Raw genomic sequence first — 57671 nt, 5'->3', positions numbered from 1 at the left:
TTTTTCATAACTGCTTATTTTGTGAATACATTGTCTTGCTTTTTATTCCATTTTCGTTTAACAGTAAAAATTGAAAGAAGAATTGATGAGAATACAGCAGATTGAACTAAAGATTTAATACTATTCAATTCATAAAGAAAAAAATAATTAAGAACTGTCATAACAATAAATAAAACTAAAATAATTAGAATTAAACCTTTGTTCCTAATATTTTTATTCATCTTTTTTTAATTAATTATGAGTTTGTCTTTGCGTTAGAGATAGCGCAATTGTTGGAGCTCCTCGCAGAGAGCGACTTGCGAAAGCTCGACCTAATTTTGCCATTAAAAGCAAAAATAGGTAACGCCATCATAATTAGTTTAAGACAATAAATCGTCATCGTTAGCTTCTGGTTTTGACTCTCCTGACGGCTCTCCGCTTTCGTCACCTCCCGAAGGAGCATTAGCATCTGCCGCATAGTAATCTTCAAAAATCTCTTTCATATCGATACCATAACGCTCAGCAAAATTCTTTTGAATTGATTTATCTTTCTCTCTAATTTCTTGTAAAGCCTCTGCATAACTACCATAGACACCTTGCATCACTTTTTCGTGAACTGGAATATTATCCATCATTTCTTGACGTGCTTTAGCACTTGCAGTATGCATTGCTGCTAACGTTTCGCCAATATGCTCATCTGTTTTAACACCTAAATGTTCTAAAATCGCAGCAAATTCTTGATCTGTACGTGCTTTTAATGCTACGATATAACCATCATAATATTTAAGACGCTCATCGGTATCACTTTTTAATTTCGCACGATGTGTTTGCAAATTACTGCGCAACGAGGTTAATACTTTAATCGTTAAATTATGCTTGTGTACAAAACTATCTTTTGATGCTGCAAGTGTTGTATAAGCGTTTTTAAGACCTTCTAACTCCTCTACTTTTTGCTCAAGTGTTGTTACTTTACTTAGGGCTTCAGAATATGCAGTTGTTTGCTTATCTGCAACTTCTTCTAAGGCTTGTCGCGCTTGTTTGAGTAATGCGTATTGTTCTTCTAACTTGTCTTCTACTTCCTTTTTCTTCTGAAGCGCTTTTGTATGATTATTACTCGCTTCTACAATAGCAGTCTTTAAACTTTCTTCGACCTCCTTGATCTCAACTTCTCTATCTTTTAAACGTTTGATGGCTGCCTGACTTTTAAATGACAATTCATTTAGTAGTGTTTGTACATCTGCTGTTTCAATACGTTGTTGAAACATTGCTTTTGCCTCATTATCTGCTGCATCACGAACTTTTTGAGCATCTTTTAACTCTTGCTCGGCTTCTTTGATTTTAGCTTTTCTTCCAAAGAGATTGTTCCAAAACGTATCTGGCTTTGCGTTAGCATCTTCCAATTCTACTTTAGCACGCTCTAAACGTTTGATAGCGTCATCTATAATTTTTTGTTCACCTGTATTTAATGCCGAAAAACCTTCAAACATAATTCCTACCTCATCTTGGTAATCGGTCAAGTCTTTAATCGCATCTAATAGTGTAGAACGATCTTTCTCTGCCATATCTACAACATTGTCTAATGTGGCATTCAGAATTTTTTGACGACTTTCTGGATCATCTTCTTGAGCGAGTTTTGACTTCATTTGGTCAATAGCTTTTCCCCAATTGACATCTATTTTATCCGTTTTCTCGTTAGTATTTGTTTCTAATAAATCAAAATCATCAGACATATTATGTTATGTGTTTTAATATCACTTCTCAATTGAAATAACTTATCAATAAGAACTAATATTGGTTAAACAATGTTTAGGACTAGCAATTTCGTTAAAAAATATGATTTTAAAAACTTAAACCGCTTAAAATATAAGTAGTAAAATTTAATATTTTGTTACAAAATACTTTCGTATTTCAATTATTATTATCTTTAAAATCTTAAAATATATAGCTATATGAAATATTACTTATTACTACTATTTTCCTTGAGTTTAACAGTTTTCTCTTGTAAAAATGAATCGAAAGACCGATCTATTAATGCGCTGGAAACAAGCGTAGGAGGTTTAGTTACTGAAACATCTTCCGCAGAAAAAACATTACGTATTAATCCAATATCACATGCAACCATGGTTTTATCTTATGGTAAAGATGATATTTATGTGGACCCTACAGGAGGTCCTGAAGTGTTTGAAGGCTTCTCGGTTCCTGAAATTGTTATAATTACAGATATCCATGGCGATCATATGGATTTTGAAACTCTCAAAGCCTTAGATTTATCTAATGCTACTGTAATCGGGCCTAAAGCTGTGGTTGATCAATTTCCCGAAGATCTTAAAATTGGAACTTCTGTAACTCTCAATAATGGTGATTCTATCACAATAAATGGACACTTATTTGAGGCTATCCCAATGTATAACTTACGAGAGGAGGCTTTAAAATATCATTCTAAAGGTCGCGGAAATGGATACATATTAACAATTGACGGCGAACGTATCTATATTTCTGGTGATACAGAAGATATTCCTGAAATGAGAGCTCTCAAAAATATCGATAAAGCTTTTGTTTGTATGAATTTACCTTATACAATGACTGTAAAAAGTGCTGTTAGTGCTGTTTTAGAATTTAAACCAAAGCAAATATATCCTTATCATTATAGAGGAACAGACGGTTTTAGTGACGTAGAAAACTTTAAAAAACTAGTAAATCAAGCAAGTCAAGATATAGAAGTTGTCCAATTAAATTGGTATAAAAAATAGACTTATGAACTATTTAAAACGGTTTTGTTAATAAATTACACCGATGAAGTGTGTTTTTTTATGGATAAAGTGTTCTTGTTGTGATTTATGTTGTATATTTGACTTCCCAACCATTTTAAACCTAGCAGGATGCTAAACACCTATACCTCAAATATCTCTCTTGTAAGCACGATGCAACTTACTATAGTCCTCATCATAACAGCTTCCATTTTTTTAGTATTTATTGCTGTTGCAATTATTAAAATGTACAAGCTAAAGGCAGAAAATAAAAAATTACTCGATAGTAGCTTTTACAAGTCTGACGTTGAAAAGAGTTATCAAGATTTTACAGAAAGTCATTTGTATGATAACAACAATTAGTTATAATTGCAATTGTACCTACCATAATCTGTACTATTTACTTTGATTATGGGTATAATGATTTTAAAGACCTTCCAGATTATGGAATAGGGCTATAATCTATTTAGTTAGACGAAACCACAAACAAGAAAAGCCAACAAAACATTACAAAAATGTTTTGTTGGCTTTTCTTGTTTTATAAAACTTCGCTTGTTCACTTCAAAAACGACCCTTGTTCTCATTGCAATGAAGTACACGATGTTTCTAGCTTATTATAAATGAATACTAATAGAATTCCTATTTAGATTATCTTACCAGCTTTTTGTACTTGATTCTCTTAGGCATTAAATCTCCACCCAAGCGTTTTTTCTTATTTTCTTCATAATCTGAGAAACTTCCTTCAAAGAAATAGACTTGGCTATCGCCTTCAAAAGCTAAAATATGAGTACAAATACGATCTAAAAACCATCTATCGTGAGAAATAACTACTGCACATCCTGCAAAGTTCTCCAAACCTTCTTCTAATGCTCTTAATGTGTTAACATCAAGATCATTGGTAGGCTCATCTAAAAGTAAGACGTTACCTTCCTCTCTTAGAGTCATCGCTAAATGTAAACGGTTACGCTCACCACCAGATAATAATTTAACGGCTTTATTTTGTTCGCTACCAGAGAAATTAAAGCGGCTTAAATACGCTCTAGAATTCACCTGCTTTCCTCCCATCGTTACTAACTCTTGCCCATCACTAAAGTTTTGCCATATAGATTTTTCAGGATCTATATTAGAATGTTTTTGATCTACATAAGCTAGTTTAGCTGTGTCTCCAACTTTAAACTCACCTTTATCTGGAGTTTCCTCTCCCATGATCATTCTAAAAATCGTTGTTTTACCTGCTCCGTTTGGTCCAATAACACCTACAATACCAGCCTGTGGTAAATTAAAGTTTAAATCTTCATAAAGCAATTTATCATCATACCCCTTACTGACACCAACAGACTCAATAACATTAGTTCCTAAACGAGGGCCATTAGGGATATAAATCTCTAATTTTTCATCCAGTTGCTTTTGATCTTGACTCATCATTTTGTCATAGTTGTTCAAACGTGCTTTTTGCTTTGTTTGACGGCCTTTAGCACCTTGACGAACCCATTCTAGCTCACGTTCTAAAGTTTTTTGACGTTTAGAAGCTGTTTTACTTTCTTGGGCCATACGTTTAGATTTTTGATCTAACCATGAAGAATAGTTTCCTTTCCAAGGAATACCTTCTCCTCTATCGAGTTCTAAAATCCAACCTGCAACATTATCTAAAAAGTATCTATCGTGAGTTACTGCAATAACAGTTCCTTTATATTGTGCTAAATGATGCTCTAACCAATGTACAGATTCTGCATCCAAATGGTTGGTAGGCTCATCTAGTAATAATACATCTGGCTCTTGAAGTAGTAATCTACAAAGTGCAACACGACGACGCTCACCACCAGAAAGTACACCGATCTTTTTATCACCATCTGGAGTTCGTAATGCATCCATAGCAATTTCTAATTTAGTATCTAGTTCCCAAGCATTAGCTGCATCAATTTGATCTTGCAAGACTGCTTGACGGTTCATTAGCTTTTCCATTTTATCTGGATCACTATACACTTCTTCTAAACCAAACTGGTCATTGATACTATTATATTCATCAAGAATAGCGACTGTTTCTGCAGCACCTTCTCGAACAATTTCCATAACTGTTTTCTCATCATCTAACTGCGGCTCTTGTTCTAAAAACCCTACAGAATAATCTTGAAGAAAGGTAACATCACCTTGGTAATTTTTATCAACTCCTGCAATAATCTTTAATAAGGTTGATTTACCAGATCCATTTAGACCTAGAATTCCGATTTTTGCTCCATAAAAGAAACTTAAGTATATGTTTTTTAAAACTGGAGTTTGCGCACTTTGAAATGTCTTTGTTAAACCAGACATTGAGAAAATTACTTTTTTATCGTCAGACATGTGTTGTAAAGTTGTTAAATGGTTTGTTGTTCAGTTGTTTCCACTTTAGCTAAAATTTTAGTGGTCTTGATATTATTAATTTGGTTTTTTGTATGTCAGTAAAACTGCTTATTGCGATTGCACACTGCAAGCTAATGTTGTGAATTTTTGGTATCTCAGCTACATTCTACCCTTTAAAGCGTTAAAGACCCATGCAATACAGAAAAACCCACCACCAACAGCAGCAAAGCCCCAACCAGCCACGTCGTCATATCTAAATGCGCCTAAAGCGATTAAACTTAATCCTACGATTATCATTATTGTGGTAGCCCAAGCCAACACCGTATTTTTATTCATTGCCATAATTCAATTGTTATTAAGGGAATTACAAATATCGCATTTTTTAAGCGAAAAAAGCATTCCGTTACGGAATGCTTTTTAGCTATTAATCAATTGTAGTTATATTAATTCATTGGAACTTCAAGAATAATCAAATCAGAATTACTATTTGATTTTATATCAATACTTTCTATGTCATAAACACCAATAGCATCTCTTTTTCCTAGCGTATTATCAGCCACTTCAACGTCACCATCTATAACAAATATATAGAATCCGTTTTGCTTAGTTTTTACATTAAGACCTATGGATTTGCCAGATTCTAAGTGTGTACGATACATATAAGCTTGCTGATTAATAGGTAGGGCATCACCTTCTAATTTATCCTTTGGCGCAACAATCGTTTGTAATTGATTCTTTTGCTCTTCGAAAGAAAATGCATGTTGCTCATAATTAGGTTTTACATTAGTTACTTCAGGCATAATCCATAACTGAAGAAAGTTAACCTCATCTGATTTACTATCGTTAAACTCAGAATGTGTCAATCCACTTCCTGCACTCATGACTTGTACTTCGCCAACTTCAATAGCACGTGTGTTTCCCATATTATCTTTATGTGAAAGCGCACCACTTAAAGGAATCGAAATTATTTCCATATTTTGATGAGGATGTGTACCAAATCCCATTTTAGGCTGAACGAGATCATCATTTAAAACACGTAGTACTCCAAAACTCATACGTTCTGGATTGTGATAACTCGCAAAACTAAAAGAATGGTGTGATTTTAACCATCCATGATTAGCGAATCCTCTGGTGTCTGCTTTGTAAAGTATTGTTTTCATGCTTACTGCCCACGAAAGTGAGTGTCTTTTAATTATTAGTATTAGAACTCTCAGGTTTCAAAAACCTGTGAGTTCTGTATTTTGATTAATTTACAGGTAAAAATCCCATTTTACCCATTTGATAATCACGCATCGCCTCTAAAAGTTCAGTTTGAGAATTCATAACATAAGGTCCATATGTTGCAATAGTTTCATTGATAGGTTCTCCAGAAAGAAATAACAATTTACTATCAGTTTCGTATTTTATTGAAAATCCGTCTCCATCCTGATTAAACTCTAACAGTTGATTTTTATCAAGTTCTAAAATTTCCGAAGCATTAATTAACACCTTTCCATTTAAAAGGTACAACATACCTTGATGAGAGTTGTCAAACATTATCGCTTGCTCTCCCCCTGCTTTCGCATCTATCATGAAAGCGTTCACTGGTGTTTGAGTTGCAATTTTCCCAAAAAGATTATCAAGTGTGCCTGCAATAATTCTAATCTCAACTTTTTTATCTTCAGAAACGATCACATTAAATTCCTCATGTTTTGCATGTTGATAATTGGCTTGCATCATTTTCTTCTCTGCTGGTAAATTCAACCATAGTTGTATCCCTTCAATCGTACCTCCTTTTTTGATAAGTTCTTTTGTTGGACCTTCAGCGTGAATGATTCCTCTTCCAGCCGTCGTCCACTGCACATCACCAGCTTTTACAATGCTTTCATGACCTAAAGAATCGCGATGTAGTTGCTCGCCTTGAACCAAAAACGTAATAGGCTCGAAACCTCTGTGCGGATGTGGTCCTAAATCAAAAGGGTTACGCTCTTCATTAATTTCATAAGGTCCATAATGATGTAATAACACAAATGGATCTATACTTTTTATATGTTCTGTTGGAAATGGCTGACGCAACCTAATGGGTCCCATATCGACGAAATGACTTCGTCCTGCTCTTTTTATTGTATTTAATTTCATTGTTTAATGCTATTTACAATAGTTTCCATGGAAACTATTTAGTTAAAAAAACACAGTGACTAAGGTCTCTAGAAAGATTCCTGCCAATGCAGAACTTTAGTTACCGCATTTTATCCAAGAGATTACTCAATTGCTCTGCTTCTTTTTCATTTAAATTTTTCAACAACCCGGTATTTAAATCGTTTGGTATGGAATCTAATAATGCTACACCTGCTTTAGTAATTGCTATTTTAACAACCCGTCTATCGTGCTCTGAAGGTAGACGTTCAATACAGTTTTTAGCACAAAGCTTATCCATTAGTCGCGTAGCATTTGGTGAGCGCTCTAACATTCTATCCTTTATAATTTGAACATTAAGTGGCTCACCTGCTCCTTTCAATATTCTTAAAATATTGTACTGTTGTGGTGAAATCCCAAAATCTTTAAAAAAATCGTTTTGACAACTCGTAATCCAATTAGAGGTATAAATAATATTGAGCATTGCTTTCACTCTATTATTTGGAAACGTTGAATTTATATCTTTTGCTAAATCTCCCATTTTTTTAGTCTTCAGTTCTCACTTAGCAGCAGTCATTATCAATGTGCTCCTGAACTAGTGATGCTATTAAAACAACAATTCGTTTAGTACTATAAACTAGCTTGAAATTGTTTGACCTCTTCTATTAATTGATCGTTCAATTCTGAATTAGTTATTTTTTCTTCTGAAAAATTATCATTAAACGACGGTAGAGAAAATTGTCCGACTATATTTCCTCCCATATATTGGAAACGACCTTGTGCAATATCTAAAACTGTAGCTCCTCCTCTAGCTCCAGGAGACGATGCCATTAATAACATTGGCTTTTCACTCCATAGTTTACCATCTATACGTGACATCCAATCAAATAGGTTTTTAAATACCGTTGCATAAGCACCATTGTGTTCCGCTAATGATATTATAATACCATCTGTAGATCTTATGTGCTGTAAAAATTTATGAGCATCATCTGGGATACCATGTGCAATTTCGTGGTCCATCCCATAGAGCGGTAGTTCAAAATCATTTAAATCTAAAACAGTTACCTCTACATTTTTAACTAATGTTGATGCATAAACTGCTAATTGCTTATTTATTGAATCTTTACTGTTACTTCCTGCGAATGCTATAATATTTTTCATATCTTTTGTTTTGTTGGCACAAATATACAACAAAATAATTATATATTCCTAGGAAACTATTTCCATGTAAATAATTTTAACAAAAAATTCACTTTTTAATCCGTGTCTCGTTTCGTAAATTCGTTGGAAATATAAACACTACTATGGATTTAAACTTCAATAAAAACGAAGATCATAATAAACTATTGCTTTCTGACCTCAAAAAACGTTTCGCCAAAGTAAAGCTTGGTGGTGGAGAAAAGCGTATTGAAAAGCATCATGCCAAAGGTAAAATGACTGCTAGAGAGCGTGTTGATTATCTTTTAGATTCAAAAAAATCATCTATAGAAATTGCTGCTTTTGCTGGTGATGGCATGTATGAGGAACATGGTGGTTGCCCATCTGGTGGTGTCGTAGTGAAAATAGGTTATGTTAAAGGAAAGCAATGCATCGTTGTAGCCAATGATGCTACTGTAAAGGCTGGAGCATGGTTTCCAATTACTGGAAAGAAGAATTTACGTGCTCAAGAAATAGCTATTGAAAACCGGTTGCCAATCATCTATTTAGTGGATTCTGCAGGTGTGTATTTACCAATGCAGGATGAGATTTTCCCTGATAAAGAACATTTTGGTCGCATTTTTAGAAATAATGCAATTATGAGTAGTATGGGAATCACCCAAATCGCAGCAGTTATGGGAAGTTGCGTTGCTGGTGGTGCTTATCTTCCAATTATGAGTGATGAAGCTATTATTGTAGATAAAACAGGAAGTATTTTTCTTGCTGGTAGTTATCTAGTGAAAGCTGCGATTGGAGAAAGTATTGACAATGAAACTCTGGGAGGTGCAACAACGCATTGCGAAATTTCTGGTGTAACCGATTATAAAGCAAAAGACGATAAAGATGCGTTAGAAACTATTCAACGTTTAATAGATAAAATTGGCGATTATGACAAGGCTGGTTTTAATAAAGTAGCTGCAAAAAAACCGAAAGAAAATCCTGATGATATCTTCGGAATTTTACCAAAATCACGTGCAGCCCAATACGACATGAAAGAAATTATCAAACGCTTAGTTGATAATAGTGAATTTGATGAATACAAAGAAGGTTATGGAAAAACAATCATCACAGCTTATGCTCGTATTGATGGTTGGGCAGTTGGTATTATTGCCAATCAACGTAAACTAGTAAAGACAAATAGTGGCGAAATGCAATTTGGAGGTGTCATTTATAATGACAGTGCAGACAAAGCGACACGTTTTATTGCGAATTGTAATCAGAAAAAAATCCCATTAGTGTTTTTACAAGATGTTACTGGTTTTATGGTTGGAAGCAAGTCTGAACATGGTGGTATTATTAAAGATGGTGCTAAAATGGTGAATGCGGTTAGTAATAGTGTGGTACCTAAATTTACAATTATTATAGGGAATAGTTATGGTGCAGGAAATTATGCGATGTGCGGAAAAGCCTATGACCCAAGATTAATAGTTGCTTGGCCAAGTGCTGAATTAGCCGTAATGAGTGGAAACTCTGCAGCCAAAGTGCTACTCCAAATAGAAAAAGCATCACTGCTTAAAAAGGGAGAGAAGATCACTGAAGCCAAAGAAAAAGAATTGTTTGACAAGATAAAAAATAGATACGATAATCAAGTATCGCCTTACTATGCGGCATCTCGCATTTGGACAGATGCTGTTATTAATCCATTAGATACAAGAACTTGGATTAGTATGGGAATTGAAGCTGCTAACCACGCTCCTATTGAGAAACCTTTTAATATGGGAATTTTACAGGTTTAATACCAATTTAAATAGTCAAGGTTGTATATAAAACGAAGTTGCTTTTTCGTTATATAACGTTGTGATCGATTTTCATAGCCTTAGTTACGTAAATTGTGAACAATAAAATAGAACGGGAAATGAACAAGTTTTAATGCGAAATTAATTATTTATATTGGTATAAATGTCACAACAACAAAAAACCTCACCAGCATATACAATCCTCTTACTCATATTAGCTGGTGAGTCTGTTTTTATATTACCTTTTGTTTTACAGCGTATTTTTAGAACTACATTTTTAGAATCTTTCGCCATTAGTCAATCAGAGTTAGGAAGTTGCTTTTCTATTTATGGACTGGTCGCTTTAGTGTCTTATTTGTTTGGAGGACCTTTAGCAGATAAATTTCGTCCGCATATATTAATGTCTATAGCTTTAATGCTTACCGCTCTTGGTGGCTTTTATTTAGCGAGCTATCCAACATTAGCAAATCTTCATGTATTATACGGGTTTTGGGGTTTCACAACTATTTTTTTGTTTTGGGCTGCCATGATTAAAGCAACGAGAATTTGGGGAGGACAAAGTAAACAAGGCATTGCTTTTGGTTTTTTAGATGGTGGTCGCGGATTGGTTGCAGCATTGTTTGGATCGGTTGGCGTTTTGGTATTTTCAGCATTTATAACAAAAGACATAGAGCTTACTTCGGTTTTAGAACGTAAAGTCGCTTTTAAACAGGTTATTACTTATACTTCATTTGCAGTTTGTGTGGTTTCAATTCTTGTGTTTTTCTTTCTTCGGAAATTGAACACTTCAGAAGAAAAACAAATTCAAATCGGAATTGATAAACCGAAAACACTAACGCTAGCAAACTTTAAAACGGTCATGCAATTTAAAGCAGTCTGGCTCTTAATGATTATTATTCTATGCGCCTATTATGGGTATAAAATGACCGATTTATTTAGTCAATATGCCGAACAAGTCATGAATTATAATAAGATTGAAGCAGCTAAAGTAGGAACTTCACTTTTATACATGAGACCAATTATCGGTGTTGTTATTGGTATATTGGCAGATCGTACACGCGCATCATTATGGATCGTGATTGGCTTTTTACTCATGCTTGTAACGAGTGGGATTTTTGCTAGTGGAATAATCAATGACAGCGCTACTCTTCTATTTATATTATCTATTGGTACAATGGCTTTAGGAGTGTATTCTGCAAGAGTTCTTTATTTTGCAACATTAGAAGAAAGCAAAATACCCCTAGCTTTAACAGGAATTGCAGTCGGTTTTATTTCTATTGTTGGGTATACGCCAGATATTTTTGCTGGACCATTAATGGGTTATTTCTTGGATAAAAATCCCGGAGCACTTGGATTACAGCATTCTTTCGGGATTATGATGTTGTTTTCGTTGGTTGGGCTTGTAGCTGCTTTTTGGTTGTATAGACATTCTAAATCAACAACCAATTAATTCCCTTTATGCGCCTTTAGCCTTGGAATCGTCAACAAGGTCGTTTGACGCCCATTTACATATCGAAATCCGTCTTCTCCATAAAACCCAGCCTCTTCTAACATGACTCTAATATCACGCTTCCATTCTGGAATATTAACCGTTGTATTTAATTCAATAGCATAGACTGTATTTGGATATAAGGGATAATCTCCAGCTCCTGCAACACCTCCTTGAGAATCCCACATGCCAATTGTTGGTCCAGATGAATGTCCGTAACTTCCCAAAGGGTGGGTATAAATGGAAGGTTTCAATCCTTCAGTTTTTGCTTCTTGTAAGGATTTTAAAAGAATTTCGTTTCCGGATTTTCCTGTTTCAAAATTGTTGGTAAAAATGTCTTGAACACGATTTCCTTCTTTTAAGGCATTTATTAAAAACTCTGGTGGTTTTGTTTCATTTGGTTTTAGAACGTATGCTAATTCCTGGCAATCTGTATTGAGTCTTAAATAGGTAATTCCGAAGTCACAATGCACCAAATCACCAGGAACAATAATTTGTTCTTCTGGTCGATCTGAAAACGAATACAAATGTCCTTTTAAATCCTCCTTTGATCGTTGCACGTCAACTGTTGGATGAAACCATGTTTGTAAACCTAAATCAATTACTTTTTGTCGCATCCACCACTCTACATCAGAGGTTGTTGTGATTCCTGGTGTGATGACTTTCTCAGAAAACGCTTCAGTAATAATATCATGCGTAATATCTACGAGTTGATTGTATATAATCATTTCTCGTTCCGTTCTGGTCTCAATCCATCCTACTGCAACTTTTTCCGCAGAAACCACTTTACTTTTATAGGGTTTAGGAAGCACCTGCATGAATTCATCGTAATCTGTTTTATCGAGTCCGTCAGCAATATTAAAATGCGTTGAATAATTTAATCCTATTTGATTTGGGTTTCGTTCTTCAATAATCTCAACCAAACGCTCCCACTGATTAGGTTGTTCTTCCTTATCCCAAGCCGAAATTATATTATCTCCAAAATTGTAACGTGCTACAGCCAGTTTTTCTAGGGTATTCATGTCTTTATTTCTATAAAACACAATGATGGTTCGTCGCCTCGCATTGAGCCAAGTAGCTGGTAACATTGTTTTCAAAACAGGATCCTCATTATACTCTCTAGATATTAAAATCCACATATCTAGATTGGCACGATCCATTAATTCTGGTACTATCGTATTGAACCGTTCTGCTAGAATTTCATCAATAACGACGGCTTGTTCTTTAACAGATAATATTTGTTGGGCATGGATTTGAAAGCTTACAAATAACAGGAGAAAGCATACTTTTTTCATTTATCTTACTGTATCGTTTAACATCTAAATTCGACTTCAGGTTAAAAATATACAATTCCGGTTATCTATCAATCCTTAATCAGAGAAATAATTTCTGGTAATAACCCAATTGCTGTAATGAGAACCGTATTACTTTTCTTTTTTGGAGCTTCTGCATTTTGAATGTATGAAGTACTAGATGCCTTTGGATTTCTAATCATCACCACTGTGCTAGAGGTGTCTTCTTCAAAATTTTCTTGGGCATAAGTATAAGCCAATTGAATACCATCACTATGTAATACTTTAATACTCGATTTATAGTTCTCAAGAGCATACATGATTTTCTTCAATGCTTTAGGAGATGTTTTCTCGAGAACGACTCCATTAATACCAGAATATGAGATAATAGTTATGCTATCCTCTTCGGAAAGTCGCTTAGAGATCAATTTAAAAGTCTGCTTTAAAATAACTTTATCTTCGATAGCTAATCCATTTGGTGCCGACTGAATTAAGAATGTAATGTTTTTGGGGGATAGCGAGTCCTGTTCTGAATTCTTGCCCATATTCTCTATAACATACGAAATAACATTTTCTATGCTTACAGATTTTGTTTCGATAGCCATGTCTTGAGCATTTGAAACGTATAAAAACAAGCAAACGAGTACTAATGTGATTTGATTTTTCATTGGATTAAGGTTTTTAGTTACACTAATTTACAACCAAAGCACAGCTAATACAATAACAATTGAGTGAAGTAAGCATTTGAATGAGTGAACTATAAATAACAAGAAAGAGCAACTTAAAAGTTGCTCTTTCTAATGTAGAGATAAAATTTATTTACAAATATCTATACGATTCAACAAGTCGTATAAATTCTGCTCTATAACCATCATCATCCTTACCTCTACCTCGTTTTGCCAATTTAATAACATCTTTCATTGATGCACCATTATCATATTTAGATTGTAATAAATTCATTCCCATTAATGCAACTGCCGAAACAAAATTCATATCCTCACTAGCTATTGAAATTTTAGTATCCTGAACATGAACCATCTCAATACTCTTATCTCCATCTGGTTTTTTATATCTAAATTTCACAGTAAAGAGTTCATCAGTATAGATATTAGTAACTTCATTTTTTGTGTATTTTAAATTAGAACTATTTTTTAAATAATGAGATGAAACTCCAACAGGAATAACTTCATAAAGCGCAGTTACATTATGACCACTTCCTAATTCTCCCGCATCCTTTGTGTCATCAATAAAATCTTCATCTGCTAGTAATCTATTTTCATATCCTATAAGTCTATAAGCTTGAACTTTCTTAGGATTGAATTCCACTTGAATTTTAACGTCTTTCGCTATGGTGTATAATGTGCCTCCAAACTCTTTTCCAAAAACTTTATGAGCCTCTTGCATGTTGTCGATATAGGAGTAATTCCCATTCCCTTTATCTGCCAACATTTCTAATTTTGAATCCTTATAATTACCATATCCAAATCCTAAAACCGATAAAAATACTCCAGATTCTCGCTTTTTCTCTATTAACGTTTGCATGTCACTATCGCTAGATGCACCTACATTAAAGTCACCATCTGTTGCTAAAAGGACTCTATTGTTTCCATCTTTCTTAAAATTTTGTTCTGCTAATTCGTAAGCTAATTTAATCCCTTGTCCGCCAGCTGTAGACCCTCCTGCTTGTAATCGTTCTAAAGCTTCTAAAATGATTTCTTTTTGATCGCCAGGTGTCGGCATCAAAACAACACCCGCTGCACCTGCATACACAACAATAGAAACTCTATCTTTTTCTCTCAACTGATTCACTAAAAGCTTAAACGATTTTTTTAATAGATGTAATTTATTGGTTGCATCCATAGAACCAGAAACATCAATTAAGAATGTCAAATTTGATGCAGGTAATTTATCATTATCATAGGTTTTACCTTGAAGCCCAATTCTAACGAGTTGCGTTTCATTATGCCAAGGTGTTTGAACAACTTCCGTATGAATTGTAAATGGATGTTTACCTTCTGGTTGTGAATAATCATAGCTAAAATAGTTGACCATTTCTTCTATTTTAACTGCATTTCTAGGAATTTCTTGACCGTTATTAATCATACGTCTAATATTACTATATGCTGCTTTATCCACATCAATAGAAAACGTTGACAATGGAGATGCTGTTGAACGTTTGAATAGATTTTCTTGAATCCCATCATAAGACTCATTCGGAAAATCATTTCGGATGTTGAAGTTATTATTTTCTCTTTGATATTTATTGTTTTTAGAAGGTATATAATTGTACCTCGAAAGTGAATTACGTCCTCGTATTACAATCGTTGCATTAGATTTTCTTTTTACTTCTACTCCCGCAGCTTGGCCAGAAATCACACTTGTCACAGCAGAAGTTATTTTAGAACTATTTGTTGCTCCAGCATAACCAGTTACTAAAACACCGTCTAATTTAACAAAATCATATTCCAAAAAAACATTGATTTCATCATTATTTCTAATAGTAACTTCTTTAGCAACACACCCAATAAAACTATAAACTAAAGTTTCGCCTATACGGGCTCTTAAAGTATATTCACCATCAAAATTAGTCTGTACTCCATTGGATGTCCCTTTGACTATGACTGAAACTCCTGGCAATGGCAATCCATCTGTAGCAGACGTAACTGTGCCATAGATTGATTTCTCTTGTGCATTTAAAAACAGACTTGTAAAAAGTATAAACGATAGTTTTAATAATAGTTTCATGATGGTTATGGTTTTAAGTTCACACCAAACTTATAACCAAACCTGATTTTATAAAATGAAGAATGAGGGAAACACTATTTTGAATTAGGGAACCTATCTAATAATTGATTCCAGCGTCTTTTTACGTTGTATTTTACCCGTATCTGTCACCACAAACTGGGACACTGCATATATTGTCTTCGGAATTTCAAACTTTCCTAAACCTTCAAAAACAGAAACCTCTAAAGACGTATTATCTGCTTCCAAAACAAGGATAAGTCTTTCGCCTAAAGTCTCATCCGCTTCTGAAGCTATAAAGAATTGAGTTTTAATCTTTGCTTTGAGCTGCGCTTCTATCTGTTCTGGGAATAATTTCAATCCGCCAGAATTAATGACATTATCATAGCGACCCAACCATTCAAAACTATGCATAGACTGTAGTTTTACAATATCATTTGTGACTACTTTTTCTGACGTTACTTTTGGCGCTTGAATCACTAAACAATCGCGTTCGTCTTGCGAAATCGTAACATTTGGTAAGGTTTCAAAATAGGCGTTTTGAACACCATTATTTAAAGGTTTTAAAGCAATATGCGTCACCGTCTCAGTCATGCCATAAGTCGCAAAAACTTTAGTCTTTAAGTTTTGAATAGCAGCAGTTAAATCTTTAGAGACGGGAGAACCGCCTACTATTAAAATATCGATATTATCGAGACGTTCTAATGTGGATTGCATTTGCATGGGAAGCATCGCACAAAAACGATAGGTTTTTTCATAATCAAAAACAGGCTGTGATGTTGGCATCACCACATCAATTTCTAAACCTAAAACCAAAGCGCGCACTAACATCATCTTGCCAGCAATATAATCCGTAGGAAGACAGTGCAAAGCAGCATCTCCAGGTTGTAGTCCTAAATATTCTGCAGTAGCCATAGCTGAATTCACCATAGCCTGCTTATGTATTTTTATCGTTTTGGGGGTTCCAGTAGAACCAGACGTTTTTACCAAAACAATGGCATGGTCATCTAACCAATTTAATAAGAATTCACCAGCAGAACTTTCAAAATCTGCCCCTTCTTTAACCAAGCTGTAAGCCACCTCTTTGAGTTCCTCGTGCTCAAAGTGAGTTCCGTTGAGTTTAAATCTCGAATGGATCGTTACATAAGTTGGTGTCATCACATTTCCGTGTAAAAAAATTAATCGCCTATAACTTTATAGTCTTCTGTTGGTGGTTTATGGATTTTACCAAATAACTTTTCTTTCCAATTGTTCCATTTATAAACTTTAGAGAAAACAAATAGTATAATAGGAAACATTATAAACACAGGAAATACCATGTCTATAAATTCTAATTTTGGCTCTGAAGTATCCTTTAAAATTGAATGGGTTTGAAATACAGTCCAATCTGTAGTCACCAGCAATGCAGTAAACAAATTATTAGCTGCATGAAAACCTATCGCCAACTCTGTACCATCATCCATTAGAGTCATGATTCCTAAGAATAATCCTGTACCAATGTAGTACACCATGATACTGTAGCCTAATTTACCAACCTCTGGATTTGCAATATGTAATAGACCAAAAATAAGCGATGTCATTAGCAATGGAAACCATCTGTTTTTTGCTAGCATACCAAAACCTTGCATCAAATATCCTCTAAACACATACTCTTCTAAACTGGTTTGAATAGGGATTAATGCAACTGCTATAATCACTAGAATAACAAAACGTTCTAGCTCAAAATTGAGTTGATAATTCTCTGGAGACAAATAGAAATAATCAACTAAAACCAATCCTGACGAAATCACACCCCAAAAGACAAACGCAAACATAATACGCCTCCAATCTAAGGTTTTACGGGAGGTAACGATACTCACCATTTTTTGTTTGTGCAATGTTTTAACTGCAATCCATAATCCAATAAAGGCGAAAGCAAAGGACAATAAAACTAACAACAAAAACACGTTAGAATCAAGAACCTGATACATTGTCGTTTCATTAATTCCCGTGACGTCACCACCATCTTTCATGGTTTTATACATAATCACTATCATTAATGGTAATTGACCTATAATGGCTGCCATTGCAACTAAAAGAGAGCCTAATAAATATCTCCAAAAATCATGTTGCACTTTAAATGCTTGAGCTATAAACATAGTTATATTTTTAAATATTTAAATCTAGATTAGAGAGGTTCCAATCCTGATTATTTTCGTAACGCAATGTACCATTTTTTACCACTAATGGCGAATCAAAATTATTGGCAAATAAGCCACCAGTGCCTAAACCTTGTGTTGATTTACTATTGAGTGTATACGTCCATTGGGCAATTGCATTAAGACCAATATTACTTTCAAGTGCGCTTGTTATCCACCATTTGATGTGTTGTTCTTCTGCCAATTTAATCCATGCTTCACTGCCACAAAATCCACCAACTAAAGTAGGCTTTAGAATAATATATTGCGGATTAATAAGCGACAACATGTCTTTCTTTTTTTCTTCGGAAAATACGCCAATCAATTCCTCGTCTAAAGCAATTGGTAGAGGTGTACTTTCACACAACGTTGCCATGTCACTCCACTGTCCCTGTTTTATAGGTTGTTCTATCGAATGTAAATCAAAATGAGATAAGCGTTTTAGTTTTTCTAGAGCTTCTTCTGGAGCAAATGCGCCATTAGCGTCGACTCGAAGTTCTACATCGTTTACTGAAAACTCTTGTCGGATGGATTTGAGGAGTTCAATTTCCGAAGAAAAATCTATGGCTCCAATTTTCATTTTTATACATGAGAAACCAGCTTTCAATTTGACTTTGATTTGTTGTTTCATAAAGGCTTTGTCACCCATCCAAATAAGTCCATTAATTGGGATGGGCGATTGGTCTTGAGTAAATCGTGAAGGAAACAAATTAAAACCATCTGCACTTTCTAAAGATTTGAAGGCTATCTCTAATCCTATTTGGATACTCGAGAATTCAATAAGTTCACTGACCAAAATCTCTAGACCAAGATTAATGTTGTCGCAGATCCATTGGAGTTTGTCTTCAAAATCTGGTCTATCATCAATACTAAGGCCTTTAAACATACCACATTCTCCAATACCTGTTTTACCATCTTTTTCTAAAATGATAAGCCATGTGTCTTTGGTTTTCAGAATGCCTCGAGAGGTCCCGCTAGGGTTTTTAAAATTGAGTGTGTAGTGTTTAAAAGTTGCTTTTATCATCTATACAAAAGTACGAAAACTAATGATGTTGTTTTAAGTTGTATCTGCTTAGAAATTATGATGAAAACTCAGTTGCATTTGCCCTTTGCCAACACTATTTGTTTTTTGGTTCATCCAACCTAATTGAAATTTCATTCCCTTTTTAAGTACATAGCCTACTCCTAAATAGGTTCTATTACGATCAAAGAATTCTACCTCTCTATTATCGCCAATATCACGTTGACCATTTACAAATAATTCGTTATATAAAGCGGCATAAAACGCTCCTTTTTCTATAGCACTTTTGTTTAAAGTCACATTCATAAACAGGTTGTAACGGTATCGTGTTCTAAAATCTTGATCTTCTACAAAACGTTGCTCATATCTAAAACGATGTGTCAAATAGACTCTGCTTCCTAGTTTTTGTGGGATTAACGCTTCTTGATAAATTCTACTTTCGGTAGAGGTGTCATCACTATCTCCATAAGCTCCTGACGTGATATGTGCATAACCTAATGTGAATTTTGCATTAACTCCTGTTGGTCTATATGTTAGTCCAGATCTTAACAATAATTGTTCAAGATCACCTCCTAGATTCCAGTTACGATATTGGATATCACCTTGTACACCAAAATTACTATCTTTAAATTGTGTATCATAGAAATACATGTACCAAGCACCTGTTTTTCCAGATTCTACTTGCGCTAGAGACGTTGTTGTAATTAGCAAAATTATGGATAGTAAAGTAATGTTTTTTAATTTCATAGTTGGTCAATTTTATTGCAAAAATAGTAAGCATTAATCAATTTTAGAAATAGAAACCATCAAATAAAAGATGTTTAACAATTTTGTACATTAGCTGAATGTAAAAGAGCACATGCTAGACCTAAACTTTCCTAATATTATTTTATTTGCCATTCCGTTTTTTGTGATTGCGATGCTATTAGAATTATATGTAAAAGCTAAACAAGGTATCAAAACATATGAATCTAAGGATGCGGTCTCCTCTATTGCCATGGGATTAGGTAATGTATTACTAGGCTTTTTTAGTAAAGTATTAGTGCTATTAGCTTTCTTTTACATTTATGAAAATTTTAGACTTTTCACCATCCCAATTGTTTGGTGGAGTTTTATTTTAATATTTTTTGCAGATGACCTCGCCTATTATTGGTTTCATCGCATCTCGCATGAATGTCGTTTATTTTGGGCATCTCATGTTGTCCATCATTCGTCTCAACATTATAATTTAAGCACTGCATTAAGACAAACTTGGTCTGGCGGATTTTACTCCTTCGTATTTTGGTTATGGTTACCCCTTTTAGGTTTTCATCCTGGTATGATTATACTACAAATGTCGATTAGCCTGATCTATCAATTTTGGATTCATACCGAAGCTATAGACAAAATGCCTAAATGGTTTGAAACTGTTTTTAATACACCTTCGCATCATCGTGTGCATCATGGCAGCAATCCCCTATATCTAGACAGAAATCACGCAGGAATTTTAATTATTTGGGACAGAATGTTCGGTACATTTCAACCCGAACTAAAAGATGAAAAAGTAGTCTATGGACTGGTGAAAAATATTAATACGTATAACCCAATCAGCATTGCTTTTATCGAATGGATAGATCTATTTAAAGATTCTTTTTCTGGTCGGAAATCGTTAAAAAACAGAATACTCTACCTTATTAAACCACCTGGTTGGCGACATGATGGAAGCGGACAAGTCTCTGATGATTTGCGTCAAGAATGGTTGAAAAACAGTTTGCAGTCGCCGTTTTCAGTTAAAAAAAACAAAAATGAAATTTAATAATAAAGTCATTTGGATTACTGGTGCTTCCAGCGGAATAGGAAAAAGTTTAGCTATTACACTTTCCAAATACGATTGTAAATTGATAGTGTCTGCTAGAAGAACTGAAGAACTCGAAAAGTTAAAAGGACTATGTAAAAATCCTGATTTGGTTTATGTGTTACCATTAGATTTGGCAAATACTGATACCATGAAAAGTATTGCCAATAAAGCTATTTCAGCTTTTGGAAGTATTGACATCCTCGTTAATAATGGTGGTATTAGTCAGCGTTCTTCTATCATAGAAACGTCTATCGCTGTAGATCGTAAACTTATGGAAGTAGATTATTTAGGAACTGTTGCACTTTCTAAAGCATTGTTACCACATTTTGTTGCAAAACAATATGGTCATTATGTTGTGGTATCTAGTTTGATGGGGAAATTTAGTTCGCCATTACGATCTGCGTATTGTGGTGCAAAACACGCATTGCATGGCTTTTTTGACGCTATGCGTTTAGAACACGATAAAGACAATGTAAAGGTTACTATGATTTGTCCTGGTTTCGTAAATACCAATGTGGCTCGAAATGCATTAACAGCAGATGGTAGTAAACAAGGTGATCAAGATGAGATGACCGAAAACGGATTAGACGTTGATGTCTTTGTTCAAAAAATGATTACTGCCATTCGTAAAGAAAAGTTTGAAGCTTATATTGGGAAATTTGAAAAATTTGGCGTTTTTGTGAAACGCTTATCACCTAGGCTTATTCATAAGTTGGTGCTGCGAAGTAAGTTTAGGTGAGTCTAAAACTCAATACTCTCAACAATCTTTAATAACCTAAAGTCTTTATATCTAGTGTTACGGTTATCTAAAAAATAGTATAACCAAAAATAAGCGACAGTGAACCAGTCTTAGATTCTACAGCAGTAATTTTTTCTAGAGGATTTCTATTAGTTTGAAACAGAAATTCTGCACTGTATTTGTTATCAAACTTATAACCAAAACCTAAAGCAAAATTAACGCTAGAATCCATTTGAAATGTATCGCCAGAACCCATTTGAAATGAATCACCAGGCTCATATTTTACAACATTGTCTGAAGATACAGAATCAAAAACAAAAGCGCCATTAACATATAATTTAGAGTTCTCATTTAAGAAAAAATAATGTCTAAACCCAAAATTTAATTCAATTGAAGAATAATCGGTCATAAAATTCTCTGTGCTTTCAATAGAAGTTCCTGCAAATATTATACGTTCACCTTCTAAACTAACACTTTGATATCTTGGTTCGAAAAATACTGACCACTTTCCGCCATTAAATTTGAAAACATATTCCATTTCTAATCCTAGAGAAAATCCTGTAGCACTATCAAATTGAGAGACTTGACCCTGCCCCTGTCTTTGATCCTCCACAGAAAAATTACTAGTCCTAAGTCCCGCTTTAATAGATAAATTAAAATCACCTTTAGTTTCATTCTCAGTATAATTAATAATATCCTTATCTAAAGAGTTATTAAAATCTATAAAATAACTCACTAAATCACTTTGATTATACTCAATGTTAGTTATTACACCAACAGTTGATCCAGAAAACGGTAGTTCGTTTAAAAGCTGTTGCTTAAATTGGTTGTTTTCACTTAAACCACGATCAAAAGCATTATATTTTTTATAAACTAATTGCTTTATATCTTGGTTGTTTTTCTTAAAAAAATATCGCCTTAAATTTGCATCAGTATACGCATACAAAGTAGCTTCACCATCAATCAACACTTTTAATAAAATACTTTCCAATTTAAAATCAGGTAGCCTTGAGGTACTCATGTTTTTTAATTCAGAACTTGACCTATCTATTTCCGCTTCCTTTCTTACAAACTTAACTTTATCATAGATTACTAATTCATTTATCTCAGTCAAGTCTAATGTTTGAGAATCTCCATCAATGCTAGTTTTATATTGAATTTTATCTGGTGTATTTTTCCACTCTATGTTTTTAATTAAAACTTCTTTTTTTTCATTATTAATATTAATGAAATATCCTTTTTCAAATTTAATTTGAGCAAAAGAATTGAAGAAAAATAAACTAAAAAGCAATACGAGGAAAGGATTTTTCATATGTTATCTAAAATTAATTATAGTAAAAATTCTAACAAAATAGGTTTTTTTATAAGAAATGAATACATTTTTAGTAAAAATATATAAGGAAACTTATTGGTTTCTAGCACTACAAATTAATACTCTATTTGTAAGCACTTGTCACAGACTAGCGCCAGCAGATTAGGTTTTATTCAAATGGACTGTAATAGCTAGTCACATACCATAATACTATTCCGGTCAAATAAATTAAATGAATTAGGAGCGCTCCTTTATTATATACTTTATATTTATTCATACAAATACTAATGAGGTTTATTAGTATTAAAAAAAATGAAATAAATGCTAACAAAATTAGAAATATATAATTCAAACCGATAAAATATCCGGGTTGCACTAGTGTTGCTGATAATATTAAAAACACTTCAAGACAAATACTATAGTAGATTAGCGTTTGTATTAATCCTTTTTTATTTTCATTCTTTTCTATAGTGTCTATTTATAAATTAGCAATGAAAATCAAAGAACTATTACAACTCAATACTCTCACCAATCTCCAGCAACATCAAATCCTTATTCTTATCAAAGAATTTGCGCTTTGCTGCTTCATGGTCTATTTCAATATAGCCAAACGTATCAAAATGATAACCCAGTACTTTATCACATTCTACAAAGTCACTCGCTAAGATAGCCTCTTCAATTCCCATTGTAAAATTATCTCCTATAGGTAAAATCGCTAAGTCTAGTTTTGTGAATAACGGAATCAATTTCATATCCATAGTCAATGCTGTATCTCCTGCGATATAGATGTTTTTATACTCACCTTCTATCACAAAACCTCCAGGTTGACCTCCATAACTACCATCTGGAAATGAGGATGTATGAATAGCATTAACATATTTTACATTTCCAAATTCAAAATCCCATTGACCTCCATGATTCATCGGATGATTTTCTAAACCTAACTTATCAAAATGTGTCGCAATCTCAAAATTTGAGACGACTACTGCTCCTGTTCGTTTAGCTATAGCCTCAACATCTAAAATATGATCTTGGTGCGCATGAGTCACTAAAATATAGTCTGCTTTTAAAGTTTCTATGTTGATATGTGACGCTTTAGGATTTTCAGAAATAAATGGATCAACTAAAATATAGACGTCATTAATTTTGATACCTAGACTCGCGTGACCGTAAAATGTAATTTGCATTGGTATTGGATTTTATAAGATTATTTACCTAACTCGAAAATACAAAAAAAACTCAGACAGATTTTAAGAAATTGTCTGAGTTTTTAAGCCCCAAATTTTATTATCAACATTTAAGTAAATGCCTGCTAACCTACAAAATTTATTAAGCAAATACAATAACTAATTAACTGACAACCAAATAACTGTATTAAAAAATCACAAAACATATCCAATACCTAATAATATTGAAAACAAAAATGTGGTAAGTGCAAGAACTTTTAACTGAGGATCAAAATCTTTTGGATTTGTAACTTTTATGACAACATTGATATGAATTAGTAAAGGAATAAATGCGAGGTAAAACAAAAAATTCCAAGGACTTGAAAAATATAAAATTGAGAATACTATAGATACAACTATAGTCAAAACCATGAGAGTAATGTGATAAGCCTTTGCTTTGTTCTTACCTAATTTCACTGCAAGTGTCTCTTTCTCTGCTAGTTTATCAGACTCAATGTCTCTCATGTTATTAAGGTTTAAAACACCCATACTTAAAAGGCCAACTGAAATTGCAGGTAGCCAGACATGATGGTCTATACTTTTTGTATATAAAAAGTAACTACCAACAACACTTAAAATTCCGAAGAAAATAAAAACAAATACATCTCCTAATCCTTTATAACCGTAAGGCGAACTTCCTACCGTATAATTTATTGCTGCATATATTGAGAATCCTGATAAAAAGAAAAAGAGAATCGCATAGAGTAAGTACTTACTTCCAAATGAGGTAAATATTAGTCCTACAGTTAAAACTATAACGACCAATATATTCAATTTAATCCCTTCAAACATCTCTTCTGGAGTGATCGCTCCACTTTGAATTGCTCGCTTTGGTCCTATTCTGTTTTCATTATCTGTCCCTCTAATACCATCTCCATAATCATTAGCTAGATTAGAAAGAATTTGTAATGCTACTGTTAAGAGAATCGCAAAAGTCATTATATAGGCATCAAACTTGCCATTATAATACGCAAAGCAGGACCCTATAATGATACCCGATATTGATAGAGGTAAGGTTCTTAATCTAAAAGCAGATAGCCAAGGCTTTATTTTAGTAATCATAAAATGATTTTAGATTTAAGGAATCCACTTTTTATCAAAGTTAGGCTTACGCTTTTCTAAAAATGCATCACGTCCTTCTTTAGCTTCATCTGTCATATAAGCCAAACGCGTCGCTTCTCCTGCAAATACTTGTTGACCAACCATCCCATCATCTGTTAAATTCATTGCAAATTTCAACATTTTAATTGACATTGGTGATTTAGCTAATATTTCTTGAGCCCATTCGTAGGCAGTATTTTCTAACTCATCATGAGGAATAACAGCATTGACCATTCCCATATCATAAGCTTCTTGAGCTGAATAATTTCTTCCGAGGAAAAAGATCTCACGAGCACGTTTTTGTCCGACCATTTTTGCTAAGTATGCAGATCCATACCCACCATCAAAACTAGTGACATCTGCATCTGTTTGTTTAAAAATAGCATGCTCTTTACTAGCCAATGTTAAATCACAAACCACATGAAGACTATGCCCTCCTCCAACGGCCCAACCAGGAACAACAGCAATAACTGCTTTTGGCATAAAACGAATTAAACGTTGCACTTCTAGAATATTAAGGCGATGGTAACCATCGTCTCCTACATATCCTTGATGACCTCTTACTTTTTGATCACCTCCAGAACAGAAACTCCAAATACCGTCTTTGGTTGATGGTCCTTCTGCAGATAATAACACAACACCAATATTGACATCTTCGGTAGCATCATATAATGCATCGTAAAGTTCACTTGTTGTTTTGGGCCTAAAAGCGTTTCTAATATTGGGACGGTTAAACGCTATTCTAGCGACACCGTTGCGCTTTTTATACGTAATATCTTCATAGGTTTTTGCTGTAACCCATTCGGCTTGATTCATAACTGTAAGTATTTGTTACAAAAATACTGCTTTTTAAATATAGAACTCATCATATACAAATCTAAAAGCATGTAAAGCGTATAGACTTCCTTTTTTAATACTAATGTGAAATAATTATGATAAAAAGATTAGCAGTCTTCAAGTTTTCAACTCTAAAAATAGAAAACAATAAATAGGAATGAATAATTCTTTTGTCTATAATATGTATGAATAATATATTTGTAGTCCCAATTATTAAATAAACGATATGTCAATTATTGAAAGTCCCCACTATCGAAAACTAATACGCAAAGAAACTATATCTCTAGGAGATTTATATTTAAAAAAAAATCGTAATGTGTGAATTCAAGGATGGTGTAAACACTGATTTTAATAACTTTAACCAAGACAAGACTGCCATTTAAAAGCAGTTTGACAGCAGTGATTTTCGCTTCGTTGCTAATAGAATATACTTCTAGTCTATTTTAATTACTGATGCGCCTTTATTCAAAGAGGCATTCAAAAACCTGAAAGCTTATGCCGCAACCACATACTCTTGTTTTTCTAGTCATGTTTTTGAAATGGAAAATCATTTCTTCATTTTTAATAGGCAAAAATTTAATGAATGAAACAAACCTATGCATTGGGTTGTGTAAGATTTAGAAAAAACGCACCTAGTTTTTAATTTAAATAAATTCCATCTTCTTTTATCGTAATCAACTTTTGCTTGTATAAAGTACCAATAGCCTTTTTAAAAGTCTTCTTACTCATTTGTAAAACGTTTTTAATATCGTCTGGATTCGATTTATCGTTAAGCGCTAAAAAACCATCATCGGAATCACCAAGATACTCCATAACTAAATCGGCATTTGGTTCAATTTTTCTATAGCCTATTTTACCAAGAACGATATCTAATTTATTATCCTCACGTACTTTCTTAACAAAACCTTTTAAGCGATCTCCAACACTAACATCTTTAAAAATATCTTCGGAAAAAATTAAACCTAAATGTTCATTGTTGACGATAACATTCATTCCTAATTCTGAAGGATGAGATACGATTAAATTTACCTCATCAAATTGTTGAACAGTTAAGTCTTTATTATCTAAAAAACGATTGGTTTTACTCGAGGCCACGAGTCTATTTGTTTCTTCATCCAGATAACAATGGATAAGGTACCAACCACCTGCTTTCATTTTAAAGGCTTGCTCTTTAAATGGACAGAAGAGTTCTTTAACTAATCCCCAGTCTAAAAAAGCACCGTGTTGTGTCACTTCATTACAACGTAGCAAAGCAAAATCATCACGAACAACATAAGGCTCATCTGTCACTGCTACTAAACGTTCTTCATTATCTAAATACACAAAAACCTTAAGCTCTTCCCATATTTGAAATGTCTTAGGCACATATCTATTTGGAAGTAAAACTTGGTTTTCCTCTGAATCTGACAAGTATAAACCTTGCTCAGTTTCTCGTATTATTTCTAACGTGTTGTAATCTCCTATTCTAATCATACCCCAAAGATATGTAAAAAAGTACTTTAGATGGCTTTACTTTTCAACTTAAGGTATGAGAAATTTATCTGTTTTTAGGTGATAAAATTATTGTCTTAAAGTTTTAGTATAAAAAAAGCATCACCTAAGTGATGCTTCTTAATATATTTTAAAGATTCCTATTTATAAACAGATTCTTTTTTGAAATGTGTTGCCAAAAGATAATACACTACTGCTCTGTATTTATTTCTATTTGATTTCCCGTATTTTTCCATTACAGCATCAATAGCCTTATCTAAATCAGGGCTATCCTTAAGACCTAACTTTTTAATTAAAAAATTGTTTTTAACTGTAGCTAATTCAGATTCATCAGATCCAGAGACTGTTGCAGCATCTGCATTATAAATAGATGGCCCACAACCAATTGTTACTTTCGTTAATAAATCCATGTTGGCAGTTACACCACATTTATCTTTTAAATCTGCAGCATATTTTGTTATTAAGTCGTCTCTTTTACTCATCTTGGTTGTTAATTTTTAGGTTAATAAATATTTGCTCTATAAATATAGACAAATTTTAGACACCGAATAAATTAGGATGTCACATTTTTATTTCACAAACTTAAAGTAGTCCAATAGAATGGAATCATTTTCTGTCCTAGGTGTAAATACTTCTAATAGTCGTGGTTGTTTTGACTTGTTATAAAATGGTTTTAAAGCACCTTCTAATTCTAATTCATTATGAGCTGTCGTATATTCAAAACCATACATCTCACATAATTGCTTTGCTGTTAAGTGATGCTTAGTTTCAAAGAAATAATCAAAATTATCTGTGTTTTTGTGTCCAGGTAGAATCCTAAAAATACCTCCTCCTTCATTATTGATAACAATAATCCTAAAGTTTTTAGGTATATAGTTATTCCATAGCGCATTACTATCATAAAAGAAGCTTAAATCTCCCGTAATAAATGTCGTTTGCCTTTCACTAACTACGGCATAACCTAATGCTGTTGATGTACTGCCATCAATGCCACTTGTACCACGATTACAATAAACCTTAAGAGAAGGGTTCATATTAAATAATTGTGCATACCGTATCGTTGAACTGTTACCTAGTTGCAAAATTGTCTTGTTGGGTATTGATTTTAGTATAAGATTGAAAGCTTTAAAATCACTAAAAGGAATTTGTTTTATATACTCCAAATGTCTCTTATGTCGTAATTGTTTCACTATAGTCCAAGTCTCTAAGTAACTACTTTTAGCTACATGAGTTATTTTAGGTAGAAATTCACTAAAAAAATCATTTGGTTTTGCCACAATATGCTTGCTTAAACAAAAAAAAGTATCATTAGCATTTTTCTCCCCTACATGCCAATGATGTTTAGGTTGATAGGTTCTTAAAAATGCTTTGATTTTTTTAGAAACGATTAAACCACCAATTGAAATTAGTATGTCTGGTTGTAAGTTTTTAAAATCTTCATCCTCTAAAGGAGCTATCATTTTATCGATACTAGGAAAGAAATTTTTATGATGTACATTAGACGTCGTTTCTGTAAAGACGATCACACTATCATCATTTGCCAAATCATTCAACCATTGCTGCTCTATTTGACTAGGAGACAACACGCCTATCAAAATCATTTTTTTCTTTGACACATACCATTCATCAATACAGTCTTTGAGTTCTGCTCGATCAATTTTTGGTAACTTGATATCTAATTCCTCAACCTTTGGATTTATGCTCAATTCCTCAATAGTGTCATAAAGAGGCTCATCAAAAGGAATATTAATATGAACTGGTCCCTTACTAAATCGAGCTAGATTGAATGCTTTGTTTATTTCCTCTTCGTTATAAGATTGAATACTTTGCTGTAAGCCCAAAATACGTTCTAATTTATTTTCTAAACTCTTAAACATCGGAAGTTCTTCTTTATCTGACAGTCCCTTTTCATCTTTTAAGTCTAACTTTAAATTTGATGAATACAGGATATTCTTTTCAAAGACCTCTTTTTGATTGATGGTTTGTCCGTCACCAATACCAATGAGATGCTTTGGTCTATCTGCAGACAATACGACCAAAGGTATATCACTAAAGAACGCCTCTGCTACTGCAGGGTAATAATTAAGTAAAGCACTACCTGATGTGCACACAACAGCTGCAGGCTCTTTGGTTTGCTGAGCAATACCTAATGCAAAAAAAGCAGCACAACGCTCATCTACTATGCTATAGCACTTAAAGAATTCATCATTAGAAAATCCAAGCGTTAAAGGTGCATTTCTGCTTCCTGGAGAAATAATAATATGCTTTATATTTTTAAGTTTACACAACTGAATTACAGTTTGCGCAAGCGGAATTTTAGGGTGTATCATCTATTTACAAAGTTATTGAAAATGTCACTTAAAAAAAATAAGATTGGATACAATTAATTCAGTAACTTTATTTCTTTTATATTCAAATTTAAATTCTACATCACAAGCATATTAAGAGCTTTATCACTCAATCAAATGAGTACTAGTAAATAGTATGCCACCGCTAAATAATAATACATTCTACACATGAAATTCCAATTTCTCTTTTTTCTCTTTTTATCGTTAGCCTTTAGCAACTCTGTAAATTCTCAACAAAATGAAGCCCTTTGGTTTAGAAACACTGCTATCTCTCCAAATGGACAGCAAATTGCTTTTACGTATAATGCAGATATTTATATAGTATCTTCAAATGGTGGGAAAGCTACTCGATTAACAACCCATAGTGCTTATGATACTAAACCTGTCTGGTCGCATGACGGACAACAAATAGCATTTGCTTCCAATAGACACGGAAACTTTGATGTGTTTATTATGACAGCTTCTGGAACCAACGTAAAGCGACTAACATTTCACTCAGCTGATGATACGCCAACAGACTTCTCTCAAAATAATGACGCGGTTTGGTTCAATAGTATTCGTTTGGATAACGAAAACTCTATGCTGTTTCACAAGTTAGGAGAATTATATAGTGTAAACATAAATGCGTCAACACCAAAACAACTCAGTAGTTTCCCCGCTTACCAAGCTAAAAACAACAGTAAAGGTGATATGATATTTGAAGAAATTAAAGGCTATGAGGATGAGTGGAGAAAACACCATACATCTTCAGTCACTAGAGACATTTGGATCAAATCAGCTGCAGGAAATTATACAAAACTATCAAATTTTAAAGGCGAAAATCGCAATATCCTTTTTGGTTCTGGTGATGTTTTTTATTTTTTATCTGAAAAATCGGGAACATTTAACGTCTTTCAGTCGACGTTCTCTAATCCAAATAAATCTGACCAAATTTCAGAATTCAAGAGGCATCCTGTACGACATCTTTCAGTTTCAAATGATGCGCTTTTAGCTTACAGTTTCAACGGAGATATCTACACTCAGCGCATTGGAGAATCTCCAAAAAAATTGAATATAGAGGTTAGTGGTGATCAATCATTAATGGAAAATGAATTATTATTTGTTGACGGAAGCGTCACTGATATGGTACCTTCTCCTAACGGAAAAGAATTAATTTTTATCTACAGAGGCGATGTGTTTGTAACCTCAGTAGATGGTAGTTTAACACGACGACTTACCGATACTCCAGAACAAGAACGCAATATTGACATTAGTGCAGATGGCAGAACTATTATTTATGCTGGAGAACGCAATAACAGCTGGAACCTATACACTCAAAGGCTTCCAAAGAAAGAAGAAAAATATTTCTTAAATGCTATTGAATTAAAAGAAGAGATCTTACTTGCTGATATTTCTGAGAGTTTTCAACCTAAGTTCTCACCAACAGGAGAGGATGTCGCTTATTTAGAAGAGCGAACAAAACTGAGAACTATCAATCTAAAAACTAAAGAAATCACAGCGATTCATAATGGTGAAAAACATTTCTCATATTCAGATGGAGATCAGGAATTTGAATGGAGCCCAGACGGTAAATGGATTGCTATAACCTTCTACCCAGATCAATATTGGGTTGCAGAAATAGGTGTTTTAAAAGCCGATGGTTCTGGAGATTTGATTAATGTATCAAAAAGTGGATTTAATGATTTTAAGCCAAAATGGTCATTAGATGGTTCTATACTATATTGGGTATCAGATAGAAACGGGATGCACAGTGTTGCAAAAACAGGACCTTCACAACTAGACGTGTATGGTGTGTTTTTAACTCAAAAAGCTTTTGATGAATTCAAATTAAGTAAAGATGAATTTGCATTTGTTTCAGAGGATAATGAGACTGATAAAAAAGAGAATGATGAAAAAAAATCTAAAAAAGACGAAGACAAGAAAGACAATGAAAAAAAGAATGAAAAGTTAAAGCCTATAGCTATTGAGTTTGATAATTTATACAAGCGTAAAGCAAAATTATCATTATTCTCTACTAATCTGTCTGACATGTTAGTCACTAAGGATGCTAAATCGTTATTATACTTAGGTCGCGTAGATAATAAAGCCGATTTATGGAAACTAGATTTACGTACCAGGGAAATCAAGTCTTTAGGTAAATATGATCGTGGAGGCAGTATGGCCTTTGGCAAAGATGCTAAGGAAGTTTACGTTTTAAGTGCTGGGAAAATATCTAAAATAGATATTAGTTCAGGTAAGACGGAGGGTGTTGGTATCAACGATGAAATGTCATTTAATTTATCTGCAGAGCGTTTATACCTTATGGATCATGTATCTCGTCAGGTTAAGAAAAAGTTTTTAGATCCTAATCTTCATGGAGCACCTTGGGATACATTATCTGCTAACTACAAAAAATTCGTACCTCATATTAACAACGACTATGATTTTAAAGATATTTTAGGAGAGTTACTAGGAGAATTGAATGCTTCACATACTGGTGCACGTTTTACAGAGCCTAATAAAAAAGGAGATAAAACAGGATCACTTGCTATTTATACTAACGATAGCTTTGATGGTAATGGACTCCAAATTTCTGAACTTATAGAAGGAAGTCCTTTAATTAATGGTGATAAAAAAGTAAAAGCAGGTGTTATTATAGAAGCAATAAACGGTGAAACCCTAACTCAACGTATTAATTATTATACCCTTCTAAATAGAAAAATTGACGTTGCTATTACAGTTTCTTATTATGACCCATTAACATCTAAAAGATGGAAAGAGCGTGTGAAGCCAATTTCAATAGATGCAGAAAACGATTTACGCTACCAACGATGGATTAAAAAAAACCGAGAGATGGTACATAAACTATCTGATAATCAAATTGGATATATGCATATTCGCAACATGAACGATGGGAGTTTTAGAGAGTTCTTAGAAGAAGTCATGGGTGAAGAAGTCAACAAAAAAGCATTGGTCGTTGATACGCGATTTAATGGTGGAGGCGATTTAGTTGATGACATCACTACCTTTTTAAGTGGAACAAAATATATGGAGTTTAGAAACGGAGGAAAAGTGGTGGGCACAGAATCACAACGCCGTTGGACAAAACCGAGTATTATGCTTATTGGAGAGTCTAACTATTCTGATGCACACTGCACTCCTGCTGGATATAAAGATTTAAAAATTGGAAAACTCGTAGGCATGCCAGTTCCTGGAACTTGTAGTTTTGTATGGTGGGAACGTATCCAAAATGGGATCGTATTTGGAATCCCAAACATGCAAGTCTTAGATATAAAGGGTGATGTTTTAGAAAACAAAGAATTGCAACCAGATATTTTAGTTAAAAATGGTTTTGACGCAATCACTAAAGGAAAAGACGAACAAATAGAAGCTGCTGTTACAGAATTATTGAAACAGGTTAATTAGAATGCAACTCTAGAATGATCATCTAGTTCAATAATACGCGCATCATCGTTTGAGTTTTGTTGACGGTTTCCTCCCACTCCAATTGTGGGTCCGAATCTTTTGTGATACCGCCTCCAACATAAATCAATGCGTGCTTATTTTTTATTTGCATACATCTTAAGTTAACGAAGAGTTCACTTGTAGTTTTAATACTTGAGTACGCATTATTCTCTACATTTCGTCTATTTGTATTTCGGGATTTTGAAGTCTTAATATTTAATTCACCCAGAAACCCCGTATAAAACTCCCTATTATACTTTTCATTATTTAAAATGAAATTTTTGGCTTCCGCCTTAGGCAAACCACAAATAGCAGGTGTTGGATGCAGGGTTTCGACAACAGATTTTAATATACCAGATTTTAATATACCTGAAATTTTAGATTGCAAGTGAAATAGTTGTCCTGCTTTGACTGTATTTGGACCTGTAACATTGATATTATTTAAAACACCTTGAAGATTATTAACGATGTAATCTGTTACTATTTGCTGTTCGTTTATTTCTTTCGTTCCCCAAGCTGTTTCACTAGTGTCGTTGTGTTTTTTAGTACCTGCTAAAGACATGGTTTTGAAACGTAGTCCTTCAATATTTAAAAGCGTTTCTGGAGTTGCTCCTAACCAAAGTCCTATATCTGGATGGTACCATAGATAAACAAATGCTGTTGGATAAACACTCAGTAACGATTGAAAAAGTTGTATCGGGTTTTCTTCGGAAATTGGAAGACCTTCAACTCTAGATAATACAACCTTTTCAAATGTTCCATTTGTAATAGCTCGAATACCTTTTTGAACTAATTCTAAGTGTTGGTCGTAAGTATTTTGAGATGTTTCTGAATTACTTTTAAGATTTGTATTGTTAGATATTTCCGAAGAAAAAACACAGTCACAATTGATACTTATTGATTGATCTAACGGAAATAATATCGCATCATTTTTAGAATCAAAAGGTGAAAACACAAAACCACTCTCCGTAAAATCATTTACGGTATGTAAGGCATGATCCTTTTGAAGTATCGCCTGTACAAATGAGTTGTTAGGCTTTCTATAAGCAACAAAAGGCCGTTGTGAATTATAATGGGTTTCTATAGCTATAAATAATTCTTTTTGAATCATTACTTACTTGTTTTTTGGCAGCGTAATTGTTGACAATCGTCCAATAGAAATTAAATTATCATCATCATCTGTGACCCTAACATCTAATAATTGAGTTGTTCTACCTTTATGTAAAAAAGTAGCTTTGGCATACACATAACCACTTTTAACACTTTTAAGATGATTTGCAGTGATCTCTAAACCACGAACAAATTTATTCTCTATATCTAAGAAAATATGAGATGCAAAACTACCTACACTTTCTATTAAAGCTGCAGTTGCACCGCCATGTAAAACACCATCAGGTTGATAAACTCTAGAATTCACAGGCATTCTAGCTACTAAAAAATCATCACCATAATCTACTATCTCAATGTCTAAGGTTTCCATCAACGTGTTTTTGCTCGCCGCATTAGCTTTATCGAGCACCTCTTGTTTAGATAATTGCATAGAATTACTGTATTTTTAGCGTGAATTATAAGAACTACAAAGATACAAATGAATTCAACAGAAAAGGAAATTTCTTATCACATTAGTAATAGTTACTCTACCTTAAATGAACTGACATCATTGACAAAAAATGTTTGGTTTGTTTGCCATGGTATGGGATATTTAAGTAAGTATTTTCTTAAATATTTTAAAGATCTAAACCCTATAGAAAATTATATTATTGCACCTCAAGCACAAAGTAAATATTATATAACTCCAAAATTTAAACATGTTGGCGCAAGTTGGTTAACTCGTGAAAACACCAAAATGGAAACCAATAATATAATCGCTTATTTTGATTCAATTTTTAAACATGAACAGATTACACAAGATAAGAACCTTATCATTTTAGGCTATTCGCAAGGCGTCAGTGTGGCTATGAGATATATTGCGAAACGACAATTACAATGCTCGCAATTAGTGTTACTTTCTGGAGGGATTCCGAAGGAATTAAAAAAAGAAGATTTTAGGTTCTTTAAAGGAAAAACCAAACTTATTTATGGTATCAATGATGAATATCTCCAGAAAGAACGGATGACACAGGAACAACAAAAGGCAGAAATGTTGTTTGGTAACAAATTGGAAATTATTCCCTTTGAGGGCGTACATGAAGTCAATACAGAAATAATAAATCAGCTGGTTTAAAATGCGAGTACCTATTTTAGAAACCAAGCGTGTAAAACTAACACTACTTACATTAAATAATTATGTTAAGCTCATCGCTATTGCACAAGAGAAAGATTTGATCTACTACTCACCTAACACTATTTCTTCTTCGGAAAAATTGAAAGACTACGTTAAAGTAGCTGTTAATGGCTATTTAAATCAAACTGCAATTCCTTTTATTATTTATGACAAAGTAAAACAGCAATATGCAGGAAGCACGCGTTTTGGCTTAATCCATTGGAAAAATAAAGTACTACATATTGGTTGGACATGGATTGGTCACGAATTTCAAGGCACAGGATTAAACAAGAATATGAAGTTTTTAATGCTCCAATATGCTTTTGAAACTTTAGTTTTTGATAAGGTAGAATTCAGAATTGACGAACGCAACCAAAAATCCAGAAACGCTGTTGAAAAATTAGGTGCCATTCTTGAAGGCATACTGCGAAAAGACACTATTATGAAAGACGGCTTTAGACGCAGTACATGCTGTTATGGTATCTTAAAAGAAGAATGGCCAACTATTAAAACTCGGGTTTTCAGCAAACTTTAAACGGTCTTCTGTAGTGTTTTGTTTTTTTCTTTTAAAATAGCTAATTGCTTTTCTATAAACGTAATTGCTTGTTCTGTTTTATGACTTGTTTTAGAGGCCATGTTTTTAAATTCTTTTTTTAAAGTTTCCTTTCCTGAGGTTGCTGCTTTAGATAAGTCGTCTTTAACCTCTATAAAATCGCTAGATAACCGATTTTTTATGTCTTTACCTTCTTTCTTCAGCTTGTCTCTTGTTATACTGCCTTTTTCTGGCGCTAATAAAACTCCTGCTGCTGCTCCTATTAAGACTCCTAATACTATTGCTCCTTTATAAATCATAGCTTTTTATTTTAATTAAACGTGCTTTACTTATGTGTCGTTAACCAAACTCTTTTGTTACAAGCAAAAGCTGTACTAAGCATTTATTCGTCTATAGTTTTTAAAATAAAGAAGTTCTACTCCTTTAGGAAACTTAGAGTCCCTCTCCAAACCTAAAACTGGGATATTGTGCCAAAATATAAGCGTCTGACAATACTTCGTCGTCATTTGAATCACATAAATTAAGTGCTATATTACCTAATTTATACCAAACATAAAGTATAACGCCAAGATCATCTTCAGTCTCTTCTACCTTTAATACTTCCAATGTAAGACCAGCATCTTCATTACACAAATAATAGGTCTTATCAAATCTTGTAAATTGAACCTGGTAAGTATCTGTAATTCTTCCTATACTTTTTGAACCTAAAGCAAATAAAAAATCGAAACCCTCTTGAGTTGAATAGTCATACTTTGGTGTTCTTAAAACTAGCTGGTTCGTTCTAATCTCTCGATTTAAAACAAAACGTAAAGATCGCAATGGATCTTCTGGATTACGATTTACACTAAATGAGGCTGTACTTATTTGATAATTTGAACTAAAAGTAAAATCTGTCAAAAAATCATCCAATTTACCCCGAAATTGAGGAACAGTCTCATTCAAAAACTCTGCTGTAAGATTAACAGGTTGAATATCATCGTCATTACTGCAGTTATAACAGAGCAGTACTAAACAAAGTATCAGTAATTTTCACATTATTATGTTTTAAATATGTATTCTATTACTAAATTAATTTTATTTAACTATAATTAAAGACTACAGAATTAAAATTTTTAACATAATTAGCCACAACACTAAAATTTTGCATTAGACTAATGTACTAATTTAGCTACAATATCTTTAACGGGAAGAATTTCTTTAGTATGCGCTATACTCGGTCCCGCAACCCAAACCGTTTTGTAAGTTGCTTTTTTGGCAGCGTTCTCAGTCGCTTTCATACCTATTGAAAATCGCACCATTTTAACCCATTTTTTAAGCTTCTTATTTTTGTTAAGCATGGTTTCAAGCCACGTTGCTTTTGTTCCTATTTTTTTGACATACGGTGTGTTTATAACGGTACAAGGCGTGCCAGAAATACGCTCTGTCATAATAATATCTTCTGCGCCATAATCAACGCAAGCTTGTTTATATTCGTCAGTCACGCCTGCTTCTATTGAAGCTATAAACGGACTACCAACACTAACACCTTCGGCGCCATAACTCAACATTCTATCAATATCTGCTTTACAACCAACACCTCCTGCTGAAATCACAGGAATAGTTAACTCTTTACTCAATAAACTTGTTAATTCCTCTGGTGTAAGATTTCCTCTGTGACCACCAGCTTCATTATTTACAGCTATTGCAGCATCAGCTCCCAATTGTTCTACCTTTTTGGCAAAATGTAAATCTGTAACATCACAAAACACTTTAATACCAACTGCATGCGCCTGATTTATAGTTTCTTCTGGACTACCTAGAGACGTAATTAAAAAATCACAACCCTCTTCACAGATTACTTCTAACTGTCCTTGATATTTAATATTTGATTTATTAACAATGAGATTAAATCCAAAAGCCCCACCTTCAACCTTATTTGCTTTCAATTCACGTATTGCAGCTCTTAATTCATCAAGTGTTCTGTAGTTAAGTGCAGGAATACAACCTGCTATTCCTCCTTTCATTGCTTCTGTCACCATAGCAACATTAGACACCAAAAACATTGGTGCTTGAATAATTGGATATTTAATATTGAGCATTTGTGTGAGTCTTGTAGTCATATTATAAGTTTAATTATTCGCATTTCAACTACATCAAATTAGCTGTAGTTCTGCTATTATTAAAATCAACATGTAAATATAATAAATTATTATGCATGCATAACAGACTGTTAGTCTTGAAACCTGTAATAGCCACATTTTAAGTAAGCACCTTCTGGGAAACCAATGGGATGATCTATATCATGTTGTGTTTTTTGTTCTACGGAAAATGAACGTTTGGCAACTATTAAAGCGTGTTCATTAATATCATAAAATGCTGTAGACGTCACTCTAGATGAACAGGATGCTAAAACTAATAAGCCATCTCTAGCCGTTAATTTCTCTCCTAACCTAGCCAACTGTGCATATTTCTTTTTAGCGAGTTGAATTTCAGTTTGTTGTTTGGCAAAACTTGGAGGATCAATAACAACCACGTCAAATTTCTGTTTTTCTAAAATGAGCTGCTCCAATATTTTAAATGCATCACCAGCCAAAGTAAAATGGATCCCATTATAATTATTTAATTTACCATTTTGAACTGCGATCTCTAATGCTTGGGAACTAATATCTAAACTCGTCACTTCTTTTGCTCCATTAGCCAAGGCATGAACTGAAAATCCGCCAGCATAAGAAAACACATCTAAAACAGTTTTGTTTTTACTCAAAAGGCCAACTTGCTTTCTATTATCTCTGTGATCTAAGAAGTAACCCGTTTTATGACCTTTAATCACATTTGCTGAAAAGTTGACACCGTGTTCTATAAACTGTACGACTTCATTGTGAAGTATTCCATAAACGACTTCTCCATCTTTCAAGTTATGAGAGCTTGATTGCTGCAAACTACGACTCAAACGTATCACCACCGTTTCGCAACCTGACGTCCTAATCAAACTTTCTAAAACAGTTTTAAGATAAGGCAACCAGATTTCAGAATATAATTTTACGACTAAAACCACGTCATAAACATCTGCAATTAGTGATGGAAATTCATCGTTTTCACCAAAAATTAATCGGTAGCTTGTCGTCTCTGTCTTTAGTAATGGGAGGCGTTTTTGGTATGCCTTTTCAATTTTCCGAAGAAAGAAAGCATCATCTATTTGTATCGGCTTTTCGTCACTATAGATTACTTTAATTCTAATTGGCGAATCTGCATCGTATAATCCTATACCAATCATTCCGTTTTTACGCTTTCCGAAGATAATTGCTAAATCACCTGATTTGGCATCTGAATTAATTTTAACAATACTCTCTGAAAACACCCAAGGATGACCTTGTTGTACATAATTTTCACCTTTTGCAGTGAGTTTTATGGCCAAGCGTTTAGGTTGATAAGGATTATCTAGGGATGAGGAAAAGAGCATTATATCTTTTATTAGTTACAAGGTTGCAAAATACTTTCTTTTTCTGAAGAATGTTCTATTTAATACACTCTAAAATAGATAGACAAATGGTAAACAAAAAAAGCGTGACCTATAAGATCACGCTTTTAATAAAATTATTAATGCTAATTAAGCTTTCACGTCTTGGCTTTTTACTGCTAACGTATAAATAACTAGTCCAAATCCAATTTTGTTAATTGCATCTGCAATGTTGTAAGCAACATCTACACCACCAGTTCCTAAAATACTAGTATACCATCCATCAGTACCTAACATATAACCTAGAGGGTAAATTGCCCATCCAACTAATACGAACCAGCATAATATTTTGTGAGCTTTTAAAACTTCTCCTCCTGCTGCAACAGCTAATTTTTTGGCACTACCAAGCCATATTTCATAAACAATTACGAAATAAGCTAGTCCAGAAATTCCTCCCCAAAGTGCTGCTTGTCCAGGATAAACTGCTTCACCAAAGTAACCTGTAACTAACATTACTACAGATAATCCAATTAGTTTCCACATTAAAGATGGTTTAGCACCTGCAACTTTAAGAATTAAATAAAATTCTACACACATTAATGGCACTGTTAAAATCCAATCTACATATCTAAAAAATGTAGGCGACTCCATGTTAACTGCCCAGTAATCTCTCATGTAGAAATAGTGAACTGCTGCAATAAATGTAATTAGTCCTGAAACTAGAACTGAAGTTCTCCATTTCCTATCAAATTGACTAAGTGATAAAAAGAAAAAAGCTGAAGCAGCCATCATAGCCATACAGCCAACAAAAAATGTAAATCCTATGTAATCCGTAGGGTCCATTTTTGTAGTAACATCGATTAATAATAACATTGTTTTCATAAAAGTTAGTTTAGATTATTTTACTGTTTAAGCAAATTTACAAAACATTAAACAAGTATTATGCTTTTTTAACAAAATATTTGTCAATTAATTACTAACATTGCATGGAAGTATGGGTAAAATTCACAATCTATCAATATTATTAAGTTTCGTTGGTTTATGGGTAACCTCCATATTCTCAGGGGAGATTGAGATTTTTATGGGGTTTATTTTGATATTTTCATTCGGTATTTTGCATGGGGCAAATGACATATTACTTATTGATTCTATTTCAAATTCAAAAGCGAAATATTCATTTTTAAAAGTATTAGGGATTTATTTATTGACCGTTTCTGCAGCTGTTATCGTATTTTATCTAATTCCTTTATTTGCTGTATTCTTATTTGTGCTTTTTAGTGCCTTCCATTTTGGAGAACAACACTGGGAACACAAAAGGCTCGATGTTTCAAATAAATTAAGAAACTGTTTTTATTTTATTTACGGTTTATTAGTGCTCCAAATATTATTTATTTTGAATACCTCAGAGGTGATAGAAATCATAACATCTATTACTAGTTACACGGTTACATATGCTGTAGTTTTATATTCTTTTATTAGTAATCTCATTGCTTTTGCATTAATCTCTATACTCCTTTATTACAAATCGTCACAATTCAAAATAGTATTTTTAAAGGAATTGTTTCATCTCCTAATTTTCACAATAATCTTTAAGGTATCTACTTTAATTTGGGGTTTTACAATTTATTTTATTTTTTGGCACAGTATCCCTTCGCTTTATGAGCAAATCAATTATATCTATGGAGATTTTAATAAGGGAAATATGTTTAGTTATTTAAAAAAGGCCTTCCCGTATTGGATAATATCGTTAATAGGAATAAGTATTGTATATCTTATTTTTAAAGATGAGAAGCTATTTTACGCCATATTTTTCTCATTTCTTGCTGCCATAACATTTCCGCATGCTTTGGTAATAAATAAGATGTTTGCCAATAAAAAAACGCAACCAAATTAATGATTGCGTTTTTTTCCAAATGTTAAGTAATTATATGTTTGTGAGATCCCATAATAAATTTGGGATTAGTAATTCACTCAAAATTCACAAAAGTAAATTTTCATTCTCTACTTATTTTACCTCCTCAAAATCCACGTCTTCAACATCACTACTTTCCTTTGATGCTTCAGTTCCAGCATCTGTTGATCCACTTTCTGGTGCGCCTTGAGTATCTGCTTGTGCCTTATACATTTCTTCACTTGCAACTTTCCAAGCTTCGTTGATTTTCTCTAAAGCAGGTGCTATTAAAACAATATCTTTAATTTCGTAAGCTTTCTTCAACTCTTCAAGTGCTTCTTCAATTGGTTTTTTCTTATCGTCTGATAATTTATCACCAAATTCTTTTAACTGATTTTCTGTTTGGAAAATCATAGCATCTGCTTCGTTTAGTTTCGTAGCATTTTCTACTGCTTTAGCATCTGCATCTGCATTAAGTTCTGCTTCCTGCTTCATTTTAGCAATTTCCTCTTCTGTTAAACCAGAAGATGCTTCGATACGAATATCTTGAGTTTTGTTTGTTGCTTTATCTGTTGCAGACACCTTGATAATACCATTGGCATCAATATCAAAAGTTACTTCAATTTGAGGTGTTCCTCTTTGGGATGGTGGAATACCATCTAAATGGAAACGACCAATTGTATTGTTATCTGCTGCCATTGGACGCTCTCCTTGTAATACATGGATTTCTACCGATGGTTGATTATCTGCTGCTGTTGAGAATACTTGTGATTTCTTAGTAGGAATCGTAGTATTCGCTTCAATCAACTTAGTCAATACATTACCCATAGTTTCAATACCAAGAGATAATGGAGTAACATCTAACAAAAGAACATCTTTTACGTCACCTGATAATACACCTCCTTGGATTCCAGCACCTAAAGATACAACCTCATCAGGATTAACTCCTTTACTTGGCGCTTTTCCGAAGAACTTCTCTACCTCAGCCTGTACTACTGGGATACGAGTTGATCCTCCTACTAAAATAATCTCGTCAATATCACTTTTTGATAAACCTGCTGCTTTTAAAGCTGAGGCACATGGCTCAATCGTACGTTTTACTAAATCATCAATTAACTGCTCAAATTTAGAACGAGTTAATGTGCGTACCAAGTGCTTTGGTCCTGATGCAGTAGCGGTAACATAAGGTAAGTTAATTTCTGTTTGTGCAGAAGATGATAATTCAATCTTAGCTTTTTCTGCAGCTTCTTTTAAACGTTGTAAAGCCATTGGGTCTTTACGCAAGTCAATAGACTCTTCTCCGTTAAATTCATCTGCTAACCAATCAATAATTTTTTGATCAACATCGTCACCACCTAAATGTGTATCACCATCTGTAGACAAAACTTCAAATACACCATCACCTAATTCTAAGATAGAGACATCATGTGTTCCTCCACCAAAATCGAAAACAACGATTTTTTGGTCAACACCTTTTTTATCCATACCATAAGCTAATGCTGCTGCTGTAGGCTCGTTGATAATTCTACGAACTTTCAAACCCGCAATCTCTCCCGCTTCTTTAGTCGCTTGACGTTGAGAATCGTTGAAATAAGCTGGTACAGTAATAACTGCTTCAGTTACGGTTGTTCCTAAATAGTCTTCGGCAGTTTTCTTCATTTTTTGAAGGATCATTGCCGATAATTCTTGTGGTGTGTATAAACGACCATCAATATCTACTCTTGGAGTATCGTTATCACCTTTTACCACTTTGTAAGGTACTCGTTCTGCTTCTTTTTTAGATTCAGAATACTTGTTACCCATAAAACGTTTAATAGAATAAACTGTTTTAGTTGGGTTTGTTACTGCTTGTCTTTTTGCTGGGTCACCAACCTTAATTTCACCACCTTCTACAAAGGCAATGACTGAAGGTGTTGTTCTTTTACCTTCAGCGTTTGGGATTACAACTGGTTCATTCCCTTCCATTACAGAAACGCAAGAGTTTGTTGTTCCTAAATCGATTCCAATAATTTTACTCATAATATTATATTTGTTTTAAATATTTCCTTTACATCGGAAACGTTATGTTGATTTTATTCTCAGCATTCATATGTCAAGGATTATGCCATGACAAAAAATGTGACATGATGTCAGAATTGTTTTTCTAAATTATTCTAATAATAGTTTACTTTGGTATTAGTTTTGATAATAATAGAGTAAAACCTAACGTTTTGAAATATTTATTACCAGAAATATAAACATATTTATAAAAAGAAATGTTCATAAGGATCTACCATGTGAACCTAAATTAATAATCTTAAACTATTAACATATGAAACGTATTATATTATTTACATCAGTATTTGCTTTGTTACTAACTGCTTGTACAGGAGACCAAGGAACTCCAGGGTTTGACGGATTTGATGGGCAAGATGGTGGCATTTTCGTAGCCTCAGCCTTTGAAATTGTAATAGATTTTAATGAAGATGAAGATTACCAGTTTACAGAACCTTATGGTTTTGAAGTGTTCCCTTCAGATGTGACTTTGGTTTATATCGAATGGGAAACCGATAATGGTGAGCCAATTTGGCGATTATTGACACAAACTGAATATTTTGATGATGGGATTTTAGTCTATAATTATGATTTCACGCAACAAGATGTACGAATCTTCTTAGATGGAACAATAGATTTCAATACGTTGGATAATGTATGGACTCAAAATCAAGCATTTAGAGTTGTCGTTATTCCTGCAGACAATGTTGACGGATTAGACCTTTCTAATCTAGATGTAATCATGCAAGCCTATGCTATTGAAGATTTCGAATTGAGATAATCCATACCGTTTAGGATACATATTGTTTAACTAAAACTAAAGCACTTTCAACAACTTGAAAGTGCTTTTTTTATTTTCAAAAAAATTGAAAGTTTGGACATACTATTTGATATATTTGACCCACTAAAACAGTTTCGCAAATGGAGTGTATTTCTATATTTGACATGCTTAAAATTGGTGTTGGCCCATCTAGTTCTCATACATTGGGACCTTGGCGCGCTGCAGAACGTTGGATTGAAGAACTTAAAGTCACAAAGAAATTTGATAAAGTTGAAAAAATCACAATTGACCTCTATGGTTCATTGTCATTAACAGGAAAAGGTCACGCTACAGACTACGCACTTTTACTTGGCTTGAGTGGTGCTGATCCAGAATATATCCCGGTTGAATCTATAGATATTATAATTGCATCCATAAAAAACACCAAAACACTTTTATTTAATAACGAGAGACCTATTGAATTAGATATAAAAACAGATATTATATTCAATAAAAAGTTTTTACCCTTTCATTCTAATGCTATGATCTTCACTGCTCATATTAATGGAAGACGCTATAAGTCTACCTACTATTCTATTGGTGGCGGATTTGTGGTACAAGAAGAACGAAAAATTTCTAAAAAAAATAAAATTATATTTTATTGCACATTTCCTTATCCCGTGGAAAACGGTGTACAACTATTAAAATTTTGCGAACAGTTAAAGCTCCCGATTTCTGGAGTGGTTTTAGAAAACGAAAAATCTATACGTCCAATTGAAACTATAGATTCTGAAATTCAACGCATTTGGGACACCATGTTAGAATGTATGTATGTAGGTTGTCATACTGAAGGTAGTCTTCCCGGTGGACTTAACGTAAGACGTCGTGCTTATGACATGCATCAAAAGTTAAAGGGTGAAATTGCTTATACTAATCCGGTAGAATGGTTGTATTCTATTAGAGGTACTGAAGTTAAATTCAGACAAATCCTTAAATGGGTAAGTTGTTTTGCATTAGCTGTTAATGAAGTTAATGCGTCTCTTGGTCGTGTTGTCACTGCACCTACAAATGGCAGTGCTGGCGTGATACCATCCGTATTAATGTATTATTTAGTTATAGAAAATCACGATGCCAATTTTGAAGATATCAAACGTTTTTTACTCGTTGCAGGAGAAATAGGAAGTATCTTTAAAAAAGGCGCAACAATTAGTGCTGCCATGGGTGGTTGTCAAGCCGAAATTGGAGTCTCCTCTGCAATGGCAGCCGGAGCACTATGTGAACTCTCTGGCGGAACACCAGAACAGGTTTTAATTGCTGCCGAAATTGCAATGGAACATCATTTAGGTATGACCTGTGACCCTATTGGCGGATTGGTTCAAATACCATGTATAGAACGCAATGCTATGGGAGCGATAAAAGCAATTAATGCGTGTGAGCTAGCTTTAGACACAGATCCTAAAAATGTAAAGGTTCCTTTAGATAAAGTGGTTGAAACCATGTGGGAAACTGCAAAGGATATGAATACGAAGTATAAAGAAACTAGTGAAGGTGGTTTAGCTGTTAGAGTGAATATGACTGATTGTTGATTTTCTTTTAAAGACATAAAGCTTACTTTTATGAATTCTTATCTTTAATTAAGCTACAATTATCTAAAAATAAATTAATAGTCTATCATAAATAGCTCTTCTTCTTTCTCTTTTCTGAGAGTGAATCAACCCCTCCTTGAAAAAAGGAGGAGCATCAAATAAGTTGAAATTTTAATACAACAATCAAAAACTAAATCCCTTCCCTTTTTTCAAGGGAAGGTGGATTTAATTTTAGCAAAGAAATCAAAGACGGAAGGGTTAAAAAGTATTTCGTTTTTATCTTTGAAAACGGCGAATGATGCACTGTTGGACTTCAACACTACTAATGCAGCTTTGATGAATTATCCTCCCTTCCAAAACGAAAGGAGGAACTAGATTTTGTATTTAATTTGATATTATGACTATTTGAGAATAGAAATCATACTCTAATTAGAGTCTTAAATGTTCGATTGTTTTTTCTTCTGAAGAATTTTGAATATACTATTATGACTTGAATTTAAGGGGAATGACAATTTTAAAAGTTCTAGAATTTCCATTAGATTATAAATTTAATAGTTTTTGAGCTTAAGAATAAATATAATATAAGAAATCTCTGTATTTTTACGAATAACTAAATAACATCACATGTCTGTAGCAAAAAAAGATTACAAGAGAGTTACCGTAAAATCTCTTATTGATATGAAACAAAATAACGAGAAAATATCAATGCTAACTGCCTATGATTATACCATGGCAAAAATTGTTGATGGCGCGGGTATTGATGTCATATTGGTCGGTGATTCTGCAAGTAACGTTATGGCAGGACATGAAACGACACTTCCGATTACATTAGATCAAATGATTTATCATGCATCGTCTGTAGTAAGAGCTAGTGAACGCGCTTTAATTGTTGTAGACCTTCCTTTTGGAAGCTACCAAAGTGACCCCAAAGAAGCCTTACGCTCGGCGATACGGATCATGAAAGAATCTGGAGGTCACGCTGTAAAAATGGAAGGCGGTAGAGAAGTTAAAGAATCTATAAAACGAATTCTAAACGCTGGAATCCCTGTTATGGGTCATTTAGGATTAACACCTCAATCCATCTATAAATTTGGAACATACACTGTTCGTGCAAAAGAAGATCAAGAAGCACAACAACTCAAAGAAGATGCTTTAATGCTCGAAAGAGCAGGTTGTTTTGGAATTGTATTAGAAAAAATACCTGCAAAACTAGCAACCGAAGTAGCACAAAGTGTCTCTATTCCTGTAATTGGAATTGGCGCTGGAGCTGGCGTTGACGGACAAGTCCTTGTGCTCCACGATATGATAGGAATGACCCATGAGTTCAATCCGCGTTTTTTACGTCGTTATATGAACTTATATGAAGACATGACAAAGGCTATTGGTCAATACGTTCATGATGTGAAAGCGGTTGATTTCCCTAGTGATAAAGAGCAATATTAGTTTGCTATAATTAGTCGCAGTGTGCAGTCAACAGTTTTCAGTTGACTCAAACGCTTAAAAGTGTAGTTTCAATTTTCAGTAGCTCTCAAACGCATAAAAGAAATCGCCGTTTTCAGCAAACAACAATAAACAAAAAATTCGTGTATTCGTGGCAGAAAAAATCCACTCCAACAAAGATAACCTCCAAGTCATTTATGAAGATAATCATATTATCATCGTGAACAAACGTGCTGGTGACATTGTACAAAGTGATAAAACTGGAGATAAGCCACTAAGCGACGTTGTTAAGGAATATATCAAAGAGAAATACAATAAACCTGGTAATATATATTTAGGAGTAGTGCACAGATTAGATAGACCTACAACAGGCATTGTCTTATTCTCAAAAACCAGTAAAGCTTTACCCAGGCTCAATAAATTATTTGCAGAACGAAAAGCTCATAAGACCTATTGGGCCATTGTAAAAAATGCTCCTGAGAAATCTCAAGACACTTTAGTTAATTGGTTAAAGAAAAACCCTAAAAACAATAAATCGGCTGCATATCCTAAAGAAATCACGGACAGCAAAAAGGCTGTTTTACATTATAAAACTATAAAAACTTTAGATAATTATTTCTTACTAGAAGTCGAATTAGAAACTGGAAGACATCACCAAATTAGGAGTCAGTTATCAAACATAGGATCTCCAATAAAAGGGGATTTAAAGTATGGGTTTGACCGAAGTAACAAAGATGCTAGCATCAGCTTACACGCTAGAAGATTACAGTTTACGCATCCTGTTTCTAACGACAATATTGATGTCAAAGCCGCATTACCAGACGACCCTATTTGGAAAGCTTGTGACGCTTAATCTATTGTTCTAAGCAAAAGGATAAGTAAGCGTTAACTTTACGCCTTCACCAATTTTTGATTCTAGATTAAATAGGGCTGCAATAAGCGCTGCTCTACTTTTCATATTTATAAGCCCAGATCCTTTTTCAGCAGAATCAATATCAAATCCATTACCATTATCTAATATTGTGACTACTAATTGATTTATTTGGTAGTCTAAAATAACTTTAATTTCATCTGCTTCAGAATATTTCACAGAATTAGAGAAAAACTCCTGCATAATCCTAAAAATAATGATATCATGCTTTTTATCATTGAGATCTCTTTGTGTTCCATGTACTTCCAATTCTGAAGAAGAGAATTTCATACGCTTTAGTCGTTCAATTTCATTAGCAATTGAAGCCTCTAATCCCATGTTTGATAACACATCATTATTTAGAGATTTTGAAAGCGACCTTACCTCAGTTAAACTTTGTTTTACAATTTGTGTGGCCTCATCAACTTTACTCTTCATGTCTTCAGGAACTTTAGCAGCTAAAGCATTGAGCTGCATATTAGCATAGGCGAGTAACTGTCCAACATTATCGTGAAGCTCCCAACCAATGTGTTTTAGCGCTTGCTCTTGAATTTCAGTTTGTGAACGAGAAATTTCTTCATCGAAGGCTTTTTGTTGATTTATTTGATCTAAATGGATTTTATTCTTTCGAATTTGAAAAGTTACGAAAAACAGAATCACCATCACAGAAAGCAAGAAGACAGCAAAAATAACATAGGCTATTAATGCTATTTGTTCTTCATTTATTGCTTGCTCTTCTTGAGCGAATACCAAAAACCGAATGCAAAACATAAGTATGTAAAAATGTTTATGATTAATAAAAATTGACTTCTAAACTCGACAAACTTTAAATTCATTGAATCAAAATACGAATTGAAGATAAAAAGAGGAGTCACACATAAATTCCATATTAGTAGCGCAATACTAATATAAAATGAAGGTAATTTATAAAAGCTAAGTATTTCTTCGCTTTTCATTAATTCAATAAAATAAAATATCACATAAATACAAATAGATCCAGTTCCAACTATAAAAGCATAAGGCAATGATTTAACGAAAAATCCATCTGTAAACGTAAAAAAGGCAAATGCAAATAAAGCATAGGCACTAAAAATCAATCGAATACTGTTTTGGAATACTTTTGATGTCATTAAATTTGAATAAAACAAACCTATAATGCCAATGCTTAAAAAATCATAAATATTATAAAGCCAAATATTCGAGCAGAATACCCCATTTTTTAATTCAATGTACCAATCTAAATCATAATTATTCAAAAATAAATATGTGTAAGCACTTACAATCTCAACAAATACAGTAAGCCAAAGATAATACACAAATATTTTTAGAACAGAATTATTAACTTTTGAAATATAATAGCTACCAAAAATAGCCGCTATTATTTCAAAGATATCTGTAATAATATTATCGTAGTATAAAAAAAAATCTATCACAAGATACTATTTCTTATTGAGGGTAATTAGCAGAAGGTGGATCTCCTTGAGTACCACGATCCAATCCATTCCCTCCAGGAATATCAGGACTTCCGCCGCCTTTTTGAATAGCAAAGTTAAACATATATCCTTCAGAGGTTACTGGTGTTCCAGTAGGTACAAATAATAAGGTGGTATAACCTGGCGTACTGCCTACTATTGGCTCAGCTCCTAAATATAAACGCACTCCATCCATAGTGTATTTTAAACTTGTGGCTTGTTTTTCTGCACTGTCTAAATAATTACGTACATCATCTAAAGAATACCAGGATGACCTATTATCACCACCTTGCACACCTCTAAAAACAGTGGCATTTATGGAGTCATATCTCGCATTATAAGCTTGTGTTAAGGTTTTAATTTGAGTTGGCGTAATAATACCTTTTGGCACCAAAGGATCTGTACCGTGTAATACTCCTTTGTCTTTTTGACAATAAAAATACATGGCTAACGCACCTAAAATAAAACCTAAAATAAGTAGTACTAATTTTTTCATAATTTGATTGGTTTGAATTAATTACACCTCTAATGTATTGAAAATCTCTATACAAATCTAGAAATCATGTTAAAACCCGGGTTTATTCTTACTATATTATACTTTTAAACGTAATATTGCTACCAGAAATCTTCTGTGCCAGCTTATTTACAGCATTTTCTGTAAGTTGTAAAATTCTTGGATAGCCACCTGTAATTTGACAATCTCTCATCAAAACAATAAGCTTTCCCGAAGGTGTTAACTGCACAGTTCCCGGTAACACTACAGATGTAATCATACCTTTTAATGAGTTTTCTATATTTTGATCAAATTGATAAGCCATTCGATTACTATCCTTAGAAATCAAAAAAGCGGTATTAAATAATTTATTTTGCTGTCTACTATCCAGATTTTCAAATTCTGGCCCTCTAAAAACCTCAAGTTCAGAAGCTTCAAAATGACTTTGATTGCTTTTTATCGATGAAAACAATCTACTCTTTCGTCTTTTTGAAACTATTTTAGTTTCAGAACGATCCAAAATTGATATCACATCACCTGTATTCAATATATAATTTCTGGTAACGTCTTTATACATGCTTCGACTTCCCATTTGCACTTCAGTTTGAAAACCTCCAAATACAGCTAAATACGAACGACAACCATTGCTCAGTTTATTAAACTTTAAAACATCTCCTGTATTTACTGAATACATCACATTATTTTTTAATCTTTTAGCATTTAAAGTAACGTTCATTTCCGCTCCAGAAACACAAATTACAGTATTACTTTTAAATTTCAAATGAGGCCCCATAACAACGCTCTCAATAACTGCTGCATTGCTTGGGTTTCCTAAAATAGAATTCGCTAAAGCTGCAGAATAGCGATCCATAACTCCAGAAATTGGCACACCAAACTCTTGACTCGCAAGTCTTCCTAAATCTTGTATCGTATCATACAAACCTGTTTTCAAAACCTCAACCATCAATGACCTCACTTTCTATTATATATGTCCCTTGTTCAATCTTTTGGGCTACAGCATTATATTCTGTTTTAGAAATCGGTATAAATTTTATTTGATCACCAGGTTTTGCAAAACAAGGTTCTTTTTTCTTTGGAAGAAATAAAGCAATGGGAGAATTACCAATAATATTCCAACCCCCTGGACTTTCATTAGGATAGATGCCTGTTTGTTCTCCACCAATGGCGACAGCTCCTTTTTTGATTTGTAATCTCGGACACTTTTTCCTAGGAAAATGGAGTCCTTTATTCAAGCCTCCTAAATATAAAAAGCCTGGTAAGAACCCAATAAAAAAAACAGTATAAACAGGTTCAGAGTGTTGTCTAATAAGTTCAGAAATCGCGATCTTTTTTCCCTCGGAAATAGCTTTTAAATCCAAACCGAATTCTTCATCATAACATACAGGAATTTTGAATAATTTAGATTTCATTTTTTTTGTAATATTTCGTTTTAGATAGTGTCGCTTTAAACTTAAAAACTCGTCATTGATGTTATCAATAGTTGATTCGTATATAATTAACATTGAGCAGTATGCACTATTTACTTGAACTATTGATTTATCGCTAAAATTTAAAATTGAGTTTTTATAAAAAAGCATATCTTCTAGAATATCTTCATGGATTTCTTGTGGCCATTCTACCAAAATAGAACGTTCTGAGAAGCGCCGATATGTCAATTCAAAATCCATAGTTAAACGCGTTAATTTGTATACTTTTAGTTGCAAGATTTTTTAGTAAAAATCGCAAATTCTCTGCTACATTATTTCCGTCTCCATGCATACAAAATGTATCTACTTTTAAGGCTACCTCAACACCATTACTCGTTGTTACTTTTCCGTGGGAAATCATATTATAAACATGTGCAAACATCTTAAATGGATCATAAATCATAGCATTAGGCTCTGTTCTAGACACCAAAGTTAAGTCTTCATTGTAATTACGGTCTGCAAATCCTTCAAACATCACTTTCAATCCGTCTTGCTGAGCTATCTTTGAAATAACAGACCCAAAAGGCACATACAACACCAAATCCCTATCTATACTTTTAATAACATTTATAACCGTCGTAGCTGCAGCGACATCAACTGAAGCCAAGTTATACAAAGCACCATGCGGTTTTATGTGATGCAATTTTAATTGTTGCGCTTCTACTATTGATTGTAAACTTTCGATTTGGAATTTTAAAGTATCGAATAGATCATTTGAAGACATGTTCAGAATCAATCTCCCGAAGTTCTTTTTATCTGGAAATGAAGGATGCGCTCCAACTTTCACGTTATAAGTTTTAGCTAATTCGACAACGTGACTCATCGTACTCAAATCTCCTGCATGTCCACCGCAAGCTATGTTACATGACGAAAGCAAAGGCATCAAAACAGATTCGTTCCCAATACCTTCACCTAAATCACAATTGATATCTATAGTTTTCATTGATGTGTTTTATAATAATTCGAATACTTTCAGAATACTCTTAGCACCTAAAAACAGTGCTACTCCCAGGATAATAAACCCTAAAATATTCTGAAACACGGAATTTTTATAAGCCCCAAGAATAGATGATTTATTCATTATCCAAAGTAAGAATCCAGCAATTAAGGGTAATAACAGCCCATTTGCTATTTGAGCAAATTTGATGATCTCAATCGATTTAAAACCAATTGATGAAAATAAAACACCTAAACCTAAAATAAGCATCCAAACCAATCTAAAATTTAAAGATTTCATATTTGAACTCCAGCCTAGGCAACCCGTTGCCACGTATGCAGCTGCCAAAGGCGCTGTAATGGCGCTTGTTATCCCTGCAGCAAATAGACCAATAGATAGAAAATATTTAGCATAATTACCAAAAAGAGGCTCTAATCCTTTCGCTAAATCTGCTGCGTTAGTCACTTGACCCTCTTTAATTGCAGCTGCCGAAATAATGATGCACATAGACACAATACCCCCTAAAACAACAGCAATGACCGTATCTTTTCGCGCATATCTTAAATCAGATACGTTTTTCCATTTTTCTTTCACCAAAGACGCATGTAAAAACAAATTATAAGGCACAACCGTTGTTCCCACCAATGCAATCACCGTTAGTATAGTATCATTAGAGAAATCTGGAGTCAACAAACCTTTAAATACTAATGCGAGATCTGGTTTTGTCAATATCGCTGTAATCAGGAACGCCAAACTCATCAAAACAACTAATATGATCAATGCTTTTTCCAACACTTTATAATTCCCTATAAACAATAAAACAAAGGCAACACCACCTATTACAAGACTCCACAGAGCACCAGAACCACTTGTGTTTTCCGTTAAGGTCTCTAAACCTAAAACACCTCCACTAATGTTTCCTGCTTCATAGGCAGCATTGCCAACAACAATAGCAGACAGAATCAGTACAATAGCCAAGGCTTTAAAAAACGGGTTAGAAATTTCCGTTCTAATCACTTCCGATAATCCCTTTTGAGAGACAATCCCTAGTCGCGCAGACATTTCCTGCAACACAATGGTTGCTACAATAGACAATAACATTGCCCAAAGCAAGGTAAAGCCATGTGTCACACCCGCAATGGTGCAAACCGCAACAGTTCCTGGACCAATGAACGCTGCTGCAACCAAAGGTCCCGGTCCTATATTTTTAAACCAGTTTTTAATCACGATCTATTGAGTTTAGAGCATAAATAGCAAAACTACCTAACCAATGGCCACCTTCATAGCTATCACCGACAACACTAGGTAATGAATAGTTAATATGCTGATTTGCAATGTTTTTAAGATGCTTATATTCTGGCAAACCTTTTGCGATTTCATTTAAACTCCATGCTCTAGAAAAGTTCACACCATCCAGATGCACTAGCTTCCCATCACTTCTATCACTTACTTTACCCGTTTCTAAAGTAAAATTTTTATCTTTTAACTGTGGAAGGAAATCACTGAGCCACTTTTTAAAGCCATCTTTTGGCAGCACACGCTTCATCAACGCAGCTTCTTCAAAACAAGGTGACAGAAAATCAAACCCGCTAGGCTCCCAACTCAAGGGACAACTAGCATCAGTCTCATAAAAATCTCTTGCCCGTTGCTCTATGAGTGATTGCAACTGTTCATTCCCTAAAGTTTTCGCGTAATCGTAGGCAAATGAGAGTCCGAAAGCGGTGTTAGGATGCTCTCCTACTCGGATTGGATAATTTAACTTTGGCAAAAACTCTATGTATTTCTCTACGATTAAATCGGTCAGCGGTTGCAAGTTAGATTCTAACTCTTTAGAAATAGGATCATTCCACTTATGGAGTTCTTCCGTTAATTTCAGTAACCAAGCCCAACCGTAAGTGCGCTCGTAGGTTGTGTTATATGTTCCGAAGAAATAATCGACTTCTGCTTTAATATGCTCTTGTGATAAGTTTTCAAGCAGCATTCTTTTAATATCTTTTGCGTTGTCAAGCTCTGGATATTGCCTCAATAAACGCACTAAACTCCAATGTCCGTGAACCGCAGAATGCCAATCAAAACATCCATAAAACGCAGGATGCAAGTCTTTAGGCGACTTTAAATCATCTTCACTACCGATAGTTTGATTGAGTTTATTTGGATACTCATTTTGAATGCAATGAATAGGCAATTGTGATAATCTATTTGCTTCTTCTAAATTGATTGTCGGTATTTTAACCTGATCTACTTCAACTTCTTGTTGAGTATTTATTTTTTTCTTTTCTTCGTAAGAGTTACAGCTTAAAGTCAACAAAGCTAAACTGAGTGAGTAGATATATTTCATGTTATAAATTTAGCATTTTAAATTATACCATATTTGGATTTTATCCTAACCAACCTTCACGATCCATACTCCTATACTGTATGGCTTCAGACAAATGAGAACCATTAATTACTTCTACGCCTTCCAAATCAGCAATCGTTCTTGATACTTTCAAAATCCTATCATAAGCTCTAGCAGATAAATTTAAACGTTCCATTGCCGTTTTTAAAAGCTGCATTGATGCCTCGTCCAACTTACAGTGTTGTCGCAAGAATTTGGTATTCATTTGCGCGTTATAATGTACTTTATCAGATGCCTTAAAACGTTCTGTCTGTATCTCTCGCGCCGCTGTTACTCGTTTTCTTATGTCTACTGAGGTCTCTCCTTTACGCTCATCTGCCAATTTCTCAAAAGGCACAGGCGTGACTTCTATATGAATATCAATGCGATCTAATAACGGTCCAGAGATTTTACTTAAGTAGCGTTGCATTTCTGCTGGAGAAGAGGTCACAGGTGCATTAGGATCATTAAAATAACCACTAGGACTGGGATTCATACTTGCTACCAACATAAATGACGATGGATACGTTACGGTGAACTTTGCTCTAGAAATCGTGACTTCGCGGTCTTCTAATGGCTGCCGCATCACTTCTAAAACTTCACGTTTAAATTCTGGAAGTTCATCTAAGAACAAAACTCCGTTGTGAGACAAAGAGATCTCTCCTGGTTGCGGATAACTACCACCTCCAACTAAAGCAACATTTGAAATCGTATGATGAGGACTCCTAAAAGGCCTCTGAGCCATCAATCCTGTGTGTTCTTGAACTCTACCAACAACAGAATGTATCTTCGTCGTCTCTAAAGCTTCTTGTAAAGTCATTGGCGGCAAAATACTAGGTAATCGTTTTGCTAACATTGTTTTTCCCGCTCCTGGTGGACCAATCAAAATAACATTATGACCTCCTGCAGCTGCTATCTCCATGCAGCGCTTAATACTTTCTTGACCTTTGACGTCACTAAAATCAAACTCAGGGAAATCTAGATTTTTATAAAATTCTTCTCTTGTATTTATGATCGTTTGCTCTAAAGGTTCTCCAAGATCAAAAAAGTTAATAACTTGTGAAATATTATCGACACCAAAAACTTCTAATCCATCCACAATGGCTGCTTCTTTAGCATTTTGTTTTGGGAGGATAAAGCCTTTAAAACCTTCTTCTTTAGCTTTTACTGCAATAGGAAGAGCACCCCTCATAGCTTGTAAATTTCCGTCGAGAGACAATTCGCCCATAATGAGATATTTATCGACATCATCACCTTTAATTTGGTTTGTAGCCACTAATATTCCGATTGCTAACGTAAGATCATATGACGATCCTTCTTTGCGTAAATCGGCTGGCGACATATTGATAATGATCTTCTTTCCTGGGATTTTATAACCGTTATTTTGAAGTGCTGCAGCGATTCGAAAATTACTTTCTTTTATCGCGTTATCAGGAAGACCTACGAGATGGTAACCAATTCCTGAATCTACGTTAACCTCAACGGTAATTGTTGTTGCCTCGACACCAAAAACAGCACTTCCAAAAACTTTTTTAAGCATGATTAGTTGGTTTGCTTAAATGTAGGCAAACGTATTGCAATAAAAAAACCTTTCAAAATATAATCTTGAAAGGTCTTTTGCTGTATTAAAAGTAATTAAATAATTACTAGTTCTGTGTTAGTATTTTTTATCAACAACATTTATAATGCATTAGAAAGTACTGTCATAGCATTAATTGCACCTAAAATAACTATTAGTCACAACATTGAAGTATTGAAGTCACTTCATTTAAAATTTGATCATTCTTGTCTCAAAGGTCAAATTCATAGCTAATGTCATCATAAAACATCATTTCATTAAAACTAATATTACCAGAACTCTCAATGTAAAAATATTAAATTCTCTTAAAGCCTTAATATCTAAAGATATAGTTGTTTTAGAAAACAGTATTTAAGTTCAATCTCAATTAAATTAAATATTGATATCACTATTTAAACTTCTGCTTCACATAATCAAAAAAAAACCGTAATTAATTTAATTACGGTTCCTCTTTTTAAAAAATACTTCTAATGTTTTTATTTTATAATCAATCGTTTTGTAGTTGACCAACTATCACCATTTATTATCATTATATAAGTACCTTCTTCCATATTTCCAAGTTTATAAGTTATCACGTTATTTCCGGAAATTACTTGATAGAATCTAGGATTATGAATCATTCTTCCTCTAGTATCGTATAAAACCACTTCAATATCACCTAAATAATTATCTGGATTTACTAAATCTAATTCTATACTAACACTTGTATTACTAGCTGCCGGAACAGGATAAACTTTTATAGATTGACTAGCTGCATTACCTTGATTACAAGAAGCTTCAGTTGAATCATAATAATACACTTTCACGTATGCTGATGATCCAGGACAATCCTCTGTTGCTTCAAAAGAATACAGATAATCCCCATCTGCTAACAAACTCCATACGCCTCCTTCATCTGCTGAATCCCCTAAAGCTGCAAATAACTCTTCATATGTTGGTATTACTCCTGCACATACTGTCACTTCTGAATTTTCTCCTGCATGTAATCCCGGAGTTTCTGTGATTGTTAATGTTGCTGTGTAAACACATCCATTAGCATCTGTTAAGTCTAAAACTACTGGTGAATCTGATACAGCATAAGTCATATGATTTAATAACCATGTGTAATCAGCTCCTTCGCAAACTGTGACATCTTCAACAATGTCTTCAGTGACTCCATAATAATACACTTTCACGTATGCTGATGATCCAGGACAATCCTCTGTTGCTTCAAAAGAATACAGATAATCCCCATCTGCTAACAAACTCCATACGCCTCCTTCATCTGCTGAATCCCCTAAAGC

General features: G+C 33.8%; 54 protein-coding genes (1 of these 54 running past the window's edge). 14 read left to right on the top strand and 40 right to left on the bottom strand.

Annotated features, from left to right (window positions below):
- Both ACJAZK_RS04715 and ACJAZK_RS04710 read right to left on the bottom strand, forming a co-directional pair.
- Positions 1–8, bottom strand: partial view of a hypothetical protein gene (locus ACJAZK_RS04715; RefSeq protein ID WP_415222857.1) — the 5' portion only. Its footprint begins 175 nt before the window's first position; 8 of the gene's 183 nt are visible here — the first part of the coding sequence; the start codon lies at positions 6–8; its stop codon lies beyond the left edge, outside the window.
- Between the two features lie 351 nt (positions 9–359).
- A complete protein-coding gene (locus tag ACJAZK_RS04710; protein WP_415222856.1) occupies positions 360–1709 on the bottom strand; it encodes a microtubule-binding protein in 1350 nt (449 codons plus the stop codon).
- 219 nt (positions 1710–1928) lie between these two features.
- Between ACJAZK_RS04710 and ACJAZK_RS04705 the strand changes: the two genes are divergently transcribed.
- Both ACJAZK_RS04705 and ACJAZK_RS04700 read left to right on the top strand, forming a co-directional pair.
- Complete coding sequence (locus ACJAZK_RS04705) at positions 1929–2729, top strand: MBL fold metallo-hydrolase (RefSeq protein ID WP_415222855.1); 801 nt, start codon at positions 1929–1931, stop codon at positions 2727–2729.
- A gap of 129 nt (positions 2730–2858) precedes the next feature.
- Positions 2859–3089, top strand: coding sequence for a hypothetical protein (locus ACJAZK_RS04700; RefSeq protein ID WP_415222854.1), 231 nt, complete (start codon positions 2859–2861; stop codon positions 3087–3089).
- 285 nt (positions 3090–3374) lie between these two features.
- On the opposite strand, the gene ettA is transcribed toward ACJAZK_RS04700, so the two are convergent.
- The 6 genes from ettA to ACJAZK_RS04670 all read right to left on the bottom strand — a co-directional run bounded on the left by ettA (position 3375) and on the right by ACJAZK_RS04670 (position 8342).
- Complete coding sequence (gene ettA / locus ACJAZK_RS04695; protein WP_415222853.1) at positions 3375–5066, bottom strand: energy-dependent translational throttle protein EttA; 1692 nt, start codon at positions 5064–5066, stop codon at positions 3375–3377.
- 159 nt (positions 5067–5225) lie between these two features.
- Positions 5226–5408, bottom strand: a complete 183-nt coding sequence (locus tag ACJAZK_RS04690; protein ID WP_040278478.1) for a CAL67264 family membrane protein — start codon at positions 5406–5408, stop codon at positions 5226–5228.
- Positions 5409–5509: 101 nt separating this feature from the next.
- Positions 5510–6226, bottom strand: coding sequence for a pirin family protein (locus ACJAZK_RS04685; RefSeq protein ID WP_415222852.1), 717 nt, complete (start codon positions 6224–6226; stop codon positions 5510–5512).
- 85 nt (positions 6227–6311) lie between these two features.
- A complete protein-coding gene (locus ACJAZK_RS04680) occupies positions 6312–7184 on the bottom strand; it encodes a pirin family protein (protein WP_415222851.1) in 873 nt (290 codons plus the stop codon).
- 100 nt (positions 7185–7284) lie between these two features.
- Positions 7285–7722: a MarR family winged helix-turn-helix transcriptional regulator gene (locus ACJAZK_RS04675; RefSeq protein ID WP_415222850.1), complete on the bottom strand. Its 438-nt coding sequence runs from the start codon at positions 7720–7722 to the stop codon at positions 7285–7287.
- 89 nt (positions 7723–7811) lie between these two features.
- A complete protein-coding gene (locus ACJAZK_RS04670) occupies positions 7812–8342 on the bottom strand; it encodes an NADPH-dependent FMN reductase (RefSeq protein WP_415222849.1) in 531 nt (176 codons plus the stop codon).
- Between the two features lie 143 nt (positions 8343–8485).
- Between ACJAZK_RS04670 and ACJAZK_RS04665 the strand changes: the two genes are divergently transcribed.
- Positions 8486–10114: an acyl-CoA carboxylase subunit beta gene (locus ACJAZK_RS04665; protein ID WP_415222848.1), complete on the top strand. Its 1629-nt coding sequence runs from the start codon at positions 8486–8488 to the stop codon at positions 10112–10114.
- Between the two features lie 163 nt (positions 10115–10277).
- Positions 10278–11564 (top strand): MFS transporter, encoded by a 1287-nt coding sequence (locus tag ACJAZK_RS04660; protein WP_415222847.1) that lies wholly within the window; start codon positions 10278–10280, stop codon positions 11562–11564.
- On the opposite strand, the gene ACJAZK_RS04655 is transcribed toward ACJAZK_RS04660, so the two are convergent.
- The 7 genes from ACJAZK_RS04655 to ACJAZK_RS04625 form a co-directional block, all read right to left on the bottom strand.
- Positions 11561–12898 carry a M24 family metallopeptidase gene (locus tag ACJAZK_RS04655; protein WP_415190531.1) on the bottom strand — a complete coding sequence of 446 codons (1338 nt, stop codon included), beginning with the start codon at positions 12896–12898 and terminating at the stop codon, positions 11561–11563. The two genes, ACJAZK_RS04660 and ACJAZK_RS04655, sit on opposite strands and share 4 nt — an antisense overlap.
- 68 nt (positions 12899–12966) lie before the next feature.
- Positions 12967–13563 (bottom strand): hypothetical protein, encoded by a 597-nt coding sequence (locus ACJAZK_RS04650; RefSeq protein ID WP_415222846.1) that lies wholly within the window; start codon positions 13561–13563, stop codon positions 12967–12969.
- Positions 13564–13714: 151 nt separating this feature from the next.
- Positions 13715–15640: a YfbK domain-containing protein gene (locus ACJAZK_RS04645; protein WP_415222845.1), complete on the bottom strand. Its 1926-nt coding sequence runs from the start codon at positions 15638–15640 to the stop codon at positions 13715–13717.
- 93 nt (positions 15641–15733) lie between these two features.
- Complete coding sequence (locus tag ACJAZK_RS04640; RefSeq protein WP_415222844.1) at positions 15734–16795, bottom strand: AMP-binding protein; 1062 nt, start codon at positions 16793–16795, stop codon at positions 15734–15736.
- A gap of 20 nt (positions 16796–16815) precedes the next feature.
- On the bottom strand, positions 16816–17775 hold the full coding sequence (locus ACJAZK_RS04635; protein WP_415222843.1) for a lysostaphin resistance A-like protein: 960 nt from the start codon (positions 17773–17775) through the stop codon (positions 16816–16818).
- Positions 17776–17785: 10 nt separating this feature from the next.
- The gene (locus ACJAZK_RS04630) at positions 17786–18838 is read right to left on the bottom strand and encodes an o-succinylbenzoate synthase (protein WP_415222842.1); all 1053 of its coding nucleotides are present in this window, start codon (positions 18836–18838) and stop codon (positions 17786–17788) included.
- A gap of 48 nt (positions 18839–18886) precedes the next feature.
- On the bottom strand, positions 18887–19582 hold the full coding sequence (locus ACJAZK_RS04625; RefSeq protein WP_415222841.1) for a DUF2490 domain-containing protein: 696 nt from the start codon (positions 19580–19582) through the stop codon (positions 18887–18889).
- 112 nt (positions 19583–19694) lie between these two features.
- On the opposite strand from ACJAZK_RS04625, the gene ACJAZK_RS04620 reads away from it, so the two are divergent.
- Positions 19695–20630 carry a sterol desaturase family protein gene (locus ACJAZK_RS04620; protein ID WP_415222840.1) on the top strand — a complete coding sequence of 312 codons (936 nt, stop codon included), beginning with the start codon at positions 19695–19697 and terminating at the stop codon, positions 20628–20630.
- Positions 20620–21411 (top strand): SDR family oxidoreductase, encoded by a 792-nt coding sequence (locus ACJAZK_RS04615; RefSeq protein ID WP_415222839.1) that lies wholly within the window; start codon positions 20620–20622, stop codon positions 21409–21411. Before ACJAZK_RS04620 ends, ACJAZK_RS04615 begins: the two co-directional genes overlap by 11 nt.
- Before the next feature lie 67 nt (positions 21412–21478).
- Here ACJAZK_RS04615 and ACJAZK_RS04610 read toward each other — a convergent pair whose 3' ends face one another.
- The 7 genes from ACJAZK_RS04610 to menD all read right to left on the bottom strand — a co-directional run bounded on the left by ACJAZK_RS04610 (position 21479) and on the right by menD (position 29708).
- Positions 21479–22723, bottom strand: a complete 1245-nt coding sequence (locus tag ACJAZK_RS04610) for a hypothetical protein (RefSeq protein WP_415222838.1) — start codon at positions 22721–22723, stop codon at positions 21479–21481.
- Positions 22724–23232: 509 nt separating this feature from the next.
- Positions 23233–23910, bottom strand: a complete 678-nt coding sequence (locus ACJAZK_RS04605) for a metal-dependent hydrolase (protein ID WP_415222837.1) — start codon at positions 23908–23910, stop codon at positions 23233–23235.
- A gap of 195 nt (positions 23911–24105) precedes the next feature.
- Positions 24106–25011, bottom strand: coding sequence for a 1,4-dihydroxy-2-naphthoate octaprenyltransferase (gene menA, locus ACJAZK_RS04600; protein WP_415222836.1), 906 nt, complete (start codon positions 25009–25011; stop codon positions 24106–24108).
- Between the two features lie 15 nt (positions 25012–25026).
- A complete protein-coding gene (locus tag ACJAZK_RS04595) occupies positions 25027–25866 on the bottom strand; it encodes a 1,4-dihydroxy-2-naphthoyl-CoA synthase (protein WP_415222835.1) in 840 nt (279 codons plus the stop codon).
- A 660-nt stretch (positions 25867–26526) separates the two neighbouring features.
- Positions 26527–27360, bottom strand: a complete 834-nt coding sequence (locus tag ACJAZK_RS04590; RefSeq protein WP_415222834.1) for a S1 RNA-binding domain-containing protein — start codon at positions 27358–27360, stop codon at positions 26527–26529.
- Between the two features lie 158 nt (positions 27361–27518).
- Positions 27519–27860, bottom strand: coding sequence for a DUF2853 family protein (locus tag ACJAZK_RS04585; RefSeq protein ID WP_415222833.1), 342 nt, complete (start codon positions 27858–27860; stop codon positions 27519–27521).
- 87 nt (positions 27861–27947) lie between these two features.
- Positions 27948–29708 (bottom strand): 2-succinyl-5-enolpyruvyl-6-hydroxy-3-cyclohexene-1-carboxylic-acid synthase, encoded by a 1761-nt coding sequence (gene menD, locus ACJAZK_RS04580; RefSeq protein WP_415222832.1) that lies wholly within the window; start codon positions 29706–29708, stop codon positions 27948–27950.
- A 186-nt stretch (positions 29709–29894) separates the two neighbouring features.
- Between menD and ACJAZK_RS04575 the strand changes: the two genes are divergently transcribed.
- A complete protein-coding gene (locus ACJAZK_RS04575) occupies positions 29895–33131 on the top strand; it encodes a S41 family peptidase (RefSeq protein ID WP_415222831.1) in 3237 nt (1078 codons plus the stop codon).
- A gap of 22 nt (positions 33132–33153) precedes the next feature.
- On the opposite strand, the gene ACJAZK_RS04570 is transcribed toward ACJAZK_RS04575, so the two are convergent.
- The gene (locus ACJAZK_RS04570; RefSeq protein ID WP_415222830.1) at positions 33154–34281 is read right to left on the bottom strand and encodes a chorismate-binding protein; all 1128 of its coding nucleotides are present in this window, start codon (positions 34279–34281) and stop codon (positions 33154–33156) included.
- A gap of 3 nt (positions 34282–34284) precedes the next feature.
- Positions 34285–34710 (bottom strand): PaaI family thioesterase, encoded by a 426-nt coding sequence (locus ACJAZK_RS04565; RefSeq protein ID WP_415222829.1) that lies wholly within the window; start codon positions 34708–34710, stop codon positions 34285–34287.
- Between the two features lie 48 nt (positions 34711–34758).
- On the opposite strand from ACJAZK_RS04565, the gene ACJAZK_RS04560 reads away from it, so the two are divergent.
- Both ACJAZK_RS04560 and ACJAZK_RS04555 read left to right on the top strand, forming a co-directional pair.
- Positions 34759–35394, top strand: a complete 636-nt coding sequence (locus ACJAZK_RS04560; protein ID WP_415222828.1) for an alpha/beta hydrolase — start codon at positions 34759–34761, stop codon at positions 35392–35394.
- A 1-nt stretch (position 35395) separates the two neighbouring features.
- Complete coding sequence (locus tag ACJAZK_RS04555; RefSeq protein ID WP_415222827.1) at positions 35396–35968, top strand: GNAT family N-acetyltransferase; 573 nt, start codon at positions 35396–35398, stop codon at positions 35966–35968.
- Here the strand turns inward: ACJAZK_RS04555 and ACJAZK_RS04550 are convergent.
- The 5 genes from ACJAZK_RS04550 to ACJAZK_RS04530 all read right to left on the bottom strand — a co-directional run bounded on the left by ACJAZK_RS04550 (position 35965) and on the right by ACJAZK_RS04530 (position 40304).
- Positions 35965–36285: a YtxH domain-containing protein gene (locus ACJAZK_RS04550; protein ID WP_415222826.1), complete on the bottom strand. Its 321-nt coding sequence runs from the start codon at positions 36283–36285 to the stop codon at positions 35965–35967. The genes ACJAZK_RS04555 and ACJAZK_RS04550 overlap by 4 nt on opposite strands.
- A 133-nt stretch (positions 36286–36418) precedes the next feature.
- Positions 36419–36928, bottom strand: coding sequence for a hypothetical protein (locus ACJAZK_RS04545; protein WP_415222825.1), 510 nt, complete (start codon positions 36926–36928; stop codon positions 36419–36421).
- A gap of 209 nt (positions 36929–37137) precedes the next feature.
- Entirely contained in the window at positions 37138–38085 is a 948-nt protein-coding gene (locus ACJAZK_RS04540; protein ID WP_415222824.1) for an NAD(P)H-dependent flavin oxidoreductase, read from the bottom strand.
- A 110-nt stretch (positions 38086–38195) separates the two neighbouring features.
- The gene (locus tag ACJAZK_RS04535) at positions 38196–39425 is read right to left on the bottom strand and encodes a class I SAM-dependent rRNA methyltransferase (protein WP_415222823.1); all 1230 of its coding nucleotides are present in this window, start codon (positions 39423–39425) and stop codon (positions 38196–38198) included.
- A gap of 147 nt (positions 39426–39572) precedes the next feature.
- Positions 39573–40304 carry a bacteriorhodopsin-like gene (locus tag ACJAZK_RS04530; protein WP_415222822.1) on the bottom strand — a complete coding sequence of 244 codons (732 nt, stop codon included), beginning with the start codon at positions 40302–40304 and terminating at the stop codon, positions 39573–39575.
- Positions 40305–40416: 112 nt separating this feature from the next.
- Between ACJAZK_RS04530 and ACJAZK_RS04525 the strand changes: the two genes are divergently transcribed.
- Positions 40417–41316 (top strand): Brp/Blh family beta-carotene 15,15'-dioxygenase, encoded by a 900-nt coding sequence (locus ACJAZK_RS04525; protein ID WP_415222821.1) that lies wholly within the window; start codon positions 40417–40419, stop codon positions 41314–41316.
- Between the two features lie 111 nt (positions 41317–41427).
- Here the strand turns inward: ACJAZK_RS04525 and dnaK are convergent, their stop codons facing one another.
- Complete coding sequence (dnaK, locus tag ACJAZK_RS04520) at positions 41428–43332, bottom strand: molecular chaperone DnaK (protein WP_415222820.1); 1905 nt, start codon at positions 43330–43332, stop codon at positions 41428–41430.
- A gap of 292 nt (positions 43333–43624) precedes the next feature.
- Between dnaK and ACJAZK_RS04515 the strand changes: the two genes are divergently transcribed.
- From ACJAZK_RS04515 to ACJAZK_RS04500, 4 genes are all read left to right on the top strand, one after another.
- Entirely contained in the window at positions 43625–44128 is a 504-nt protein-coding gene (locus ACJAZK_RS04515) for a hypothetical protein (RefSeq protein WP_415222819.1), read from the top strand.
- Positions 44129–44268: 140 nt separating this feature from the next.
- The gene (locus ACJAZK_RS04510; RefSeq protein ID WP_415222818.1) at positions 44269–45693 is read left to right on the top strand and encodes an L-serine ammonia-lyase; all 1425 of its coding nucleotides are present in this window, start codon (positions 44269–44271) and stop codon (positions 45691–45693) included.
- Positions 45694–46317: 624 nt separating this feature from the next.
- The gene (gene panB / locus ACJAZK_RS04505; RefSeq protein WP_028871194.1) at positions 46318–47136 is read left to right on the top strand and encodes a 3-methyl-2-oxobutanoate hydroxymethyltransferase; all 819 of its coding nucleotides are present in this window, start codon (positions 46318–46320) and stop codon (positions 47134–47136) included.
- Between the two features lie 148 nt (positions 47137–47284).
- Positions 47285–47986, top strand: a complete 702-nt coding sequence (locus ACJAZK_RS04500; RefSeq protein ID WP_415222817.1) for an RluA family pseudouridine synthase — start codon at positions 47285–47287, stop codon at positions 47984–47986.
- 9 nt (positions 47987–47995) lie between these two features.
- On the opposite strand, the gene ACJAZK_RS04495 is transcribed toward ACJAZK_RS04500, so the two are convergent.
- The 10 genes from ACJAZK_RS04495 to ACJAZK_RS04450 form a co-directional block, all read right to left on the bottom strand.
- Positions 47996–48814, bottom strand: a complete 819-nt coding sequence (locus ACJAZK_RS04495) for a sensor histidine kinase (protein WP_415222816.1) — start codon at positions 48812–48814, stop codon at positions 47996–47998.
- The gene (locus tag ACJAZK_RS04490; protein WP_415222815.1) at positions 48766–49476 is read right to left on the bottom strand and encodes a hypothetical protein; all 711 of its coding nucleotides are present in this window, start codon (positions 49474–49476) and stop codon (positions 48766–48768) included. Before ACJAZK_RS04490 ends, ACJAZK_RS04495 begins: the two co-directional genes overlap by 49 nt.
- Before the next feature lie 13 nt (positions 49477–49489).
- Entirely contained in the window at positions 49490–50011 is a 522-nt protein-coding gene (locus ACJAZK_RS04485; protein ID WP_415222814.1) for a hypothetical protein, read from the bottom strand.
- 91 nt (positions 50012–50102) lie between these two features.
- Positions 50103–50984 (bottom strand): biotin-dependent carboxyltransferase family protein, encoded by an 882-nt coding sequence (locus tag ACJAZK_RS04480; RefSeq protein WP_415222813.1) that lies wholly within the window; start codon positions 50982–50984, stop codon positions 50103–50105.
- Positions 50965–51732, bottom strand: a complete 768-nt coding sequence (pxpB, locus tag ACJAZK_RS04475; RefSeq protein WP_415222812.1) for a 5-oxoprolinase subunit PxpB — start codon at positions 51730–51732, stop codon at positions 50965–50967. Before pxpB ends, ACJAZK_RS04480 begins: the two co-directional genes overlap by 20 nt.
- Positions 51686–52438: a 5-oxoprolinase subunit PxpA gene (gene pxpA / locus ACJAZK_RS04470; RefSeq protein WP_415222811.1), complete on the bottom strand. Its 753-nt coding sequence runs from the start codon at positions 52436–52438 to the stop codon at positions 51686–51688. Before pxpA ends, pxpB begins: the two co-directional genes overlap by 47 nt.
- A gap of 9 nt (positions 52439–52447) precedes the next feature.
- Positions 52448–53659 (bottom strand): Nramp family divalent metal transporter, encoded by a 1212-nt coding sequence (locus ACJAZK_RS04465; RefSeq protein WP_415222810.1) that lies wholly within the window; start codon positions 53657–53659, stop codon positions 52448–52450.
- Positions 53652–54770, bottom strand: coding sequence for a DUF2891 domain-containing protein (locus ACJAZK_RS04460; RefSeq protein WP_415222809.1), 1119 nt, complete (start codon positions 54768–54770; stop codon positions 53652–53654). Before ACJAZK_RS04460 ends, ACJAZK_RS04465 begins: the two co-directional genes overlap by 8 nt.
- Before the next feature lie 40 nt (positions 54771–54810).
- Positions 54811–56349 carry a YifB family Mg chelatase-like AAA ATPase gene (locus ACJAZK_RS04455; protein ID WP_415222808.1) on the bottom strand — a complete coding sequence of 513 codons (1539 nt, stop codon included), beginning with the start codon at positions 56347–56349 and terminating at the stop codon, positions 54811–54813.
- 515 nt (positions 56350–56864) lie between these two features.
- On the bottom strand, positions 56865–57671 hold an 807-nt coding region (locus ACJAZK_RS04450), incomplete at its 5' end, for a T9SS type A sorting domain-containing protein (protein WP_415222807.1).

Origin of the sequence: Psychroserpens sp., from assembly GCF_047633235.1 — a bacterium.
GTDB lineage: Bacteria > Bacteroidota > Bacteroidia > Flavobacteriales > Flavobacteriaceae > Psychroserpens.
The sequence above is the reverse complement of the archived record's forward strand: the minus strand, read 5'-3'. Positions and strand labels throughout refer to the sequence as shown.

Bases quoted from the DNA above. Each gene is read 5' to 3' on its own strand.
- ACJAZK_RS04710 (WP_415222856.1), bottom strand. From the start codon at position 1,709: ATGTCTGATGATTTTGATTTATTAGAAACAAATACTAACGAGAAAACG.
- ACJAZK_RS04705 (WP_415222855.1), top strand. From the start codon at position 1,929: ATGAAATATTACTTATTACTACTATTTTCCTTGAGTTTAACAGTTTTC.
- ACJAZK_RS04700 (WP_415222854.1), top strand. From the start codon at position 2,859: ATGCTAAACACCTATACCTCAAATATCTCTCTTGTAAGCACGATGCAA.
- ettA (WP_415222853.1), bottom strand. From the start codon at position 5,066: ATGTCTGACGATAAAAAAGTAATTTTCTCAATGTCTGGTTTAACAAAG.
- ACJAZK_RS04690 (WP_040278478.1), bottom strand. From the start codon at position 5,408: ATGGCAATGAATAAAAATACGGTGTTGGCTTGGGCTACCACAATAATG.
- ACJAZK_RS04685 (WP_415222852.1), bottom strand. From the start codon at position 6,226: ATGAAAACAATACTTTACAAAGCAGACACCAGAGGATTCGCTAATCAT.
- ACJAZK_RS04680 (WP_415222851.1), bottom strand. From the start codon at position 7,184: ATGAAATTAAATACAATAAAAAGAGCAGGACGAAGTCATTTCGTCGAT.
- ACJAZK_RS04675 (WP_415222850.1), bottom strand. From the start codon at position 7,722: ATGGGAGATTTAGCAAAAGATATAAATTCAACGTTTCCAAATAATAGA.
- ACJAZK_RS04670 (WP_415222849.1), bottom strand. From the start codon at position 8,342: ATGAAAAATATTATAGCATTCGCAGGAAGTAACAGTAAAGATTCAATA.
- ACJAZK_RS04665 (WP_415222848.1), top strand. From the start codon at position 8,486: ATGGATTTAAACTTCAATAAAAACGAAGATCATAATAAACTATTGCTT.
- ACJAZK_RS04660 (WP_415222847.1), top strand. From the start codon at position 10,278: ATGTCACAACAACAAAAAACCTCACCAGCATATACAATCCTCTTACTC.
- ACJAZK_RS04655 (WP_415190531.1), bottom strand. From the start codon at position 12,898: ATGAAAAAAGTATGCTTTCTCCTGTTATTTGTAAGCTTTCAAATCCAT.
- ACJAZK_RS04650 (WP_415222846.1), bottom strand. From the start codon at position 13,563: ATGAAAAATCAAATCACATTAGTACTCGTTTGCTTGTTTTTATACGTT.
- ACJAZK_RS04645 (WP_415222845.1), bottom strand. From the start codon at position 15,640: ATGAAACTATTATTAAAACTATCGTTTATACTTTTTACAAGTCTGTTT.
- ACJAZK_RS04640 (WP_415222844.1), bottom strand. From the start codon at position 16,795: ATGACACCAACTTATGTAACGATCCATTCGAGATTTAAACTCAACGGA.
- ACJAZK_RS04635 (WP_415222843.1), bottom strand. From the start codon at position 17,775: ATGTTTATAGCTCAAGCATTTAAAGTGCAACATGATTTTTGGAGATAT.
- ACJAZK_RS04630 (WP_415222842.1), bottom strand. From the start codon at position 18,838: ATGATAAAAGCAACTTTTAAACACTACACACTCAATTTTAAAAACCCT.
- ACJAZK_RS04625 (WP_415222841.1), bottom strand. From the start codon at position 19,582: ATGAAATTAAAAAACATTACTTTACTATCCATAATTTTGCTAATTACA.
- ACJAZK_RS04620 (WP_415222840.1), top strand. From the start codon at position 19,695: ATGCTAGACCTAAACTTTCCTAATATTATTTTATTTGCCATTCCGTTT.
- ACJAZK_RS04615 (WP_415222839.1), top strand. From the start codon at position 20,620: ATGAAATTTAATAATAAAGTCATTTGGATTACTGGTGCTTCCAGCGGA.
- ACJAZK_RS04610 (WP_415222838.1), bottom strand. From the start codon at position 22,723: ATGAAAAATCCTTTCCTCGTATTGCTTTTTAGTTTATTTTTCTTCAAT.
- ACJAZK_RS04605 (WP_415222837.1), bottom strand. From the start codon at position 23,910: ATGCAAATTACATTTTACGGTCACGCGAGTCTAGGTATCAAAATTAAT.
- menA (WP_415222836.1), bottom strand. From the start codon at position 25,011: ATGATTACTAAAATAAAGCCTTGGCTATCTGCTTTTAGATTAAGAACC.
- ACJAZK_RS04595 (WP_415222835.1), bottom strand. From the start codon at position 25,866: ATGAATCAAGCCGAATGGGTTACAGCAAAAACCTATGAAGATATTACG.
- ACJAZK_RS04590 (WP_415222834.1), bottom strand. From the start codon at position 27,360: ATGATTAGAATAGGAGATTACAACACGTTAGAAATAATACGAGAAACT.
- ACJAZK_RS04585 (WP_415222833.1), bottom strand. From the start codon at position 27,860: ATGAGTAAAAGAGACGACTTAATAACAAAATATGCTGCAGATTTAAAA.
- menD (WP_415222832.1), bottom strand. From the start codon at position 29,708: ATGATACACCCTAAAATTCCGCTTGCGCAAACTGTAATTCAGTTGTGT.
- ACJAZK_RS04575 (WP_415222831.1), top strand. From the start codon at position 29,895: ATGAAATTCCAATTTCTCTTTTTTCTCTTTTTATCGTTAGCCTTTAGC.
- ACJAZK_RS04570 (WP_415222830.1), bottom strand. From the start codon at position 34,281: ATGATTCAAAAAGAATTATTTATAGCTATAGAAACCCATTATAATTCA.
- ACJAZK_RS04565 (WP_415222829.1), bottom strand. From the start codon at position 34,710: ATGCAATTATCTAAACAAGAGGTGCTCGATAAAGCTAATGCGGCGAGC.
- ACJAZK_RS04560 (WP_415222828.1), top strand. From the start codon at position 34,759: ATGAATTCAACAGAAAAGGAAATTTCTTATCACATTAGTAATAGTTAC.
- ACJAZK_RS04555 (WP_415222827.1), top strand. From the start codon at position 35,396: ATGCGAGTACCTATTTTAGAAACCAAGCGTGTAAAACTAACACTACTT.
- ACJAZK_RS04550 (WP_415222826.1), bottom strand. From the start codon at position 36,285: ATGATTTATAAAGGAGCAATAGTATTAGGAGTCTTAATAGGAGCAGCA.
- ACJAZK_RS04540 (WP_415222824.1), bottom strand. From the start codon at position 38,085: ATGACTACAAGACTCACACAAATGCTCAATATTAAATATCCAATTATT.
- ACJAZK_RS04535 (WP_415222823.1), bottom strand. From the start codon at position 39,425: ATGCTCTTTTCCTCATCCCTAGATAATCCTTATCAACCTAAACGCTTG.
- ACJAZK_RS04530 (WP_415222822.1), bottom strand. From the start codon at position 40,304: ATGAAAACAATGTTATTATTAATCGATGTTACTACAAAAATGGACCCT.
- ACJAZK_RS04525 (WP_415222821.1), top strand. From the start codon at position 40,417: ATGGGTAAAATTCACAATCTATCAATATTATTAAGTTTCGTTGGTTTA.
- dnaK (WP_415222820.1), bottom strand. From the start codon at position 43,332: ATGAGTAAAATTATTGGAATCGATTTAGGAACAACAAACTCTTGCGTT.
- ACJAZK_RS04515 (WP_415222819.1), top strand. From the start codon at position 43,625: ATGAAACGTATTATATTATTTACATCAGTATTTGCTTTGTTACTAACT.
- ACJAZK_RS04510 (WP_415222818.1), top strand. From the start codon at position 44,269: ATGGAGTGTATTTCTATATTTGACATGCTTAAAATTGGTGTTGGCCCA.
- panB (WP_028871194.1), top strand. From the start codon at position 46,318: ATGTCTGTAGCAAAAAAAGATTACAAGAGAGTTACCGTAAAATCTCTT.
- ACJAZK_RS04495 (WP_415222816.1), bottom strand. From the start codon at position 48,814: ATGTTTTGCATTCGGTTTTTGGTATTCGCTCAAGAAGAGCAAGCAATA.
- ACJAZK_RS04485 (WP_415222814.1), bottom strand. From the start codon at position 50,011: ATGAAAAAATTAGTACTACTTATTTTAGGTTTTATTTTAGGTGCGTTA.
- pxpA (WP_415222811.1), bottom strand. From the start codon at position 52,438: ATGAAAACTATAGATATCAATTGTGATTTAGGTGAAGGTATTGGGAAC.
- ACJAZK_RS04460 (WP_415222809.1), bottom strand. From the start codon at position 54,770: ATGAAATATATCTACTCACTCAGTTTAGCTTTGTTGACTTTAAGCTGT.
- ACJAZK_RS04455 (WP_415222808.1), bottom strand. From the start codon at position 56,349: ATGCTTAAAAAAGTTTTTGGAAGTGCTGTTTTTGGTGTCGAGGCAACA.